We start from the raw sequence: 57,358 nt of genomic DNA on the forward strand, positions 1-57,358 counted from the left end.
CGCCGACCGTCCGCGCAACGCGCCCACCCGCACGGCGATCGGCGCCGCCGGCGTCACGTTCTACGCAGGCCTCTGGGCTGCGGCGAGCTCCGACATCCTCGCAACGCACTTCCTGCTGACCATGGAGGGCGTCATCCACGCACTCCAGGCCGTGGTGATCATCGGGCCGTTCATCGCGTACTTCATCACCAAGCGCGTGTGCATCGCGCTGCAGAAGAAGGATCGCGAGGTCGTGCTGCACGGCTACGAGTCGGGCCGCATCGTGAAGCTGCCTGGCGGCGAGTTCATCGAGGTGCACCAGCCCCTCGACGAGTACGAGCGCTGGCGTCTCGTGAGCTTCGAGTCGTACGAGCCGCTCATGCTGCGGCCGAACGCGCGCGGCAAGATCACGGGCGGTCAGCGCGTGCGGGCCGGACTGTCGCGGTGGTTCTTCGAGGACCGCATCGCGCCGGTCACCCGCGGCGAGCTCGAGGCGGCGCACCACACGCCCCACGCGGCCGTTGAGGCGACCACCACGCAGCACTGAGCCAGCCGACCGCGATTTCGGGCACCGGGCACCATGTCGATTGACTCGACGTGGTTCCGGTGCCCGAACTGCTTCTCCGACCTCTCCCCGATCGACGAGTGTGTCTTCGGATGCGAACGTGGTCATCGCTTCGACCGCTCCAAGCACGGGTACCTCACTCTGCTGGATCCGAAGGCACCGCGCACGGTCGGCGACGACCACGAGATGCTCGCCGCGCGTGCGGCGTTCCTCGGCCGCGGCGCGTACCTGCCGATCGCCGAGGAGTTGGCACGCACAGCGACGTCGGCGGATGTGGGAGAGCGTCTGCGCGTCGCGGACCTGGGCTGCGGCACCGGGTACTACTCCGCGCGGATCGGTGACGCACGGCCGGGTGCGGAGTTCCTCCTCGCCGACCGCTCGCCCCACGCGGTGCGGTCGGCGCTCCGAGTGGTTCCCGGCGCCACCGGCGTCGTCCTCGACATCTGGCGTCCGCTGCCCCTCCGCTCCGATGTCGCCGATGTGGTCGTGAACGTGTTCGCGCCCCGCAATCCGAGCGAGTTCGCCCGAATCCTGCGCCCCGGTGGTCGGCTCGTGGTGGTCGTGCCCCGCGCAGACCACCTGCGCGAGCTGCTCGAACTCGGCTCGCTGCTCGGCATTCCCCCGCAGAAGGCCGAGACGGTGACGGAGCAGTTCGCGGCGGTCGGCCTTCTGCGGCATAGCGCCACCCGGGTGCAGTACGCCATCGAGGCCGATTCCGCCACTCGCGTGTTGCTCGCGGGAATGGGGCCCTCGGCCCACCACGCTGCATCCCTCGCCGACGGCTCCACCGTCGGTAGCCTCGAGGTGACGGTCGCCGTGGACGTCCTCGCGTTCGAACTGGCGTCGCCGTGCGGCTGAAGCGGGTGCATACTGGGCCCATGTCCGATTGCTGCAGCTCGGGATCGGCTCGATACGAGAACGTGTTCGACGCACGCTTCGCTCACGGTATGGCGCAGCGGTACCGACGGCACGGGTTGACGACCGTCGAACTTCCCATCGTCGACCGCCTCGCCTCGATGGGCCTCGAAGACCGCACCGTTCTGGAGATCGGGGGCGGCGTGGGTGAGATCCAGATCGAGCTGCTCGCACGTGGAGCACGGGAGGCGACCAACCTCGAGCTGTCCTCCGCCTACGAGTCGGAGGCGCGCAGCCTGCTGGAGGAGCGCGGCCTCGCCTCTCGGGCGACGCGCCTCATCGGCATCGACCTGGCGGCCGATGGTGGGCGAGTCGCCGCCGCCGATTACGTGGTACTCCACCGGGTCGTCTGCTGCTACCCGGACTCGGAGCGGCTCCTCGGAGCCGCGGCGACCCACGCGCGTCGAGCCATCGTGTTCAGCCACCCACCACGCACGTGGTTCACACGCGTTGCCGTCCGCCTGGGCAACGCGTGGATGCGGTTCCGCGGCCGCGACTATCGCGGCTACATCCACTCCCCCACCGCGATGTACGGTGTCCTCGAGCTGGCGGGGTTCGAGCTCCACCGGCTGCGAGCCGGACCGAGATGGTGGGTCGTCGCGGCGACGCGTAGGTGATCGACTGGTTCACTTGACAAACGCGGAACGCCCCGGCGATGGTGCCGGGGCGGTCCGATTCAGATCTGCGGATGTCAGCGAGCGAAGTTGCCGCGGTAGTACTCGTACACCCAACCGACGATGGCCACGAGGAAGAGCACGAAGGCGATGGGGAACATCCACCAGCCGACGGCGAGCGAGAGAAAACCGAGCGCCGCAGCGGCTGCGAGCGTGATCGGCCACCAGCTCCACGGGCTGAAGAACCCGAGCTCGGGGTCGCCGTCGTCGATGTTCGCGTCGAGGCGATCCTCGGGCAGCTCGTCACCCTGTGCCTTGTGCACCCGGCCGAGGTAGAAGGCGATGAACGCCCCCAGCACCGCGGTGAGCGTGAGCGCTACGGTGCCGGCAGGCTCGATACCTGGCTGCAGCTCGTCGATCCAGGTCCAGTACGCGTAGACGATCGCGGCCAGCGCGAAGAAGACGAACAGAGTCCAGAAGAGAATGACATTGGCGCGCATCTACTTGACTTCCTCCGTCGCTGCGTCGTACACCGGTGCGTCTGGCGCATCCTTGGCCGGGCCGATGCCCACCGGTATGCCCGCCTCGGGGTGGTTGAGGTCGAACGCCGGGGACTCCGAGCGGATACGCGGGATCGAGGTGAAGTTGTGGCGCGGCGGCGGGCAGCTCGTCGCCCACTCGAGCGAACGGCCGTAACCCCACGGGTCGTTCACCGTGACCTTCGGGGCGCGACGAGCCGTGATGTAGACGTTCAGGAAGAACGGCACCATCGAGACCGCGAGGATGGCTGCGCCGACCGTCGAGAGCTGGTTCATCCACGTGACGTTGTCTTCGGGCAGGTACGAGTAGTACCGGCGCGGCATGGCCACCACGCCCAGCCAGTGCTGGACCAGGAACGTCGTGTGGAAGCCGATGAACAGCAACCAGAAGTGCCACTTGCCGAGGCTCTCGTTGAGCATCTTGCCGGTCCACTTCGGCCACCAGAAGTAGAAGCCCGAGAACATCGCGAACACGACCGTGCCGAACACCACGTAGTGGAAGTGCGCGACGACGAAGTACGTGTCGGAGACGTGGAAGTCGAGCGGCGGCGACGCCAGGATGACGCCGGTCAGGCCGCCGAACACGAACGTGATGAGGAAGCCGATGGCCCAGACGAGCGGCGTCTCGAACGTGATCGAACCGCGCCACATCGTGCCGACCCAGTTGAAGATCTTCACACCCGTGGGCACCGCGATGAGCATCGTCATCAGCGCGAAGAACGGCAGCAGCACCGAGCCCGTGACGTACATGTGGTGCGCCCAGACGGTGGTGGACAGGGCCGCGATCGCAATGGTCGCGTAGATCAGCGTCTTGTACCCGAAGATCGGCTTCCGGCTGAAGACCGGGAACACCTCCGAGACGATGCCGAAGAACGGCAGCGCGATGATGTACACCTCGGGGTGGCCGAAGAACCAGAAGAGGTGCTGCCAGAGGATCACACCGCCGTTGGCCGGATCGTAGATGTGGGCGCCGAGGATGCGGTCGGCAGCCGCGGCGAGGATCGCGGCCGCGAGGACCGGGAACACCATCAGGATCAGGATCGACGTGACGAGCGTGTTCCACGTGAAGATCGGCATGCGGAACATGGTCATGCCGGGCGCGCGCATCGTGATGATCGTCGTGATGAAGTTCACGCCACCGAGGATCGTGCCGAAACCCGACAAGCCGAGGCCGACCATCCAGAGATTGCCGCCGATGCCTGGTGAGAACGTCGTCGATGCGAGTGGTTGATACGCGAACCAGCCGAACGAGGCAGCGCCCTGCGGCGTGAAGAAGCCCGCGACGGCGATGAGCGAACCGAAGTTGAAGAACCAGTACGCCAGCGCGTTCAGGCGCGGGAACGCGACATCGGGCGCGCCGATCTGCAGCGGCATCAGCACGTTCGCGAAGCCCGCGAACAGCGGCGTCGCGAACATCAGCAGCATGATCGTGCCGTGCATCGTGAACAGCTGGTTGTACTGCTCGCGCGTCTGGACGATCTCGAGTCCGGGCTCGAACAGCTGGGCGCGGATGATCAGCGCCATCACGCCACCGATGCAGAAGTAGATGAACGAGGTGATCAGGTAGAGGTACCCGATCACCTTGTGGTCGGTCGTGGTGATCCACCTGACGAGGGTGTTGCCCTTGCGCTCGACCTTCGAGGTACCGAACGGCAGGCTGCTCGACTGCGGTCGAGCCGGTGCGGTCGTGGTGCTCATTCGGCTTCCTGCTCCTCTTTCAATTCGGGCTCGCCCGTGCCGGGCTGGTTCTGGCGGCGGTCGTAATCGGTGGAGAGCTGGCCCTCCTGGCCGAGGTCGCGAAGCGACTCGATGTACGCGTCGTACTCCTCCTCGGAGACGACCTCGACGTTGAAGAGCATGAGCGAGTGGTACTCGCCGCAGAGCTCGGCGCACTTGCCGGCGTACGTGCCCTCGCGCTCGGGAACGAACGACATGTAGTTCGTCTGACCCGGAATCATGTCCTTCTTGTAGAGGAAGTCGTGGACCCAGAACGAATGGATGACGTCGCGCGCCTCGAGCTTGATCTCGACGTTCTGCCCGACGGGCAGGACGAGCTTGGGCAGTTCGGACTGCACGACCGAGCCTGCGGGACCTTCTTCGTCGAGCTGGCCCTGGATGCCGGGCGAGTAGACGTCTTCGTCGATGTAGTTGAAGTCCCAGGCCCACTGCTTGCCGATCGCCTCGATGCGGACGTCGACCTCGTCGTCGGCGAACCGCTGTTCGATCGCCGCCTGGTCACGCGCCGTGAACGCGAAGAACCCGAGCACGAAGATCAGCGGGACGATGGTGTAGAACACCTCGATCGGCATGTTGTAGCGCAACTGCACCGGAAGACCGGTCTGCCCCTTGCGCCGGCGGTAGGCGATCACGGCCCAGATGGTGAGGCCCCACGTGAGGAGACCGACGACCAGCAGCACGATCCACGATGTCACCCAGAGACCCGAGATGCGCTCGGTGTGGTTGGTGACCGGACCGGCTCCCTCCTCGAACCCCGGAAGGAATCCGTTCAGCTGGGCCTGCGTACATCCGGCGAGGACGAGGCTGAGCGACGCTGCAATCGGAATAGCAGCCCATCGGAGACGGCGATTGTGGCGCACCGGTGACCTTTCGGGAGACTCGAAGGCGCTTCACAGTGAAGCGCGGTGATCGGTCCCTAGCCTACTCCGACTCGACCGTTCGGGTGTGCACCGGAGGACGGTGTCCGGCCCGCCGAGAGCCGAATTCGAGCCGCAATCGGCCGAAATGCCGAAGGGGGGCCGCTCGCGCGGCCCCCCTTCGGGAGTGGTTTTCAGCCCCGGATCAGTGGAACGAGTCCCCACAGGCGCAGCTGCCCTGCGCGTTGGGGTTGTCGATCGTGAAGCCCTGCTTCTGGATCGTGTCCTCGAAATCGATCGAGGCGCCATCGAGGTATGGCACGCTCATCTTGTCGACGACGACCTCGACACCCGAGAAGTCGACGACGGCGTCGCCGTCGAGGAGCCGCTCGTCGAAGTAGAGCTGATAGATCAGCCCGGAGCATCCGCCGGGCTGCACCGCAACCCTCAGGCGCAGGTCGTCGCGGCCCTCCTGCTCGAGGAGGCTGCGGACCTTGCCTGCGGCGGTGTCGCTCAGCTTCACGCCGTGCATCGTGTCGGTGATCGTGTCGCTCATGTCTCTCCTCGGTGCGTCAGGGAACGCGGATGTCTCGTTCCATGGTAACCGCCGTACATGGGTGTCGTCCCCATACGCGCTCAAGAACCCGTGCGAACCTCGAGTCGCGCGAAGAACAGCGCCTCCGCGAGCAGCGCGCGCTTGAACACGCCGAGATGGAGCGACTCGTTGGGGCTGTGCGCGCGGGAGTCGGGATCCTCGACGCCGGTCACGAGGATCTGCGCCTCGGGGAACTCGTCGACGAGCTCGGCGATGAACGGGATCGAGCCGCCCACGCCGATCTCGACGGGCTCCTTCCCCCATGCCTCGGCCATGGCCGCACGGGTCTCGGTCACCGCCCAGCCGCTCGTGTCGACGAGGAAGGGCTGACCCCGGTCGATGTCCTCGAAGGTGAGGTGCGCGCCGAACGGTGCGTGCGCCTCGAGGTGGGCGCGGATGGCGGCGAATGCCTCGCCGGCGTCCTGCCCGGGCGCGATGCGGGCACTCACCCGCACCCGCACGCCCGGCACGAGGGTGTTCGACGCATTCGCGACATCCGGTGCGTCGACGCCGGTCACGGTGATCGAGGGCTGGGCCCAGATGCGCGAGAGGAGGGTGCCGTTGCCGATCGGCGTGACGCCCTCGAGCAGCCCGGCCTCGGCACGGAGTTGCGCCTCGTCGTAGGGCGGGGTCTCCAGGTCGGCGCTTCGCAGCCCCTCGACCGCGACGGAGCCGTCGTCGTGCCACATCGAGTCGAGCATGCGGATGGCCGCCATCATGGCGTCGGGCGCAGCGCCGCCGTACATGCCCGAGTGCGACGCGTGCGCCAGCGTGTCGATGCGCAGGTTGAACGCCACGGCGCCGCGCAGGGCGACGGTGATCGCCGGGGTCTCGAGATCCCAGTTGCCGGAGTCGGCGACGATGATCGCATCCGCGGCGAGCAGGTCGCGGTTCTCGTGCAGGAAGTTCGCGAACGACCGCGACGCCCATTCCTCCTCCCCCTCGATGAACATCGCCAGGCCGAGGTCGAAATCGCCGGCGACCTCGGCGAAGGCACGGATGGCCCCGACGTGCGCCATGATGCCGGCCTTGTCGTCGGCCGCGCCGCGTCCGTGCAGGCGATCGCCGCGCTGGGTCGGCTCGAACGGCGGCGTCTCCCAGTCTTCGTCCTTTCCGGGCGGTTGCACGTCGTGGTGTGCATAGAGCAGCACCGTCGGCCGCCCGTTGCGGGCGGGACGGCTCGCGACGACGGCGGGCTGGCCGAGCTCGGAACCATCGGCGACCGGCGCCCGCCGCACGTCGACCACCTCGAACACGCCCGTGGCGCGCAGCAGCTCGGCGACGGCCTCGGCGCTCGCGGCCACGTGGGCGTCGTCGAATGCGGGCCAAGAGACGGATGGGATGCGCACGAGGCGGGCGAGATCGGCGACGGTGGCGGGGAATCCGGCGTCGACGGCGGTACGGATGGCATCGGTGGCTTCGTGGGCGTCGGCGATGGCGGATCCGGTGGGTTCGGTCTTGGTCATGCCGGTAATCTTAAGGGCAACCGATTCGAGGACTCCCGTGGCAAAGCACCCCACCAACACCCCTGCGCCCGAGGCCGGCGCCGACAACGAGGCATCCGCCGCCGCGAAGACCGGCAAAGGCGCTCCGACGCCGAGCCGCGCGGAGCGCGAGGCCGCCCGCAAACGGCCGCTCGTGCCGAACGACCGCAAGGAAGCGGCGAGGCAGGCACGTGCCAAGCAGGCCGCGGCGCGCGAACGTGCGCGCGTCGGCATGGCGATGGGCGAGGACAAGTACCTGCCCACCCGCGACCGCGGCCCGCAGAAGAAGTACGTGCGCGACTACGTCGACGCGCGCTTCAGCATCGGCGAGATCCTCATCCCGTTCATGTTCCTGATCATCCTGCTCACGTTCGTGCCGAGTGCCGAGGTGCAGGCCATCGGCATCGTCGCGCTCTGGGCGTTCTTCCTCGTCGCGGTGATCGACGTCGTCATCCTCGGCTTCCTCCTCACGCGCAAGCTGAAGGCCAAGTTCGGCGAGAGCAACGCCGAACGGGTGCGTTGGTACGCGGCGATGCGCGCGCTCCAGCTGCGTCCCCTGCGCCTGCCGAAGCCGCAGGTCAAGCGGGGTCAGTACCCGTCCTGAACCGGGCCGCCGGTGTGGCGGGCCCGGTCGTCGCACGAGCACGAGCGCCTGAGCAGGATTGCGCGGCGGGATGCGTCACGCCCGCGTGTACGCTCCCCCGCGGATGAGCGGCACGCGGGTCTCCTCGTCGGTGAGCGAGCCGTGCTGGCCCACCATCGACTCCCCCTGGCGATTCGCCTCCCGGCGGTCGTAGTAGGCGACGCCCGAGCGTGCGGCGATGAGGATGTCGCCGATGCGGTCGCGCACCTCATCGGCGACCGGGCCGAACACGCCGGCCTCGATGGCCTCGTCACGCCCGAGCACCCAGGCGCGGTGGCCCTCTGCGGCCTTCCAGCCCTCGAGGAGCGCCGCGGGCGCGGCCGCATCGAGCCCGGGTTCGAGCGAGAACGAGAGGAACCGCGGCTCGCCGGCGACGTGCCGGACGCCCTCGAGCAACTCCGGCCGAGCGTCGATGAACACGTGCCGGTGCGCGGGTACGTCGATGACGCCGTGATCGGCTGTGACCAGCAGCCCGACCCCCCGGGGCAGGTCGCGTTCGAACGACGCCAGCTCGGCGTCGAGTAGCTCGAGCCCGGCGAGCCAGCGATCGGACTCCCAGCCGTGCGCATGCGCGATGCGGTCGAGCTCCGACACGTAGACGTACACGAGGGCTCGGGACTCGTTCCGCACCACCTCGCGCGCCGCGGCGAACCGTTCGGCGATCGTCGACGCCGCCCGGTACTCGGTGCCGCGCAGCACGGCGCGCGAGAAGCCCGACCCGATGTGCTTGCCCGACCCCACGGCGTAACTCGGGATACCGGCCTCCCTGGCCGTCTCGAAGAGCGTCGGTACGCGCTGCCAGGTCTCGGGCGACATCCGCTCGTCCCAGCCGGTGAGCTGGTTCACGACGCGATCGTTGGCTCGATCGAGCACGCGGTATCCGACGAGGCCGTGCTCGCCCGGCATCCGTCCGGTGGTGAAGCTGGCGATGCCCGCCGCGGTCGTCGAGGGCAGCACGGTGCGGATCACGTCGCGTCGCGACATCCGCCCGGCCAGGAACCGAGCGTGGCCCGCGCGGGCCTGGATGTTGGCCGCGCCGAGCCCGTCGACGAGCACGATCACCGCGGCGGATGCCTCGGGCAATTCGAACGGGTTGGCCTGCGCGTCGAGGCTGGCGAGCGAACTGCCGAGCACCCCGGCAAGCCTCGGGGCACTGACGGCGGGCACCGGTAGCATTGCAGGCATCGCGCCCAGTCTGGCACAGGCCGGGCGCGGCCCATTCCCCTCGTGCCGAGCACCTCACCCAGAGACGACGGATGACCCGAGCCAAGAACCCGCCCGCAGACGAGCCGATCGCCGAACGCATCGAAGACGTCGACGTCGCCACCGAGATGCAGGGCTCGTTCCTCGAATACGCCTACTCGGTCATCTACTCGCGGGCGCTGCCCGACGCGCGCGACGGCCTGAAGCCCGTACAGCGGCGCATCCTGTTCGGCATGTCCGAGATGGGCCTGCGGCCCGACCGCGGCCACGTGAAGTCGTCACGTGTCGTCGGCGACGTCATGGGCAAGTACCACCCCCACGGCGACACGGCCATCTACGACGCGCTCGTGCGCATGGCGCAACCGTTCACGCTGCGCGTGCCGCTCATCGACGGTCACGGCAACTTCGGTTCGCTCGACGATGGTCCCGCAGCGCCGCGCTACACCGAGGCGAGGCTGGCCGCGCCGGCGCTCGCGATGACCGAGGGCCTCGACGAGGACGTCGTGGACTTCGTGCCGAACTACGACAACTCGGCCCAGCAGCCCGAGGTGATGCCCGCCGCCTACCCGAACCTGCTCGTCAACGGTGCGAGCGGCATCGCCGTGGGCATGGCCACGAACATGGTCCCCCACAACCTCATCGAGGTCGTGGGCGCGGCCCGGCACCTGATCGCGAATCCTGACGCGACGCTCGACGAGCTCATGGAGTTCGTCCCCGGGCCCGACCTGCCCTCGGGCGGCACCATCGTCGGGCTCGCCGGCATCAAGGACGCCTACGCCACCGGTCGCGGCAGCTTCAAGACGCGCGCAAAGGTGTCGATCGAGAACATCACGGCGCGCAAGGTGGGCCTGGTGGTGACCGAGCTGCCGTACCTGGTCGGACCCGAGAAGGTCATCGAGAAGATCAAAGACGGCGTGAACGCCAAGAAGATCAGCGGCATCTCCGACGTCACCGACCTCACCGACCGCACCAAGGGCCTGCGCCTCGTCATCGGCATCAAGACGGGCTTCAGCCCCGAGGCGGTGCTCGAGCAGCTGTATCGGCTGACGCCCCTCGAAGACTCCTTCAACATCAACAACGTCGCGCTCGTCGACGGCGGACCCCAGACCCTCGGGCTGCGCGAGCTCCTGCAGGTCTACGTCGCGCACCGCATCTCGGTCGTCACGAGACGATCGCAGTTCCGGCTCGCGCGGCGGAAGGAGCGTCTGCACCTCGTCGAGGGCCTGCTCATCGCGATCCTCGATATCGACGAGGTCATCCAGGTGATCCGCACGAGTGACGAGGCCGACCAGGCGCGCACTCGCCTGATGGACGTCTTCGACCTCAGTCAGCTGCAGGCCGAATACATCCTCGAACTGCGTCTCCGCCGCCTCACGAAGTTCTCGCGCATCGAGCTCGAAGCCGAGCGCGACCGGCTCCGCACCGAGATCGCCGAACTCGAGGAGATCCTCGCGCGTCGCCACCGCATCGAGGCGCTCGTCTCCGACGAACTCGAGGAGGTGGCCGACCGTTACGGCACGCCCCGCCGCACCCTGCTCACCGACGCTCGCCCGAGCATCGCCCGCGCGACGGCGAAGCATGCGCCCGTCAACCTCGAGGTGATGGATGTCCCGTGCCGGGTGTTCCTCAGCGCCACCGGCCGGATCGCCCGGGTCGACCTGCCCGAGGGTGCCGAAGGACCGGTCACCATCACGCCGCCCGCTCGGCGCAGCAAGCACGACGCCATCCGTTCGGTACTCGACACCACGAGCCGAGCCGAGATCGGCGCCGTCACGAGCCTCGGTCGACTCATCCGCTTCACGCCCGTCGACCTGCCGATGCTGCCGCCGACGTCGGTGCAGCTGGGCGCCGGTGTTCGCGTGTCCGACTACCTCGCCCTGCCGAACCGAGACGAGAGGGTGCTGGCCATCGTCTCGCTCGACGCCGACCGCCCGATCGCGCTCGGCACCAAGCTCGGCGTGGTCAAGCGCGTGTCGACCGGCGCCTACCCCAACAAGCCCGAGTTCGAGGTGATCGGCCTGAAGGCCGGCGACGAGGTCGTCGGCGCGGTGCAGGGCGACGAGAGCGACGAGCTCGTGTTCGTGGCATCCGATGCGCAGTTGCTGCGGTTCCCGGCCGCTTCGGTGCGCCCGCAGGGCTGCCCGGCCGCCGGCATGGCGGGCATCAACCTCGCGAGCGGCGCTCATGCGATCCACTTCACGAGCGTGCCGGCGGATGCCGCGGCCGACGTCGTGGTCGTCACGATCGCGGCGAGCAGCGAGACGCTCCTCGGCACCGACCCGGGCAGCGCGAAGGTGAGTGCGTTCTCGGAGTTTCCCGCGAAGGGTCGGGCGACGGGCGGTGTGCGCGCGCAGCGCTTCCTGAAGGGCGAGGACGCGCTGCACCTCGCCTGGGTCGGCCGCTCCCCCGCCCTCGCGGTCGGCCTCGACGGATCCGCTCGTCAGCTGCCCGACGGCGGGGCCAAGCGCGACGCGTCGGGACAGGCACTCGATGCGGTCGTCGCCGCCATCGGCACGCGCATCGGCTGAGTGGGGCCGTCCTCGGTCACTCCGCGCCGCCACTCCCTTGGCGGGTGCACTTGACGCGGCGCCGATCGAGCGGCATATTCGGCGGTGATCGTCGACGGGGTGCCACGAGCGCAGCTGTCGGCCGGAACCGTGAGAGGTGACCCATGACGCGAGCGGACCTGCAGGCTCAGCTCTCGGGGCGGGTACTGGCGCCCGGGGACACCGAGTACGAGGTCGCGCGAGCGGTGTGGAACGCGATGATCGATCGCCGGCCGCGGTACATCGTGCAGTGCGCCGACGCGGGCGACGTCGCCGCGGCCGTGCGGTTCGCCCGCGAACACGACCTCGACGTGGGCGTGCGCTGCGGCGGACACGGCATCGTCGGCCACGCCGTGCCCGACGACGGCCTGATGCTCGACCTGCGGCCGATGGGGCGGGCGGTGGTCGATCCGGTGGAGCGGCGCGCGCGGGTCCAGGGCGGTGCGCTCCTCGGCGCGCTCGACGTGGCGGCCCAGGCGCATGCCCTCGCCACCACGGCCGGCAACGTCTCGCACACGGGGGTCGGCGGTCTCACGCTCGGCGGCGGGATGGGCTGGCTGGCGCGGCAGCACGGCCTCTCCTGCGACAACGTGACCGGGTTCGAGGTGGTCACCGCCGACGGCGAGACCGTGCGTGCGAGCACCGACGAGCACCCCGACCTGTTCTGGGCGCTGCGCGGTGGCGGCGGCAACTTCGGCGTCGTCACCGAGTTCGAGTTCGCGCTGCATCCCGAGCCGGGTGACGCCATCGCGGCGGAGTTCCACTATCCCGTGCCCGACGCCCGTGAACCGATGCGCCGATGGCGCGACCTGGCCGTGGAGGCACCGCGGCAGGCCACGTGGAACGCCACCATCGCGGACGGCGTCGTCGCACTGGGGCTCGTCTGGGTTGGCGACCCCGACGACGGAGCCGCCGTGACCGCGGACCTCGCGCGCGCCCTTGCCGACGTCGCAGAGCCCACAGAGCGGATGATTCGACCGATGCCGTACCTGCAGCTCCAGACGCGCGAGGACGACGAGGAGGAGCACGCCTGGCGACGCTACTGGAAGGGCCACTACTTCGACGCGCTCGACGACGGCGTCATCGAGGCGCTCCTGTCGCGTGACGGCGAAATGCTGCCGAACGTCAGCCTGCAGGCGTACGGCGGCGCCATCGCCGACGTGCCCGACGAGGAGACCGCGTTCTCGCGTCGCGACACCGCGTTCGAGTTCGTTGCGGCCTCCCGCTGGCAGGATGCGGCCGAAGACGACGCCCGCATGGACGCCGCTCGACGCTACGCCGGCACGATGGACCGCTTCGCGAGCGGGGCATACGTCAACGTGCTCGGCGATGACGGCGAACGGGGCATCCGCCGGGCCTACTCGAGGGAGAAGCTCACCCGGCTCACCGCGGTCAAGGACGCGTACGATCCCGCGAACGTCTTCCACCTCAACCAGAACATTCGGCCGTCGGCCGGCTGATCAGGCGTCGATGCGGTCGCGCTCCAGCGCATCGGAGCTGTCGATGATGAACTCCTTGCGCGGCGCGACGTCGTTGCCCATCAGCAGCTCGAAGACGCGGCCGGCATTCTCGGCATCGCCGATGCCGACGCGGCGCAACGTGCGCTTGCGCTTGTCCATGGTCGTCGTCGCGAGCTGGTCGGCGTCCATCTCGCCGAGACCCTTGTACCGCTGGATCGGATCCTGGTAGCGCTTGCCCTGCTTCTTCAGGGTCGCGAGCACGCCCTGCAGTTCGGGCTCGGAATACGTGTAGATCGTGTCGTTCGGCTTCGAGCCGGCGTTCATCACCACGACCCGGTGGAGCGGTGGCACGGCGGCGAAGACACGGCCCTCCTCGATCATCGGCCGCATGTAGCGGAAGAACAGGGTGAGCAGCAGCGTGCGGATGTGGGCGCCGTCGACGTCGGCATCGCTCATGATGATGACCTTGCCGTACCGCGCAGCCGGCAGGTCGAAGCTGCGACCCGAGCCCGCTCCGATGACCTGGATGATCGACGCGCACTCCGCGTTGCCGAGCATGTCGGAGACGCTCGCCTTCTGCACGTTGAGGATCTTGCCGCGGATCGGCAGCAGCGCCTGGTGTTCGCTGTCGCGGGCGAGCTTCGCGGTGCCGAGCGCCGAGTCGCCCTCGACGATGAACAGCTCGCTGTGCGCGACATCCGTCGACCGGCAATCGACGAGCTTCGCCGGCAGCGACGAGCTCTCGAGGGCGTTCTTGCGTCGCTGCGTCTCTTTGTGGGCCCGCGCCGAGATGCGGGACTTCATCTCGGCCACGACCTTGTCGAGGAGCAGCGCCGACTGCGCCTTGTCGTCGCGCTTCGGCGATGAGAACCGGGCCCCGAGCTCCTTCGTGAGCACGTTGGCGACGATGGCGCGTGCCGCGGGCGTGCCGAGGACCTCCTTGGTCTGGCCCTCGAACTGCGGTTCGGGCAGGCGCACGGTGACCACCGCGGTGAGCCCGGCAAGCACGTCGTCCTTCTCGAGCTTGCCACCTCCGTTGAACGCAGCCCCGGCCTTCAGGCGCCGCGCGTTCTGCTCCACCTGCTGCCGAAGGAACTTCAGCAGTGCCTGCTCGAAGCCCGTGTGGTGGGTGCCGCCCTTGGGCGTGGCGATGATGTTCACGAACGACTTCACGACCGTGTCGTAGCCGGTGCCCCAGCGCACCGCGATGTCGACCTGGCATTCCCGCTGCAGCTCGGTCGGCACCATCGCGCCCCCATCGGTGAGCACCGGCACGGTCTCGGTGAAGCCGCCGGTGCCCGTGAGGCGCCACACGTCGGTGAGGGGGGCATCCGTCGCCAGGTGCTCGACGAACTCCGAGATGCCGCCCTCGAACTCGAACGAGGTCGTGTGCGGTTCGGCGCCCCGCTCGTCGGTGACGTCGATCGTGAGGCCCGGCACGAGGAACGCGGTCTGACGCGCGCGGGCGAGCAACTCGTCGGTCTGGAACTCGGCGCCCTTCGTGAAGATCTGCCGGTCGGCCCAGTAGCGGATGCGCGTGCCCGTGACGCCCTTCGCGACCTTGCCGACGACCTGCAGCTCGCTGTGCTCCTCGAACGGCGTGAACGGCGCGTCGGGCGTGGGCTCGCCGGAGTCCTCGAAGAGACCGGGTTCGCCGCGGTGGAACGACATGGCCCACGTGCGACCGTCGCGATCGACCTCGACGTCGAGGCGTTCGGAGAGGGCGTTGACGACGGATGCCCCGACACCGTGCAGTCCGCCGGAGGCGGCGTAGGAGCCCGAGCCGAACTTGCCGCCCGCGTGCAGCTTGGTGAAGACGACCTCGACGCCGGAGAGGCCGGTCTTGGGCTCGGCGTCGACGGGAATGCCGCGCGCGCGGTCGCGTACCTCGACGCTGCCGTCGGGGTGGAGGATCACGCCGATCTCGTTGCCGTGGCCCGCGAGCGCCTCGTCGACCGAGTTGTCGATGATCTCCCACAGGCAGTGCATGAGGCCCCGGGAGTCGGTCGAACCGATGTACATGCCGGGTCGCTTGCGCACCGCCTCGAGGCCCTCGAGGACGGAGAGATGGCGGGCGGAATAGTCGGAGCTCACGTCGATCAAGCCTACTGACGCCGGACGACACGGTGCGTGAGGCGCTACGCGCACAGCGAAATGCCAGCCTCAACGGGGGGATCACCCCGGTTCGCATGCTTTCATTGAGGAACGGAACACGAGGTCGAGCAGGAGGAGGAGCCATGACCCAGTACACCGAGACCACCGGTGCGGTCGATGAACTCGACACCCCGTATGAGCTCACCGCCCTCGACCGCTGCGACGCGTGCGGCGCGCAGGCATACATCCGAGTCGTCGTCGCGAACGGCGAGCTCCTCTTCTGCGCCCATCACGGGCGGAAGCACCAGGAGAAGCTCGCACAGATCGCGCACAGCTGGCACGACGAGTCGAGCCGCCTGTTGTCCGATGGTCGCGACTGACCCACACTGCTTCATGAGTGAACGCCCCGGCTTCCGCCGGGGCGTTCATTCGTTTCGGTTCCGATTCCGGATGCCGCGACTACGCATGCGTGAGCGGCGCCGCCGCGCGCACGGCGCCGAGCTGCGCCTCCCTGGCGGCGGTCGCGTACGCGTCCACCGCGGCGGCGTGCGGGCCGGGGTCGTACGCGAGCCCCGCGCGCTCGGCCGCGATGCCGAGGAGGTGGTCGGCGAACGCCGGGTTCTTCGCGAGCACCGGGCCGTGCAGGTGGGTGCCCATGACGGAACCCATCACGACGCCCTCCTGGCCAGAGCCTCGGCCATTGCCTGCGCCCGACCGGACTCGTCCGAGCGGCGAGCCTTCGGCGCCGATGTAGTCGCGGGCGTGGTTCTCGAATCCGACGAGCGTTCCGAACCGCGGCGAGGCGACCACGAGATCGCCGGTCACGCGGGAGGCGGCAGGAACTGCCCGGCCGGGCAGGATGCCGAGTCCCTCGACGCTCGAGCCGTCGGGGCGCTCGATGCCCCAACTGAGGAGCTCCCACCCGGTGCCCACCGCCAGGATCGGGACGCCCTCGGTGCCCCAGGTGCGCAGCTCGTCATGCATGGACAGCAGCACGGCGCGGCTCCGCTCGATCGACGAGTCGCTGCCCGAACCGAGCACGATGGCATCCGCGCGTTCGGGCAACTGCTCACGCGCGTCGACGGCGATGACACGTGCGTCGAGTTCGGCCCATTCGGCTCGGCGCCGCAGCACGGCCGCATTCTCGGCGTCGCCGTTGGTGTTCTGGTGCGCGGGCAGCAGTGCCACGATCGTGAGGGTCATTCCGCTCCCGACAGTCCGAGGTGGGCCCGAGTGCGTCGCATCGAGTCGGCCGTGAACACGATGGTCTTCACGCCCGTCGCCGGGGCGGGCAGGGCGAGGAAGTCATCGAGCGCGCGTGCCAGGTCGGATTCGACGCGATCGATCTGCACGCCGTCGTAGGCGAGCATGAGCGCGGCCTCGGCCGACTTCGAGCCGCTGACGATCGCCACACGGCGAAGCGACGAGGCATCCGTCGGCCAGAAATAGGAGGGGTCGCGCACATCGGATCCCATCGCGAAGAGGATCTGCTCGGTACCGGGCTCGATGCTGTCGACGTTGAGCTGGTAGCTCGTGGGGTTCTGCACGAGCACGAACTCGACCTCTTTGCCGCGAACCCGCACCCGTTCGCCCCGGCCGAACACCGGCGGGATCTCGCTCAGCGCTCGAGCGGTCGTCTCAGCGGAGAACCGTTCGCCGAGCACCGCCTTCGCCGTGGCGTAGGCAGCGGCTGCGTCGACAGCGTAGTGCACGCCACGCGCGGGAAGTTCGATCGTGACGAACGAGTGGCCGTCGTTGACGAGAGCCCCGCGGCCCTGCACGGACTCGACGACGACGCCGTCGCCGGGTGCCAGCCGGGTCGCGCTCGTCTCGGTGTGGCCGAGCCCACGTGGCGCGGCGTCGACGACCGTCTGCGAGACCCCGAAGCGGTGCACTGCGACATCCGGCGACACGTGAGCGGCGATGCGCTCGAGATAGGCGTCGTCGGCGTTCACGATGATGACCTCGCCCGCACGTGCCGCGATCCTCGCGAGCATGCCCGCCACCATGTCGGAATCGTGGAATCGGTCGATCTGGTCGACCATCACGTTGGTGAGCGCCACCGCGCGGGCGTCGACCCCCTGCATGACGAGGGCGCCATGACCCTCATCCATCTCGAGTACGGCCATATCGCCGGGCACGCGGCCCCGCCAGTCGGCACGCTCGAGGAGGGCGGAGGTGAGCCCTTGGCTGATGTTCGCGGTCGACGGGTTCGTGAACACGTCGACGCCGTGAGCGCGCAGGATCGCGACGAGCATCTTCGTCGTGGTCGACTTGCCGCTGGAGCCCGACACCACCACGAGGCCCTCCGGGAACCCCGAGAGCGTCCGCTTCAGGTAGCTCGGTGCGATCCGGTTGACGATCAGGCCGGGGATCGCCGATCCGCCGCCGGGCTTGCGCAGCCGGGCGGCGAATCGGACGAGCCTGCCGACGAGGATCGCCGGCGCATAACGCACCGGTGGCCTACTCGAGGTAGTCGCGGAGCGACTGGGAGCGTGACGGGTGGCGGAGCTTCGCCATGGTCTTCGACTCGATCTGGCGGATGCGTTCACGTGTGACGCCGAACGTGTCGCCGATCTGGTCGAGCGTCTTCGGCATGCCGTCGCCGAGGCCGAAGCGCATGCGGATGACGCCCGCCTCGCGTTCGCTCAGCGAGTCGAGGAGCGACTCGAGCTGCTTCTGCAGCATCGTGAAGCCCACCGCGTCGGCCGGCACGACGGCCTCGGTGTCCTCGATGAGGTCTCCGAACTCGCTGTCGCCGTCTTCGCCGAGGGGCGTGTGCAGCGAGATGGGCTCACGGCCGTACTTCTGCACCTCGATGACCTTCTCGGGGGTCATGTCGAGTTCCTTCGACAGCTCCTCGGGCGTGGGCTCGCGGCCCAGGTCCTGGAGCATCTGACGCTGCACCCGGGCGAGCTTGTTGATGACCTCGACCATGTGCACCGGGATACGGATGGTGCGGGCCTGATCGGCCATCGCTCGGGTGATCGCCTGGCGGATCCACCAGGTCGCGTAGGTCGAGAACTTGAAGCCCTTGGTGTAGTCGAACTTCTCGACCGCACGGATGAGACCCAGGTTGCCCTCCTGGATGAGGTCGAGGAACTGCATGCCACGACCGGTGTAGCGCTTCGCGAGCGAGACGACGAGGCGCAGGTTCGCGCCGAGCAGGTGGCTCTTGGCCCGCTGGCCGTCTTTCGCGACCCACTGGAGTTCGCGACCGAGCTGCGAGCGCTTCTCGGCATCCGACATGTGCGACAGCTTCTCCTCGGCGAAGAGGCCCGCTTCGATGCGCATCGCGAGTTCGACCTCTTCGGCCGCGTTGAGGAGCGCGACCTTTCCGATCTGCTTCAGGTAGTCCTTCACCGGGTCGGCGGTCGCGCCGGTGATGGCGGACGAGTACACGGGAACTTCGTCTTCGTCGTCGACGGCGCGCAGCACGAGCGCACCCGTCGGATGCGGCTCCACGGCGACCGCCGGCTTCGACTCCTCGTCGGTGTCCTCGTCGGTGTCGGCGACGGATGCCGCGTCTGGCGTCTCCGTCGCGTCGGCGTCGACCGCATCCGCGTCGACGGCCTCGACCACTTCGACGGCCTCGACCTCGATCTCGGTATCGACCTCGACGTCCTCGAGTTCCTCAGGCTCGATCTCGTCCTCGTCGTCGCCGGCGCTGCCGGCCTTCGCCTTGCCGCGCGGCTTCGCCGTCGACTTCGCGGTGCTGGTGCGCGGGGCCTTGCCCGCAGGTGCAGCGCCCTTCGGCGCCGCTGTCTTGGTGCCGCTCTTCGTCGGCGTCTTCGTCTTCGCCGCCGACCCGGCGGTGGCCTTCGCGGCCGTCTTCGCGGCGCTCGACTTCGCGGCCGTCGCGCGCGTTGCAGCGGGCTTCTCCGCCTCGCTCTTCGCCGACGTCGCAGCCTTCGTCGTTGCCATTCGTTGAACCTCTCCTACCGTCGCGCGGCGTGTGCCCTCTCGGACGCGCGGCTCGTGCATTCGGTCCGGTCGTTTTCGGACACTATGAGGACCCATGTCAAGTCCGCTTGTTCGGCGCGAACACATCGTGCCAGCGGACCAGAACGGGTCCTGCCCCCATTATACATTCACCGACTGTGCCGCTGCTCCAGCGACGTGCTGAACCGCCGGTCATCCCACTTGAGGAGAACGAAACCAGCCCCATCGGAATTCCCGCTGAGCCGCCATTTTCGGCGGATCGGCCGGGCCGCACGCCCGCTGCAGTGGCTTCGTTCAGCCGCCGAGCGGCGACTCGTCATCTCGCGTGCGTCGGAAGGCCAGGAACTTCTCGAGCTCGGCGGCGATCTCGTCGGCCGAGGGTGGTTGACCGGCCTCATCCGTCAGCGGAGACCGCAGCGTCGTGCCCTCCATATAGGAGTCGTGGCGTTCCTCGAGCGTTCCGACGAGCTTGGCGAGCTCGCTGTTCTCGGCGACCTGCTCGTCGATACGTGCCACGAACTCGCGTCCCTGGGCACGCAGCGCGTCGGTGGGGAAGATGCGCCCGGTCGAGGCGCTGACCGCTTCGAGCGCCGCGACCGCCGCGAGCGGATATTCCGTATCGGAGAGGTAGTGCGGGATCAGCAGAACGAATCCTGTGGTCGGGTGTTCCCGCTTCTGCAGGCGGTACTCGACGAGGTGGAGGGCGTTGGACGGCACCTGCGTGGTCGGCCGCCAGACCGACATGGCTTCGATGAGGTCGGCGCGGTTGCCGCTCACCGTCATTCCGATGGGCCGTGTGTGCGGCACCGGCATCGGGATCGAGTTGATCCACGTCGTCGACGAAACCTGGAGTTCGTCGATGAGCCCGAGCACGGCGGAGCCGAACCGCTCCCATTGGAAGTCGGGCTCGTAACCCGTGAAGAGGAGGAATTGCTGTCCGAGCTCGTCACGCGCCAGATCGAGGCTGAGGCGCGGTGGGCGGTAGTCGGTCAGGTGGTCGGCCGCGAACAGGATGATCGGCCGGCGTGCGCGGTAGTCGAGCAGCTCATCGGCGTCGAACGTCGCGACCACCGTGCTCTCGAGCGTGTCGAGGAGGTACTCGGTCGTCTGCGCCACGGCGGCACCCGCGTCGGCGAACCCGGTGAGACCCGCGACGAGCGGCAGCCCGGGCGGCACCACGACGTCCGGGTTCAACTCGTACAGAGAGCGGGGATCGCGCATGCATCCAGACTACTGACGGGCCGTCACCCCTCGGCCGTCGGCGCCCCGGCGGCGTGACGCTCGGAGCGAACACGTACGATCGGCTGCATGACCGTGCCCGAATTCTCCTGCTCCCCCGGCCCTGTCAGCGACTCCGACGCCGACGTGGTGCTGCTCGCCGCCCGGCCCGCGGACTCCGGCGTGCAACTCCTCGCGCCGCCGGAGTACGAGTGGGTGACTCCGCTCCTCTCGAGTCTGGGCGCGACCGGCGCGGCCGACGAGCTGACACGCATCCCCGCGCAGGGCGGTGGTCCGGCGGTCGTGGCGGTCGCGGGCCTCGGTGAGCGAGCGGATGCCGCGGGCCTCCGACTCGCCGCCGGCAGCGCCGTGCGCCAGCTCTCGGGGACCGGTGCGGTGGCCATCGCCATCCCCGTCGAGGACGTCGACTCCGCGGAGGCCCTGCTCGAGGGTGCCGGCCTCGGCGCCTACGCGTTCAACGAATACCGCGCCGAGGCGAAGGCGCCCGTCGGCCGCGTGACGTTGCACACCGAGCTCACGGACGTTCGGCTCGAGCGGGTGCGTTCCGTCGTGACCGCCGTCGCCCGTACCAAGGACCTCGTGAACACGCCGCCCGGTGACCTCTCTCCTGAGCGACTCGCGGAACTCGCGGTCGAGGCGGCGGAAGCAGGGGGCATCTCGGCGCGAGTCTGGGATGAGGGTGCCCTCGAAGCCGACGGCTTCGAAGGCATCCTCGCCGTCGGCCGCGGTTCGAGCCGCGGGCCCAGGCTCGTACGCCTCGAGTACGCCCCCGACGGGGCATCCGTGCACCTCGCCCTCGTCGGCAAGGGCATCACGTTCGACTCCGGCGGGCTCTCGCTGAAGCCCATGGCCTCGATGGTCGGCATGAAGATGGACATGGCCGGGGCCGCCGTCGTGCTCGCGGCGATGGTCGCCCTCGCCGAACTCGCCGTGCCGATCCGGGTCACCGGCTGGCTGTGCCTGGCCGAGAACCTGCCGTCGGGCACGGCCCTGCGGCCGAACGACGTCCTGCGGGTGCACGGCGGCACCACCGTCGAGGTGCTCAACACCGACGCCGAGGGGCGTCTCGTGATGGCCGACGGGCTCGCTGCCGCGAGTGCCGAGCAGCCCGACGCGATCGTCGACGTCGCCACCCTCACCGGCGCGCAGGTCGTCGCGCTCGGCCACCGCGTGTCGGGCCTCATGGGCGACGACGCCCTGGTGGCACGCGCCCGCGCCGCGGCCGACGCCGTCGGCGAGTCGGTGTGGCCCATGCCGCTGCCCGGCGATCTCAGGGCCCTGCTCAAGTCGGATGTCGCGGATCTCACGAATACGAAGCTCGGCACGACGGTGCCCGGCATGCTCCTCGCGGGCGTGTTCCTCCGCGAGTTCATCGGGAAACGGCCCGATTCGGGCGACCGGATCCCGTGGGCTCACCTGGACATCGCGGGCCCCGCATTCAACTCCGGCGGGGCATGGGGATTCACCGGTTCAGGGGGCACCGGAGTGACCGTTCGAGCCCTCATCCGGCTGGGCGAGGACCTCTCGGCTGGGTAGTAAGGTCGTATGGGCGACATCCTCGCCCGTACACCCCGCCCCCTGCATCGAATGGGGGTGGACCGTGTCGCAGATCTGGTGCGCAAGGGAGATTGCGGTTGTCCGAGCAGAACTTTGACATTGTCATCCTCGGTGGCGGCAGCGGAGGGTACGCGGCAGCGCTGCGTGCCGTGCAGCTGGGCTTCACCGTCGGCCTGGTCGAGAAGGACAAACTGGGCGGCACGTGTCTGCATCGAGGCTGCATCCCCACGAAAGCGCTCCTGCACGCCGCCGAGATCGCCGACAACACCCGGGAGTCGTCGCGGTTCGGCGTGCGCTCGGTGTTCGAGGGCATCGACATCGCCGCCGTGACCCAGTACCGCGAGAGCATCGTGGCGAGCAAGTTCAAGGGTCTCGAGGGGCTCGTCAAGGCCAAGGGCATCACCGTCATCCGGGGTGAGGGCCGACTCGTCGCGTCGAATGCGGTGCAGGTCGGCGACGACCGCATCGTGGGCAAGAACGTCATCCTCGCCACCGGGTCGTACTCGCGCTCGCTTCCGGGCCTCGAGATCGGCGGCCGCGTGATCACGAGCGAGCAGGCGCTCGAGCTCGACTTCGTGCCGAAGAAGGTCGCCGTCCTCGGTGGCGGTGTCATCGGCGTCGAGTTCGCGAGCGTGTGGAAGTCGTTCGGCGCCGACGTCACGATCATCGAGGCACTCCCCCACCTCGTGCCCAACGAGGAGGAGTCGGTCTCCAAGCAGCTCGAGCGCGCCTTCCGCAAGCGCGGCATCGAGTACAAGCTCGGCGTGCGCTTCCAGGGCGTCACCCAGAACGACGACGGCGTCGTCGTGACCCTCGAGAACGGCGACACCGTCGAGGCCGAGCTGCTGCTCGTCGCCGTCGGCCGTGGTCCGGTCACGGAAGGCCTCGGCTACGAGGAGGTCGGCATCACGATCGACCGCGGCTTCGTCATCACCGACGACCGCCTGGCGACCAACGTGCCGGGCGTCTACGCCGTCGGCGACATCGTGCCCGGCCTGCAGCTCGCCCACCGCGGATTCGCGCAGGGCATCTTCGTCGCCGAGGAGATCGCGGGCCTGAACCCGATCGTCGTCGAGGACGTCAACATCCCGAAGGTCACCTACTGCGAGCCCGAGGTCGCCTCGATCGGCTACACCCAGGCGCGGGCAGCGGAGAAGTTCGGCGCCGACCAGGTCTCGTCGTACGAGTACAACCTCGCCGGCAACGGCAAGAGCCACATCCTCGAGACGAGCGGTTCCATCAAGGTCGTCCGCGTGAACGACGGCCCCATCGTCGGCGTGCACATGATCGGCGCCCGGGTCGGCGAGCTCATCGGCGAAGCCCAGCTCGCCGTGAACTGGGAGGCGTACCCCGAGGACATCGCGCCGTTCATCCACGCCCACCCGACCCAGAGCGAGGCCCTGGGCGAGGCCTTCCTCAAGCTCGCCGGCAAGCCGCTCCATGTGAGCTGACCCGGCGTCCTGAAATTCGACTGCAATAAGCTAGAAAGCGTCCACACGCTGTGAAGGAGACAAGCGCATGAGCGAATCCGTCAGCCTCCCGGCACTCGGCGAGAGTGTCACGGAGGGCACGGTCACCCGATGGCTGAAGAACGTCGGCGACCGTGTGGAGGTCGACGAGCCGCTGCTCGAGGTCTCGACCGACAAGGTCGACACCGAGATCCCATCGCCGATCGCCGGGGTCATCGAGGCGATCCTCGTCCAGGAGGACGAGACCGTCGAGGTCGGTACGGCCCTGGTGACCATCGGCGACGGCTCGGCGGCCGCTGCGCCAGCTGAGGCGGCGCCTGCGGCTGAGGCGGCACCGGCTGAGGCTGCTCCCGCAGCGCCTGCGCCGGAGGCTGCACCGGCAGCACCCGCACCGGAGGCGGCACCGGCAGCACCCGCACCGGAGGCGGCACCGGCAGCGCCTGCGCCGGAGGCGGCTCCTGCGGCTCCCGCGCCCGAGGCTGCTCCTGCAGCTCCTGCTCCGGAGGCGGCACCTGCGGCTCCCGCGCCGGAGGCTGCTCCTGCAGCGCCGGCGCCCGAAGCTGCTCCTGCGGCTCCCGCGCCGGAGGCTGCTCCTGCAGCGCCCGCGGCCGAGGCGGCTCCTGCAGCGCCGGCGCCCGAGGCGGCGCCCGCACCTGCCGCGGAGGCGGCTCCTGCAGCTGCATCCGCGGCCGAGGCCGCGCCGGCCCCACCGGCTCCCGCCCCTGAGGCGGCGCCTGCTCCCCCGGCCGCGGCCGCCGCGCCGGCTCCTGCCCCTGAGGCGGCACCCGCCGCTCCCCCGGCCGCACCCGCTGCGCCGGCCGCAGCACCCGCCGCGCCGGCCGCAGCACCCGCCGCGCCCTCGGGCGCGCACGCGGGCCCGAGCGGCTACGTCACACCCATCGTGCGCAAGCTCGCGAACGAACAGGGCGTCGACCTGGCCAGCATCACCGGCACCGGTGTGGGCGGTCGCATCCGCAAGCAGGACATCATCTCGGCGAACGCCGCTCCTGCGGCGTCGGCGGCTGCCCCGACGCGGACACCGCTCGAGACGTCGCCGCTGCGCGGTACGACCGTGCCGATGACGCGCCTGCGCAAGGTCGTCGCCGAGCGCGCGGTGGTCTCGATGACCTCGACCGCCCAGCTCACCACGGTCATCGAGGTCGACGTCACGCGCGTCGCGCAGTTGCGCGATCGCGTGAAGGGCGCCTTCCTGGAGAAGACCGGCAACAAGCTCTCGTTCCTGCCGTTCTTCGCGTTGGCCACGGCCGAGGCGCTTCGCGCCTACCCGATCATCAACTCGACCGTCGACGGGGACAGCATCGTCTACCCCCCGACCGAGAACATGAGCATCGCGGTCGACACCGAGCGGGGCCTCCTCACCCCGGTGATCCGCAACGCGGGCGACCTCGACATCGCGGGCCTGGCGGCGCAGATCGCCGACCTCGCCGACCGCACGCGGAACAACCAGCTGAAGCCCGACGAGCTCTCGGGCGGCACCTTCACGCTGACCAACACCGGTTCGCGTGGCGCGCTGTTCGACACGCCGGTCGTGTTCCTGCCGCAGTCGGCGATCCTCGGCACGGGGATCGTCGTGAAGCGCCCGGTGGTCGTGAGCCAGGACGGCTCCGACGCGATCGCCATCCGCTCGATGCTCTACCTCGCGCTGTCGTACGACCACCGCATCATCGACGGCGCCGACGCCGCCCGCTTCCTGACCGCGGTCAAGGAGCGCCTCGAGGAGGGCGACTTCGAGTCGGAGCTCGGCATCTAGTCGAAGATCTCCCGCAGACGCCACCCGGCCTCGCCCCTCACCACGAGGAGCGAGGCCGGTTCGCGTTCGGGGCCGGCGCGCCTGATCGCGATCAGCACGGCGTCGCCCATCTCGACGGTGACGACCGCGTCCGACGTATCGAACGCCACCAGGGGCGAGGAGTTGCCGTCGCGCGCCGCGAGCAGTACGGCGCGATCTTCGGTCTCGATGGCCGATCCGTGTTGCAGCACCTCGTCGAGGCACGCGAGGTCGAGGGTGGCGAAGCACTCCGAACGACGACCGAGCAGCCACCGCGCGGCCGCAACCGGGTCGTCGCCCGAGACTTCGCCGGGCCCGCTGACAGTTCCGTGGTCCGGCGACGTCGGCTGAGCCGACGCCTCCGGCGCCGGGCCAGCGGCCTGCGAAGGAACCGAACCATCGGGATCGACGGTGACGGGTGTCGCGTCCGCACTCGGACTCGGTCTCCCGGCGTCGGCGGTCGCCGGTGGCACAAGGGTGAGCAACAGCACGAGCGCTCCTCCGCCCACGAGGCCGCCGACGGTGAGGGCGCCACTGCGTGCTCGCAGCACCGTGCGGAGCTGTTCGCGCAGACGTGCGGCCGAAAGCCCCTCCACCGTGGCGGCCACGCGCGCGTCGAGATCATCGGGCAGCTGCGCCAGCCCGAGCAGGCGGCGGAGGCCGCCCATGGGTTGAACGGGAGCGTCGGGCAGCGGCCCGTGCGCCGCGTCGTCGGCGTCCGCCGGCCAGATGGGGGCCGTGATGCGGGCCGGAACCCGTGTCTGGCGCACCCGAACCTCGGCGCCAGCGATGGGCTCGGGCGCCGCCGCCTGGAACAGGAGCCGTTCGAGCTCGGCTTCGCAGCGCAGGAAGGGCCGGGCCTCGAGACGGCTTCGCACGAGCTCGATCGCCGCGTCGAGCGCGCCTGCCGGCCGCACGGCTAACGAGACCTCCTCGAGCAGCTCGGCCAGTGCCACATGTCCGGCACGGAGGAGCGCCGTTCGCTCGGCGGCCTGCTCTGGCCCCGGGAGACGACGCAGCGCGCCGAGCCCGATGAGCCGTGGGCGCCCGGCCTCGTCGAGCAGCAGATCGGCGGCGGAGAGTCGCGTGTGCACGAGACCGCGTGCCGCAAGCTCGGCGGCAGCCACCGTGATCGGCGCGAGGATCGTGACCGCCTCGCCGACGGTGAGGCTGCGCTCGGTGAGCAGCCGGGCGATCGACGGCCCCGGGATGCGCTCGACGGCCAGGCAGCACCGCCCGTCCTCGAGGCCCGCCACGTCGTACAGTGCCGGCAGGCTTCCGCTGGAGTCGGTCGACATGGCCTCGATCTCGGTCGCGACGGTGTCGTCGGGCACGTGCGCCGGATACACCCGCACCGCCACGAGGGCGGTCGCGACATCCGTGGGCCCATCACCGGCCGATTCGATGTCGGCGGTGGCCGCAGCATCCGCGGTTGCGAGGTAGACATCGGCCCGCTCCCCCGACGCGATCCTGCGGAGCAGCCGGTATCCGGCGAGGCCGCCTGCCAGCGGCGGCAGCGCGCCCGTGTGCCCGGCTTGCGCGGAGGCGACGTGCGGGTGACGGCGAACACGGCTCATGCCGAGATCCTCGGGCACCGGATGGCACGCAGGGGCCGCCGCCGCGTCGCCGCACGACGGCGACCCACCGCCCCGGCATGTGGAGGAGGAGTCGCACCCCGCACGACCCGCTTAGACTGGTCGGCATGCTCGACTTCGTCGTCGCGGGGCTAAGCGCCAACTCCGTGCCGTACATCGAGGGTCTCGACCTTCAGCGCGCCGTCCATCGCGCGGTCGTCGCGGGCGAACGCCCCGACACCGTCATCCTTCTGGAACACCCTTCCGTCTACACCGCCGGCAAGCGCACCGCGCCCGACGAACGGCCGACCGACGGAACCCCCGTCATCGACGTCGACCGCGGCGGCAAGATCACCTGGCACGGACCCGGCCAGCTCGTGGGCTACCCGATCCTCCGGCTCGCGGAGCCGATCGACGTGGTGGGCTACGTGCGGCGACTCGAGGGCATGCTCATCGACGTCCTCGCCGACCTCGGCGTCGACGGCCGTCGCGTCGAGGGTCGCTCTGGGGTCTGGGTCGGCGAGCCCGGCCTCGAGAACAAGATCGCCGCGATCGGCATCCGGGTCGCCGACGGCGTCACGATGCACGGGTTCGCACTCAATTGCAGCAACTCGCTCGAGCCGTACGACCGCATCGTCGCCTGCGGCATCCGCGACGCCGGGGTCACGACCATTTCGCGTGAGCTCGGTCGCGAGGTGACGCCCGAGCAGCTCGTCGAACCGATCAGGCAGCGGTTCCTCGCCGAGGCCGAGGCGGCGGTCGCGGCATGAGCACCCCACCCGAGGGGCGCCGGATGCTGCGCCTCGAGGTTCGCAACGCCCAGACGCCGATCGAGCGCAAGCCCGAGTGGATCAAGACCCGCGCGAAGATGGGGCCCGAATACCGCCAGCTCCAGCACCTCGTGAAGAGCGAGGAGCTCCACACGGTGTGCCAGGAGGCCGGCTGCCCCAATATCTACGAGTGCTGGGAGGACCGGGAGGCCACCTTCCTCATCGGCGGCTCGCAGTGCACGAGGCGCTGCGACTTCTGCCAGATCGACACCGGCAAGCCGGCCGACTACGACGTCGACGAGCCGCGACGCGTCGCGGAGTCGGTGGTGCGGATGCAGCTTCGATACTCGACCGTGACGGGCGTCGCCCGCGACGACCTGCCCGACGAGGGCGCGTGGCTGTATGCGGAGACGATCCGGGAGATCCACCGCCAGTCCCCCGGCACGGGCGTGGAGATCCTCGTGCCCGACTTCTCGGGCAACCCCGAGCTCCTCGGCGAGGTGTTCGCAGCCCGGCCAGAGGTGTTCGCGCACAACGTCGAGACGGTGCCGCGCATCTTCAAGCGCATCCGGCCGGCGTTCCGGTACGAGCGCTCGCTCGACGTCATCACGCAGGGCCGCGATGCGGGCCTGATCACCAAGTCGAACCTGATCCTCGGCATGGGCGAGGAGCGCACCGAGGTCTCGCAGGCGCTCCGCGACCTGCGCGACGCGGGCACCGACATCATCACGATCACGCAGTACCTGCGGCCGAGCCCGCGTCACCTGCCGGTCGATCGCTGGGTGCGCCCCGAGGAGTTCGTGGAGCTCAAGGAGGAGGCCGAACAGCTCGGCTTCCTCGGCGTGCTGGCGGGGCCGCTGGTGCGCTCGTCGTACCGCGCCGGTCGCCTCTGGGCACAGTCGATGCAGGCGAAGGGGCGCGAGTTGCCGCCCTCGCTCGCGCACCTCGCCGACGCGTCGCTCGGCTTCGCGCAGGCGGTCGGCTGAGGCATCGGGCTGCCGTCTCCGCCCACCGAGAACTCGGTCGGAGGCGGCGTCCGCACGCCGGTATCCTAGTCACCATGGCACGCACCAAGGACGCGGGATCCGCCCCCAAGCCCCGCAAAGAGCCCGGCCGCATGAAGCAGATGTGGCAGGTCTTCCAGATGACCCGCCGCTACGACTCGAGCGCACAGTGGCTCATGCTCCTCAGCTTCCTCGCACCCGTGCTCGTGGGCCTCGTGCTCGCGCTGTGGCTCGGCGAGGGCAACGGCTTCACGATCGCGCTGTGGATCGTGGCGGGCGCGCTCGCGGGCATCCTGCTCGCCCTCGTCATCCTGGGTCGCCGGGCCGAGCGGGCCGCGTACTCGCAGATCGAGGGCCAGCCCGGTGCGGTCGGTGCGGTGCTCCGCAGCGGTCTGCGCGGCGGTTGGACGGGCAACGAGATGCCGGTGGCCGTGAACGGCAAGACGCAGGACGCCGTGTACCGTGCGGTCGGTCGCGGCGGCGTCGCGCTCATCAGCGAGGGCCCCACCAGCCGCACGAAGCGCATGCTCGACGACGAGAAGCGCAAGGTCGCTCGCGTGCTCCCCAACGTGCCGATCAGGCTCATCTCGGTGGGCCACGAGGAGGGCTCGATCGAGCTGCACCGCCTCCCGGCGACGCTGCGCAAGTCGAAGCGCACGCTCACCAAGCCCGAGGTGCTCGCGGTCGCCAACCGTCTGAACTCCCTGCAGACCCAGCTGCCCATCCCCAAGGGCATCGACCCCATGAAGGTGCGGCCCCAGCGCGGCAAGATGCGCTGACCTGGCTCGCCGGTTCACGACAGCAGCGGCATCCGTCGATCGGCGGATGCCGCTTCGTCGTTCAGGCCCGGATGAGCACCGTGCCCGCCAGCTTGTCGTGGAAGCCGCGCTGGTCGGAGTCCCAGATGGCGGCCGGCACCACGATCGCGAGCAGCGCCGTGCGCACGATGGGGCGCCAGAAACCGACCCAGCCGCCCGAGACCGGCACGACCCGGAGCCCGACGAGGCGGTGGCCGACACTGCCGCCGATCGTGGGGATGAAGAGCACCTGCAGCACGGCGAAGATGCCGAGCGTGAGCCACGAGTAGAGCATCGAGTCGTAGGGCAGGAAGACCAGGGCGATGATCATCGCCGACGCCCAGTCGACCGCGAGTGCCGCGAGGCGGCGACCCAGGCGGCCGATCGAATTCGGACCCGTCTCGGGAAGCCCCAGCCGCTCCCCCGGCCATCGACCGGGTTCGAGTTCGCCGGAGGTTCGAGACTGGGTTGCTGGCACGCGTCGATTCTATCGACCCTTCCAGTGCGTAACATGGCGGAAACATCCGCGTCACGGTCGGGAAATCGCGTCCCGATACCGTCGCTTACGGCTGTGCAAGTCCGTCCGGTCCCCACCCGCCCCCTTGGAGTGTTCGTCACATGTTCAGTGATTCGTCTGAAGTGCTCAGTTTCATCAAGGAGACGGATGTCAAGTTCCTCGACATCCGCTTCACCGACCTCCCGGGTGTGCAGCAGCACTTCAACATCCCGGCGTCGACTGTCGACGAGGAGTTCTTCACCGTCGGGCAGCTGTTCGACGGCTCCTCGATCCGCGGGTTCGCGTCGATCCACGAGTCCGACATGCAGCTGATCCCGGATGTCTCCACGGCCTACGTCGACCCGTTCCGCGCCGAGCGCACGCTCGTCATGGTGTTCGACATCTACAACCCGCGCAACGGCGAGATCTACGCCAAGGACCCGCGTCAGGTCGCGAAGAAGGCCGAGAAGTACCTCGCCTCCACGGGCATCGCCGACACGGCGTTCTTCGCTCCCGAGGCGGAGTTCTACATCTTCGACGACGTGCGCTACGAGGTGAACCAGCACTCGAGCTCGTACTCGGTCGACTCCAGCGAAGGCGCCTGGAACTCGGGCCGCATCGAAGAGGGCGGCAACCTCGCCAACAAGACCCCGTTCAAGGGTGGCTACTTCCCCGTCTCGCCGGTCGACCAGCACGCCGACCTCCGCGACGACATCGTGCTCAAGCTCATCGAGGCCGGCCTCGAGGTCGAGCGCTCGCACCACGAGGTCGGCACCGCCGGTCAGGGCGAGATCAACTACAAGTTCGACACGATGGTGCACGCGGCCGACGACATCCTGAAGTTCAAGTACCTCGTCAAGAACACCGCCAACGAGTGGGGCAAGACGGCGACGTTCATGCCGAAGCCGCTCTTCGGCGACAACGGCTCGGGCATGCACACCCACCAGTCGCTCTGGAACGAGGGCAAGCCCCTGTTCTACGACGAGGCCGGCTACGGCGGCCTGTCCGACGTTGCACGCTGGTACATCGGCGGCCTGCTCAAGCACGCGCCCGCGGTGCTCGCGTTCACGAACCCGACCGTGAACTCGTTCCACCGTCTCGTGCCGGGCTTCGAGGCTCCGGTGAACCTCGTCTACTCGGCCGGCAACCGCTCCGCAGCCATCCGCATCCCGATCACAGGTACCAACCCGAAGGCCAAGCGCATCGAGTTCCGTGCTCCGGATGCCTCGGGCAACCCGTACCTCGCCTTCGCCGCGCAGCTCATGGCCGGCATCGACGGCATCCGCAACCGCATCGAGCCGCACGAGCCGGTCGACAAGGACCTCTACGAGCTGCCGCCCGAGGAGGCCAAGGCGATCCCGCAGGTGCCCGGCACGCTCGACGCCGTGCTCGACGCGCTCGAGGCCGACCACGAGTTCCTCCTCGAGGGCGGCGTGTTCACGCGCGAGCTCATCGAGACCTGGATCGACTACAAGCGCGAGAAGGAGATCAAGCCGCTCGCGCAGCGCCCGCACCCGTTCGAGTTCGAGCTGTACTTCGGCGTCTGAGACCCCCGCTCCCCCGGAGCGACGGCCCCGCACCTCGGTGCGGGGCCGTCGTTCGTCTCAGTGCGTGGTCGGCTCGCGGCGAGGCTCGACGCCGTAGAAGCCGCGCTCGAACACCGCTCGCGCTCGCCGCGTGACCTGGAGGTAGTCGCTCTCGAGCCGGCTCGCCGACCCGTGCGGGTAGCCCATGATGCGTGCGACGCCCTCGAGCTGCGAGCGTTCGACGGGCAGCACGTCGGTGGTGCGGTCGAGCCACAGCGTGAGCGCCGACCGGGCGCGGGAGGCGAACACCCACGCGGCGCGCAGCACGCCCGCGTCGGCCGAGGTGACGTAGCCGTGCTCGACGGCCGCCTCGAGGGCCTCGAGCGTCGAGGTCGTTCGAAGCGACGGCTCGGCGGCGCCGTGCTCGAGCTGTGCGAGCTGCACGAACCACTCGACATCCGACAGCGAACCGCGCCCGAGCTTCAGGTGCCTGGTCGGGTCGGCTCCCTGGGGCAGGCGCTCGTTCTCGACGCGCGCCTTGATGCGCTTGACCTCGCGGATGTCGTGCTCGGAGATCTCGGTGGGATACCGCACGCTGTCGGCGAGTTCGGTGAAGTCACGGATGAGTGCGGCGTCGCCGGCGACCCCGCGGGCGCGCAGCAGCGCCTGCGCCTCCCACGTGAGCGACCAACGCGCGTAGTACGCACGGTACGCGTCGAGGGAACGGGCGACGACGCCGTTGCGTCCCTCGGGCCGGAGGTCGGCGTCGAGCTCGAAGGGCAGGCGCGCGTCCTCGCTCAGGCGCACGAGCTCCGACACGATGCGCAGCGCCAGCGCCTGCGCGACCTCGGCCGAGGCATCCGTCGGCCGGAAGACGTAGACGATGTCGGCGTCGGAGCCGATGCCGAGCTCGCGGCCACCGAAGCGGCCCATGCCGATGACGGCGAACTCCAGCCCGTCGGGCTCGCTACCACGGATCGCCTCGACGAGCGCGGCGATATGGCTCTCCGTGACGTCGGAGAGACCGCGGCCGAGCTCCTCCACCGTGCACACGTCGAGGATCGCCGAGAGCGCGAGACGCAGCACCTCACGGCGGCGGATGGCGCGGAACACCTTGGCCGCGGCATCCGCGTCGCCGTGCCGCGCGAGCACGGCGCGCTTCTCGTCCTCGAGCGCCGCGAGCGGCCGCGGACGCAGCTCGTCGACGTCCTCGAGCCACGCGACGGCCTCGGGGATGCGTTCGAGCAGCTCTCCCGCGAACCGCGACCCCGACAGCACGCGCGTGAGGCGCAACGCGGCATCGGACGAGTCGCGAAGCAGCCGCAGGTACCAGTGCGTGGTGCCGAGCGTGTCGCTCAGCCGACGGAAGGCGAGCAGTCCGTAATCGGGATCGGCGCCCTCGGAGAACCATGAGATGAGCACGGGGATGAGGTGCCGCTGGATGGCGGCGCGTCGCGAGACGCCCGCCGTGAGCGCGCCGATGTGGGCGAGGGCGCCCTTCGGGTCGCGGAAGCCGATCGCCGCGAGCCGCGCCTCGGCCTGGGCGCTCGTGAGCTCGAGCTCGCCGGCCGGCAGCGCCGCCACGGCCGAGAGGAGTGGTCGGTAGAACAGCCGCTCGTGCAGCCCGCGCACCCGTTGCCGGGTGGCCTGCCACACGGCCGTCAGGTCTTCGGCGTTGCGTGCGAGACCCGAGGAGCGGGCCAGGATGCGCAGTCGCGCCGCTTCGCGTGGCATGAGATGCGTGCGACGCAGCCGTTCCAGCTGCAGCCGGTGCTCGAGCACCCGGAGCACCCGGTAGTCGCGCGAGAACTCGGATGCCTCCTCGCGACCCACGTATCCCCGCTCCGCGAGCGCCGCGAGGGCGGGCAGGGTGCCGGGCTGGCGGATGTCGGGATCGGTGGCCCCGTGCACGAGCTGGAGCAGCTGCACGGTGAACTCGATGTCGCGCAGGCCCCCCGGGCCGAGCTTCACCTGGACGTCGACCTCGTCGGCCGGGATGTGCTCGGTGACGCGTTCGCGCATGCGCTGCACCGACTCCACGAACCCCTCGCGAGCCGAACTCGCCCATACCTTGGGCGCGACGCCCGCGGCGTAGCGGCCGCCGAGCTCGAGGTCGCCCGCGAGCGGCCGCGCCTTGAGCAGGGCCTGGAACTCCCAGCTCTTCGCCCAGCGATCGTAGTACTGCAGGTGCGAGTCGAGCGTGCGCACGAGTGCGCCGTCCTTGCCCTCGGGCCTGAGGTTCGGGTCCACCTCCCAGAGCGGCGGTTCGATGCCGTGCTCGGCGATCATCCGCATCACGACCATCGCGAGGCGCGTCGCGATGTCGAGCGCGCGCGCCGTCGACACGACCTCTTCATCGGCGGACTCGGCCACGAAGATGACGTCGACGTCGCTCACGTAATTGAGTTCGCGGGCGCCCGCCTTGCCCATGCCGATGATCGCGAGGCGCGTCGCCTCCACCTCGGGGGCGGGATATCGACCGGGCGCCGCCGGATCGCCCTCGGCACGGGAGACCACGCGGCGGGCGGCTGCGAGGGCCGCGTCGAGCGCGGCCCCGGCGAGGTCGGCAAGCCCCGCCGCGATCGTGTCGACGGCCTCGATCGTGCTCGGACGGGTGAGGTCGAACACGGCGATGCCCGCGAGGAGCCGTCGGTACCGCACCCGCACGGCCGACGCCGCGGCATCGGGGAACTGGGCCTGCGGCACGTCGATCTCGTCGACCGCGGCCGACATCACGGCCCGCGCGTCATCCGCTGCGAGCGGCCGCGTCGGCACCTGCTGCAACACGGCGAGCTCGGCCGGATGCCGCAGCAGGAAGTCCGCGAACCCGCGCGACGCCCCGAGGAGCCGTGCCAGGTGTTCGGCCGAAGCGTCGAGCCGCAGCACCGCGATCAGCTCCTGCGGCGCCCGTTCCTCGAGGCGACGGAGGGCCGCGAGGGCCTCGTCGGGGTCGCCCGCGTGCGTGAGCGCGGCGAGCAGGCGCTCCTCGTCGACGCCGGTGGCGGAGGCGAGTTCCTCGAGCGAGGCGGCGGCCCGACCGAGATCGTCGAAACCCGCTCGAGCGAGTCGGCCGAGGGTGGGCGCCTGTCGTGACATCCGTCTCGCGTCAGAGGATCTCGAGGTTGCGCTGCAACTCGAACGGCGTGACCTGCGAACGATAGTCGCGCCACTCGGCGCGCTTGTTCGCGAGGACGTAGTTGAAGACCTGCTCGCCGAGGGTCTCGGCGATGAGCTCGGACTCCTCCATGTACTCGATGGCGTGGTCGAGGCTCGCGGGCAACGGGTGGTAGCCGAGCGCGCGCCGCTCGCTGTCGGTGAGCGCCCACACGTCGTCCTCGGCCTCGGACGGCAGCTCGTAACCCTCCTCGATGCCCTTCATGCCCGCCGCGAGGAGCAGCGAGAATGCAAGATAGGGGTTCGCCGCGGAGTCGATGGCGCGGTACTCGACACGCGCGCTCTGGCCCTTGTTCGGCTTGTAGAGCGGCACGCGCACGAGCGCGGATCGATTGTTGTGGCCCCAGCAGATGAAGCTCGGCGCCTCGTCGCCACCCCAGAGGCGCTTGTACGAGTTGACGAACTGGTTGGTGACCGCCGAGATCTCGTTGGCGTGCCGCAGGAGACCGGCGATGAACTGGCGACCGATCTTCGACAGCTGGTACTGCGCGCCCGCCTCGTAGAACGCGTTCGCGTCGCCCTCGAAGAGCGAGAGGTGCGTGTGCATGCCGGAGCCAGGCTTGTCGGAGAACGGCTTCGGCATGAACGTCGCGTAGACGCCCTGCTCGATGGCGACCTCCTTCACGACCGTGCGGAACGTCATGATGTTGTCGGCCGTCGTCAGGGCGTCGGCGTAGCGGAGGTCGATCTCGTTCTGACCGGGGCCCGCCTCGTGGTGGCTGAACTCCACCGAGATGCCGAGGTCCTCGAGCATGCGAACCGAGCGTCGACGGAAGTCGTGGGCGGTGCCGCCGGGCACGTTGTCGAAGTAACCCGCCGAGTCGACGGGCTGCGGGCCCTCGGGCCCGTACTTCGACGCCTTCAGGAGGTAGAACTCGATCTCGGGGTGCGTGTAGAACGTGAAGCCCCGGTCGGCCGCGCGGGCGAGCGTGCGCTTGAGCACATTGCGGGGGTCGGCGACGGCCGGCTCTCCGTCGGGTGTGGTGATGTCGCAGAACATGCGCCCCGTGGGGTCGACGTCGCCGCGCCACGGCAGGGTCTGGAACGTCGTCGGGTCGGGGAAGGCCAGGAGGTCGGATTCGTACGTGCGGCTGAGCCCCTCGATGGCCGAGCCGTCGAACCCGATGCCCTCGGTGAACGCCCCCTCGACCTCGGCCGGCGCGATCGCGACCGACTTCAGCGTGCCGACGACATCGGTGAACCAGAGCCTGACGAACTTGACTCCACGTTCCTCGATGGTCCGGAGAACGAAGTCGCGCTGCTTATCCATCCACACCCTCTCTCGCACCTCTCAGGGTAGCCGCTCGACGACCCCCGCAGCGCCGGGACGGATGTCCCGTTGTGCCAGACTGGCGGCATGCCAGAGCAGCCTGTGAACGACCCAGCATCCGCGAGCTCCTCCCTCCCCGAGACGAACCCGTACGGCGGCGCCGCGGCGACCGGTGGGCCGAAACGCGTTCGCACGCGGCACTTCCAGAACGCGAAGCGCGAGGGCATCAAGATCACGGGGCTCACGAGCTACGACATGCTGACCGCCCGAATCTTCGACGAGGCCGGCATCGACTTCCTGCTCGTGGGCGACTCGGCAGGCAACAACGTGCTCGGCTACGAGACCACCCTCCCCGTGACCATCGACGACCTCATTCCGCTCACCCGAGCGGTCGCCGGCGCGGTGCGGCGCGCGTTCGTCGTGGCCGACATGCCGTTCGGCTCCTACGAGAACGGCCCCGAGGACGCGCTCAAGACCGCGGTGCGCTTCATGAAGGAGACCGGAGCGCACGCGGTGAAGCTCGAAGGCGGGGAACGCAGCGCCAAGCAGATCCGTCGCATCGTCGGCGCCGGCATCCCCGTCATGGGTCACATCGGGTACACGCCGCAGAGCGAGCACGGGCTGGGCGGCCACGTCATCCAGGGCCGGGGCGAGGGCGTGCAGCAGCTGCTCGCCGACGGGAAGGCGGTGCAGGAGGCGGGCGCGTTCGCCGTCGTGCTCGAGATGGTGCCGGCGGATGCCGCGCGGCAGGTGACCGAGCTCCTCGAGATCCCCACCATCAGCGTGGGCGCCGGCCCCCACACCGACGGACAACTGCTCGTGTGGACCGACTGGGCGGGACTGACCATCGGCCGCGTGCCGAAGTTCGTGAAGCAGTACGCGAACCTGGCCGGCGTGCTCGGCGAGGCGGCCCGGTCGTGGCGCGAGGACGTGGAGTCGGGCAGCTACCCCGACGCCGAGCACAGCTACGAGTAACGGTCTCGAGGAGCGTCCGACCCCGTCGGGCGCTCCTCGACCACCGGGCCCATCTAGTCTTCGGCGGCCTCCTCCTCGGCCCACTTCGCGCTGTTCGCGCGCAGGATCTCGAGGGCTCGCTCCGCCTCCTCGCGGGTCTCGAACGGCCCCACCCGTTCGACCGCCGGCGACTGGAAGCCCTGCTCGACCCCACCGGTCTTCATGTTGTACCAGAACAGGTGTTCGACGTCCTCGGCCATAGGCTGATCCTATGCCCAAGGACCCCGACGGCCACCTGATCCCCGGCCGCCTGTCGCCGACCCGTGAGGTGCCATCGGGCATCGCGCGTCCCGAGTACGTCTGGCGGGCCGCGCCCACGCCGAACACCGGAGGCGACCGGTACACGCCCGACGAGGTCGAGCGGATCCGCGCCGCGGGGCGCATCGCAGCGGGCGCGATCGAGGCCGCGGCATCCGCCATCCGGCCCGGCGTCACGACCGACGAGCTCGACCGCATCGTGCACGAGTACGTGGTGGCGCACGGCGCCTACCCGTCGACGCTCGGCTACCGCGGCTACCCGAAGTCGTCGTGCACCTCGGTCAACGAGGTCATCTGCCACGGCATCCCCGATGACACGGTGCTCGACGACGGCGACCTCGTCAACCTCGACGTCACCGCCTATCTCGACGGCTACCACGGCGACCTCAACCACACGTTCCTCGTCGGCGAGGCCCGCGACGACGCGGCGCTGCTCGTCGAGCGCACACGTGAGGCGCTCGCGCGCGGCATCCGCTCCGTCGCACCGGGTCGCCAGGTGAACGTGATCGGGCGCGCCATCGAGGCGTACGCCAAGCGGTTCGGCTACGGCGTGGTGCGCGACTACACCGGTCACGGGGTGGGCCGGGCGTTCCACACGGGGCTCGTCATCCCTCACTACGACGCACCCGAGTTCGACACCGTCATGGAGCCGGGCATGGTGTTCACGATCGAGCCGATGCTGACGCTCGGCGCCATCACCTGGGACATGTGGGACGACGATTGGACGGTCGTGACGCGCGACCGCTCGCTCACGGCCCAGTTCGAACACACCCTCGTCGTCACCGAGCGCGGCGCCGACATCCTGACGCTTCCCTGAGGGGCCCGCAAGGAGCCCCGCGATAGTGTGGCGCCATGGCGACTGAGCACGCGATCGGCATCGACATCGGCGGCACGGGCATTAAAGGAGCGGTCGTCGACCTCGGCACCGGTCGGCTCGTCACGGAGCGGTTCAAGGTGCGCACGCCCGAGGGCGGCCGGCCCCGCGACATCCTGAGCGCCACCGAAGAACTCCTCGCGGGCATCGCCGAGGAGGCCGACGGCACGAAGCTGCCGCTCGGGCTCTGCTTTCCGGCGATCGTCAAACACGGCCGCACGCTCTCGGCGGCGAACATCTCCGAGGAGTGGATCGGACTGCCCGCCGAGGAACTGTTCGAAAAGTCGCTCGGGCGCGAGATCCACTTCATCAACGACGCGGATGCCGCGGGCATCGCCGAACTCCGCTACGGCGCCATCACCGGGGTCGATGGGGTCGTCATCCTCACCACCCTCGGCACGGGCATCGGGTCGGCGCTCATCAACGACGGCGTGCTCGTGCCGAACACCGAGCTCGGACACCTCGAGCTCGACGGCCACGACGCCGAGCGTCGTGCCGCCTACTCCGCCATGGAACGCGAGTCGCTGAGTTGGGAGCAGTGGACGAAGCGCCTGCAGCGCTACTACTCGCACCTCGAGTCGCTGTTCTCCCCCGACCTGTTCGTCGTGGGCGGAGGGGTGTCGAAGCACCACGAGCAGTTCCTGCCGCTGCTCGACCTGCAGACGCCGATCGTGCCGGCGGTGCACCGCAACAACGCGGGGATTCTGGGGGCGGCGTCGCTCGCGACGCGGTGAGGCGGCGCCACGCCTCAGGGTGCGAATGGGCCGGCTGATACGCCGGGTTCTGTTGACCGGGCGCTTGCGCGACACCGGCTGGACGGCCATCTCTCTCGGGGCCACGTTGCCGTGACCCTCCAGCGGCCTACCCGGGAACGGGGCGGGCCGCCCCATGGTTCCCTGTCTGGCCTTGCTCCGGACGAGGTTTACCGAGCCGACCGCGTCACCGCGGCCGCTGGTGGGCTCTTACCCCACCGTTTCACCCTTACCCCGGGCTTACGCCCAGGGCGGTCTGCTTTCTGTGGCACTGTCTCGCGGGTTGCCCCGGGTGGGAGTTACCCACCGTCCTGCCCTGTGGAGCCCGGACGTTCCTCGGCATCCGCCACCGCGCCCGAAGACGCGGCGACCGGATGACGCGACCGTCTTGCCGACCCACTCGCTCTTCCAGATTACCGGCCGAGACTGGCCTTCCGGTCCATCGCGCGGTTCGCGAGGGCGTCGGCGCGCGAGATCTCGAGGCGCGGCACCCACTCGAAGGTCGCGTGGCGGGCTCCGATCAGCTGATGCGCCACTGAGCGAGCGCACCATCAGATGCCGGATTCCTCCGTGCGCACGAGGATGCGGTCGCAGTCGGGGCAGAGCAGCACGTCGTCGGCCGCAGCCCGGCGCACGGTGTCGAGATCGGATCCCGTCAGAGTCATGTTGCACCCCTGGCACGTGCGCTGACGCAGCAGTGCCGCGCCGATGCCGGCGCCGCGCGCTCGCCGCTGCTCGTAGAACGCGAGCAGCTCGTCGGGCACTCCGCCCGAGACGACCACGCGGTCCCGTTCGGCGGCGTCGCGCTCGGCGGCCAGGCCGGCGGCGGCCTCGTCGCGGTCGGCCTCGAGCTTCTCGATGGCTGCGGCGATGGAGGCGCGCTCTCCGTCGATGCCGGCGAGCTGGCCCTCGGCGTCCTCGACGCGCTGCATGACGGTGAGCTCCTGGTCTTCGAGATCGGAGCGCCGCTTGGCGAGCGAGGCGAGTTCGGACTCGAGGGCGGTCACGTCCTTCACCGAGGACGTGTGCTGCAGCCGGTCGCCGTCGCGGGCGATGCGGGCCTCGACGATCGCAACGTCGGACTCGAGTCGTGACAGCTCGCCGCGAGCCGTTTCGAGGGTGCCGACGGCCTCGGCGCGCGTGCCGCGAACGGCGGTGTCGCGCTTCGCGAGCTCAGCGAGTTCGGCCGTCTGTGGAAGGGAACCGAGCCGATGAGCAAGCTGCTGCAGGCGGGTGTCGAGGGCCTGCAGCCTGAGCAGTTCCTGCTGGTCGGCGGGGGTTGCCTTCACGTGGTGCTCCTCGTGGGGTCGGATGGGGAAGAGGTCATCATTGCACGACCTGGAAGTCCCAGGGGTCGGTGCGGAGCTCGCTCACCTGCACGTCGAGCTCGGGATGCGCGGCGCGCAGCTCGGCCGCGGCCGCATCGAGCCAGAGCCATTCGCTCGCCCAGTGCGACACGTCGATGAGCGCGGGCCCGCCGCCGAGCAGGGCCTGCTCGCGGGCCTCGGATGCCGGGTGGTGGCGGAGGTCGGCGGTGATGTAGACGTCGGCGGCCCGAACAGCGGGGTCGCCGAGCAGGGAGTCCCCGGCGCCGCCGCACAGCGCCACGGTCTGCACCAGATCGTCGAAGTCGCCGGAGGCGCGCACGCCCGTCGCGGTGGCCGGGAGGATCTCGGCGAGGCGCCGAGCGAGTCGGCCGAGCGAGGTGGGCTCGGCGAGTCGGCCGACACGGCCAAGGCCGAGTGCCGGGTCGGCGCCCGGCACGATGGGTCGCACGTCGACCAGGCCGAGACGCTCGGCGAGCACCGCCGACGTGCCGCGCTCGACAACGTCCGCGTTGGTATGGGCCGCGAGAAGCGCGCAGTTCGCCCGGATGAGCCGGGCGAGGAGGGCGCCCTTGTAGCGGTCCTCCGCGATGGTGGTGACGCCGCGCAGGAGCAGCGGATGGTGGGCGATGAGCAGGTCGGCGCGGGTCTCGATGGCCTCGTCGACGGTGCTGCCCACCGCATCGACGGCGAAGCGTACGCGTTCGACCGGGGCATCGGGATCTCCGGTCACCAGGCCGGGCGCATCCCAGGGCTCGGCACCCTCGATCGGCCAGAGGCGATCGATCGTGGTCAGGACCTCGGCGAGTACGACTGGCACCGTCCCAGCCTAGCGCGGCGGTACCGCGCGGCTCCGGGCCCCGTCACGTGAGTCCCGACGGATCGTTTCGCCCTTCGAGCTCGGTGATGCACCGGCCCAGGTAGTCGAGGAGGTCGAGCCGTTCGGCGTCGGTGAGCCCGGCGATCATCAGCTCGTTGATCGCGGCGACCCGACCGGAAGCCTCGGCGAGCAGCGCCACGGCCGACTCGGTGAGCCGCACCGGACGGGCACGACCCGTTGGAGCCTCGTCGGCTCGAATGACGAGCCCCCGGTCCTGGAGGCCCACCAGCACGGCGTTCATGGTCTGACGGGTCACGAATGCGCCCCGCGCGAGCTCGGAGGCCGAGATCCCCGGCGTGCGCTGCAACAGCTCGAGGCACGCGTACTGCGGCGTGGTCAGCCCGAGCGGCCGCAGCGCCTCGTCGATCCGTGCGCGCAATGCGGATTGGGTGCGCTTCAGGACGTAGCCGATGACCTCTCCGAGATCGTCCATGGTCGGTCGCATGTCAGTAGCCTGACATATTCTCTGAATGTCAGCATCCTGACATGGCGATGTCAGCGACCTTACATTCCGATCGACCGAGAGAACTAGGTGACCACGATGACCGTGACCGGACCCGATTTCATCGCCGACGGGCCGTTCGGAGCGACCTTCAGCTTTCTCGACCCCGACGGCTACGCCGTGACGGTCCACGACGGGAACTGAATCGGCGGTCGCGAGGCGAGCGGCGCGTCATCCGGTCACCTGGAAGATCCCCCGAGCACCACGCTCGGCGTCGGTCATCACGTGCGAGACGAACGGGTAGTGACCCGCCTCGGGAAACTCGAGCTCGACGAACCCGCCCTGCGCGGGCTGGAGCGGGAGCACCTGCGCGCCGCCGCTGCCGCCGTCTCGATCGTCGAGCAGGTAGGCGCCCTCCGACCACGTCGTGTCGAACTGGGCGCCGACGACGTGGAAGCTCGTCGCCCGCGCAGGTCCGGCGTCGAGCACCCACACCCGCACCCGCTCGCCCACGCGCGCGCTGAGCGGCGCGTGCGCGTACTGATCGGCGTAGCCGTTGAACACCACGAGGTCGGGCACGCCCGTGGCGAGTTGCTCGACGTCGACCTCGCCGTCCTGCGGCCCGAGGTAGGACTCGGACTGCGCGAACAGGTAGGTGCGGTCGACCTCGGGCAGGCCCTCGGGCTCGATGACCACGGCTCCGAACATGCCGTTGGCGATGTGCGCGCTCATCGGCATCGTCGAGCAGTGGTACATCCAGATGCCCGCCCGCTCGGCCGTGAACGAGAAGCTGAGCCGCTCTCCCGGCCGGATCGTGCGCATCGGCGCGTCGGGCGCGAGCGCACCCGCATGGAAGTCGATCGAGTGCCCGATGCTGCCGTCGTTGACGAGCGTGATCTCGAACCGGTCGCCGACCCGGCCGTGCAGCGTCGGCCCCGGGGCCGTGCCGTTGAAGGTCCACAGCGACTGACGTACGCCGGGCGCCACCTCGGCGACCTGCTCGGTCACCGTGAAGGTCTCGCGATGCGTCACCGGCCCGGTGGATGCCGGCAGCGGTTCGAGTTCGGCGTCGCGCGGCGTGAACCCGTCGCCGGGTTCGGCGGTGGGGTCGTACGTCGCGTCGGCCGCGACATCCGATTCGCGGTCGGCGGATGCCTCGTGGTCGTGCCCCTCCGACGGAGCCCCGGTCGCGACGATCGCGAGCGTCATGCCCATCTCTCGGTGGCCGACGACCCCGCACCAGCCCTCGATGTCACCGGTGACGACTCCGGCGTCGACCGTCGCCGATTCGCCGGGTGCGAGGCGAGGCGCGCGAACGCCTGTTGCGAGCACGAGGTCGTGCAGTTGCTCGTCGTCGGCGTTCCTGAGTTCGATCACGAGTCGCGTGCCGACGGGCACCTCGATCTCGTCGGGCGTGAACCGCATCCCCTGGGCGACCACCTCGACGGTCTGCACGGGCGCCGAGTCACCGGCGGCCGCGGCGGGCGCGCCCGCGCCACCTGCACCACCTCCGGTCGCGAGCCCGAGCGCCTGCGGCTGCGCCGCCGCTGCCACGACGACCGCGAGCACGACCGTGATGAGCCCGGCCATCGCCTGGCCCGCCCGCTGCCCGGCCGGACGATCGCCCTCGGGCGTGATGGGGCCGCGCGGCCGATCCTCCCCCATCGGCACGCCGGGAGCGCCCGAGGTCGCCGCCTTGGCCCGGCGCTGCGCGCGCATCGCGGCGAACAGGAGGGGCAGGAATGAGGCGGTCGCGACGACGTAGAGCACCGACGCCACCACGCGCATGAGGCTGCTCACGGGGAGTGCGCACACGATGAGCGCCACGTTCGCCCCGGCGATCCGCATCGCCGCGCCCCGGTCGAACATCCGCGTGCCGGTCCGCACCGGCGTCGGACCGCCGCCGAGCACCACGGGTACGAGGTAGCTGAGCGCCCCGATGAGCACCTGCGCCGCAAAGCCGGCGGCGATGAACGGCACGACGGCGTCGACGGCGTCCTGCACCGGCTCGAAGCCGCCGCCCGTCGACCACGATCCGAGTGCCACGACGGCGAGCACGAGGAGCGATCCCGCCCACCACAGCACACCGGCACCGACCGAGCCTGCCGCGAAACTCCGCGGCGGCGCCGAGCGCGCCGCGCGCACCATCCCGACGGCGATGAGTCCGAGCCCCGTGACATAGCCGAGCAGGCCGAGCGCGACGACGAGCTCCAGCCCGGCGGCAGCACCGACCGCCGCGACGGCTGCCGAACCGGCGAGCACCGGCAACGCACGTGCTGCAGCCGGGCCCGCTCCCCCGTCGGCGCGCGTTCGGAGCATGGTGGGCCACAGCGTCACAAGCGTTCCCGCGACCGTGAGCCCCACCCAGCCGAGCAGGTTGATGAGCGCGTGCGAGAGCACCACGCCCTCGGCTTCGGCCGCTCCGAGCCCGCGCGCGAGCCACGTGCCGAGACCCGCCCCGACCACGAGGAACGACGCCGCGGCGACGTAGTACCGCACGGTGCCGCCGAATCGCCCCGGCAGGGCGCTGCGCAACCGCGCCACGAGACTCGCAGCGTGCCACACCACGGCGGTCACCAGTACGGCGGCGCCCGCCAGCGTGAGCCCCCAGACGCCCCACGGCACCCCCACGAGCACGAGCAGGGCTCCGACGTTGGACATCGCGAGCCGCCACGACTGGCGCGTGCGGTCGGCAGCGCCCTGCTTCGTGCGCAGGAGTGCGAACGAGAAGTACTGGCTCCACACGAGGATGGCGTGGGTCACGGCACCGAGCAGCAGCAGGTGCAACATGAGCCACCGCGGCGCGGGCAGGTCGCGGTGCGCGAACACGACGACGACGAGGAGCACGAGCCACAGCACGGTCGGCAGGTCGCGCAGGGGCTGGAAGCCGCGCGTGCGAGCCGGCGCATTCACGAGGTCACGCTCCCGGGGGCTGTGGCGCCACGGGGCGTCCGCTCACGGCGGGCAGGCTCGCCGACGATGGAACTGCCGACCGCGAGCACGAGGAACAGCACCAGCGCGACGATGTTCAGCACGCCGCCCCACTGCCACGCGGGCGCGCCGCCGAGCCCGTCGCCGAGGGCGATCCGCACCACGAGCCCCGCGTGCAGCAGCACCACGGGCACCCAGAACACCGACCGGTACGGCAGTGGGCGGCGCAGCACGGCCGGGAGGATGGTCGTCGAGTGCGCCATGATCATCGACATGGTGAACCCCAGGAACACCGCGTGCAGCACGGCGTCGTACGCCGGCCGGGTGTCGGGGTGGCCGAAGAGCAGGATGCCCGCCGCCACGGCGAGCCACGCGTAGCCGCCGAGCATGCAGGCGGCCATGAACCGGGTGACCCCGCGCGCATTGATCGTGCGCCTGGCCACGTCGTGCCGCACGAGCCAGACGGTGAGCACCGCGAGCGTCGCGCCGAGCAGCATCGCACCGACGTCGGCGGCGACGAGCGAGACGACGAGGGCCGCGGTCGACGACCAGGCGGCAAGGAGCAGGCCTCCCCCGGCATGCGGGCCCATGGTGATACGCGCGAGCTCCACCCGCTCGGCAGCGATCGTGAGCACCACGAAGGCGATGAGCCACGGGAACAGCCGGTCGACGGCGACGTCGCCGAGCCAGAGGATCGATGCGGCGCACCCGAGCGCGGCGGCCAGCAGTTGCGTGAGCAGCGCGGCGTCGCGCTGCCGGCGCCACAGCGGCACGTAGACGAGCGTGAAGGCGGCGGTGCCCGCCACGAGCACGGCCTTTCCCGCGATGAGTGGTACGACGTCGACAACGAGGAGCACGGCGCCCGCGCCGAGCAGGGCGGGCGCGGCGAAGCCGATCCATCGTCCGAGCGCCGTGGCGCGCTCGAGCGCGACGAGCGTGCCGACGAATCCCAGCACCAGCACCACCCCGTGCACCTGCGACAGCCGCTCCGACGTGATCGGGGCCGGAAGGCCGAGCAGGAGCAACGCGGCGTCGAGCCCGGCGAGCAGACCGATGGCCGCGGGAAGCATCCAGATCGCCCGCAGTGGCACCGGGCGGCGGGGGCGTCCAACGGCGCGACGACCGGCGGGGTTGTCAGGTGTGTCGACGCGGGGGTCACCCGCTCGGACGGTCGGGAGGGTCGCGCTCATCGCGGGGCCGGCACCCGCAGGGTGCATTCGCCAGGACCGGTGAACGGAACGAGGGTGGGGTCGGCGTCTCGGACTCCGAGCGACTCCAGGGCGCCGTCGACCATGCCGAGGTGCACGGCGCAGATCACCTCGGGGTGGCGCGAGGCCGCCTCGATCAGCGGGCAACGCCTGAGCAGCACGGTCTCGTGGTCGGCGAGGGGATCGGGGGCGAAGCCCTGCTCGCGCATGAGTTCGACGAGCCTGGTGCGCGCGGTCGCGGCATCCGTCACTCCGTGGTTGCCGTCGGCGTCAGCCTCAGCCGCGATCAGCTCACGCCCCCACTGCCGCCCGGCCTCGCGGGCGTCCCCCACGGGGTCGGCACTCGTGCGCATGAGGGTCGCCGCGAGCACGCCGGCGAGCGGTGCGTACGGCGTCGACGGGTCACGCCGCACGGCCTGCCACAGCCAGGCGGGACGACCGCGACCGGATGCCTCCGCCCGGCGCCGGGTGACGAACCCGTCGCGTTGCAGGCTCTCGAGATGACCCCGCACCGTGTTCTCATGCAGGCCCGTGGCCAGCACGATCGCGGCCAGCGAGGTCGGGACCCGCTGCGCCTCGAGCAGGCGCAGCAGCCGCTCACGTGATGCCGAATGCGCACGACCGCTCGACGAACGCCGAGGCGGGACCATCGTGTCCGGACGACCCGTCTGATTTTCCACGGTATTCATTGTAGTAAAATTCTCGGCATGGCAGACATCCAGATCCACCGCACGCTCGACGACGCGACCGAGGGCGCTGCTCCGACGCATGCATGCGCGTGCGGCGAGCACGACGAGACCCTCCCCGAGCTCGACGTGCAGACGATCCCGCATGCCGTGCGGCACGCCGCGATCTTCGGCGCGCTCGACGGCGTTCGCCCTGGCAGCGGCATCGTGCTGTCCGCGACGCACGACCCGGTGCCGCTGCTCACGCAGCTCGCGCAGCGACGTCCGAACGAGTTCGACGTGGACTACCTGACGCAGGGGCCCGATCGTTGGCGCATCCGGCTGGTGCGGGTGAACGCGGCCTGACCCTCGGGGCTCGACCGTCCGTCGACCTCCTGCAGGCCTCCGTGGGCGAGGCGGGCGTGGGCGACGACCGCAACGTCAACGGTGACGCTCGGCGACGGGCGCCGTGCCGGCAGCGAACGCCGCTCGCAAGGTGGCGTCGATGAACCCGGGGGCATCGCCCAACCGAAGCCGGCCCGCCGAAATCTCCTCCGCGGCACCATTCATCACGACGTGCGTGGTTGCGAGCAGCCAGCTGATGGGCAGGTCCGAGCGGAAGGCTCCCTCGCGTTGACCTCGCTCCAGAAGGCTCCGCATTCTCGCTTCGGAAGCCTCGTGCAGATCCCGGATGCGGGCCGCGGGCAGTTCGCGCTGCGCTGCCGCCAGCAGGCCGCGCGACCGATCGAGCAGTGACCAGCTCGAACGGACCAGGCGACTGAATGCGTCGGCGGCATTGCCGTCGATCGAAACCTCCGAGAGCACCTGCTCGCCTCGTTCCAGACTCTCGACGAGTGCGGCCTCGATCAGTTCTGCTCGGCTCGTGAAGTGCCCGTAGAGCGTCATGCGGCCGACTCCCGCCTCAGCCGCGATCGCGGCCACGGAGGCATCCGGGTCCTTGTGCAGTGCCGTCGACGTGGCCGCGAGGATCTTCACCCGATTGCGTTGGGCATCGGCTCGTTGATTGAGCGGCCGGCTCGCTCCGGTATGGGTGCCTCCCGCATCCCCGGGCAACGCAACCTTCTTCGTCGACATCTCTCGCGGCCTCGCAACTCGTACGGGAATGTACGAGATAGTCTAGCGGTTGAGAACTCGTACATGGTTGATCGAGATAGACCCGAGGTTGCCCCCATCGGCTCCTCGGGCAGAAGGAGATTGCACGTGAGTACCACGAAGCACGCGCCCGATGGCGTCGGAATGCACGTGAAGCGCTGGCTGGCCCTCGGCTTGCTGGGCACCGCGCAGTTCATGCTGATTCTCGACGTCACGGTCGTGGCGATCGCGCTGCCGCAGATCGGCGTGGACCTGAGCCTGTCGCGCGAGGCGGTGACCTGGGTGATGGCTGCCTACACGCTGACCTTCGGCGGCCTGATGCTGTTGGGTGGGCGCAGCGCGGACCTGTTCGGCTCGAAGCCGATCGTCTACGCCGGACTGTTCACCTTCACGGCCGGATCCCTGGCAGCCGGACTGGCTGACAGCGGCACCGTGCTCCTCGCCGGACGAGTCGCCCAGGGGCTCGGTGCCGCGATGCTCTCACCGGCAGCCCTGTCGGTGGTGGTGCGCCTGTTCACCGGGGACGAGCGCAACCGCGCCCTTGGCATCTGGTCGGCCCTCGGCGGTGGCGGCGCCGCGGTCGGTGTGCTGCTCGGCGGACTCCTCACCGCGGGACCGGGATGGCCCTGGGTGTTCTTCATCAACATCCCCGTCGGTCTCATCGTCCTGTTCGGGCTGGTTCGGGTGCTCCCTTCCCTGCCACCGACAGCCGGTTCGCGGCCTACGCTCGATGTCCTCGGCGCTCTGCTGGTCACGGCGGCGACGGGTGCGGCGATCTTCTCCCTGACCACTGCCGGCGAGACCGGCTGGACCAGTCCGCAGACGCTGATCGCCGCCGGGGCCGCGGTGGTGCTCTACCTGCTGTTCGGCTGGCGACAGCAGGCCGCCGCCTCGCCGTTGATGGACCTGGGCCTGCTGCGACGCCGGCCCGTGGCGGCCGGGGTGTTCGTGATCTTGATCGCGACTGCACTGATGGTCGCGGTGTTCTTCCTGGGCACGTTCTTCTTCCAGCAGTCCGCTGGACACGGGCCCCTGGTGACCGGGCTGCTGTTCCTGCCGATCGCGCTGGCCACCATGACGGGGGCGAACCTCGGCGGCCGCTTCATCGGGCGCCTCGGGGCGCGCGCTCTGGCGGTCTCCGGCATGGTCGTGGCGGCCATCGGACTTCTCATTCCCGCTCTCTGGGCGACCACGCTGGCGACCACGATCGGGGTCGGCTTCGGCGCCTTCGGGATCGGTGCGCTGTTCGTGGTGGCCTCCGCCACGGCTCTGGGTCAGATCGGACCCGAGGAAGCCGGGATCGCGTCGGGCCTGCTGAGCACCTTCCACGAGTTCGGGGCCTCCATCGGCGTCGCGACCGTGTCCAGCATCGCCGCGCTCAGCCTGGTCGCAGGCGGAGGCGACACCGGCTTCCAGCAGGCATTCCTGTTCGCCGCCATCGCCGCCGTCATCGCCGCGATCATCGCCATGATCGCGATCCCGCGACGACCCGCGACCACCTGACCCGGGGTGGGCCCTGCCGGGCTCGAACCGACGACATCCACGGTGTAAACGTGGCGCTCTACCAACTGAGCTAAAGGCCCCCGCGCGATGCACGGCGCACGCCCATGGTATCCCGGCTCGCAGGTCGCGGATGGCCTCGGCAGCCGCTCAGGCGGAGACGCCGGCCAAGGCCTCGCGGTACTGGTCCAGGGAGCGGGCCTGGCCGCGCGGCGTGACGAAGCTCGCACGAATGACCCCGTCGGTTCCGATGACGAACGTCGCCCGTTGGGCGACGCCGTTCGCGTCGTCGAACGCGCCGTACGCCGTGGCGACCTGGCCGTGCGGCCAGAAGTCCGCGAGGAGCGGGAAGTCGTACGACTGCGCCTCGCTCCACGCTCGAAGCGTGTGCTTGGAATCCACGGAGGCCGCGACGAGCTGCGTGCCCCCGGCATCGAACATCGAGAAGTTGTCGCGCAGCTCGCAGAGCTCGCCCTGGCAGATGCCCGAGAAGGCGAGCGGGAAGAAGACGAGGGTGACCGGCCCGTCGGCCAGCAGCGTCTCGAGCCGGACGGTCTGCCCGAACTGGTTGAGCAGGGCGAATTCAGGAGCCCGGCTGCCGGGTTGCAGGATCATCGGAGGTCTCGCTTCCAGTGTTCGCGCGGCATGACGGGCACCCAGCCTAGCCCCCGCATACGAGGCATAGAATCACTAGGATGGCGTGGTGCCACGCGGCCGTGATCCGGTCTCTCCGTCGTGCGCACGCCCCACACCCGCAGGCATGATCTGCTGAAGAGAGAGGTCGAGTGTGACTGTCAACGACCAGGACCCCTACTCGGTCGCATCGATGGACTCCGATCCCGAGGAGACATCCGAATGGGCCGAATCCCTTGACGCTCTCGTCTCCGAGAAGGGGCACCAACGCGGCCGCGAGATCATGCTCAGCCTGCTGAAGCGCTCGAAGGAGCTGCACCTCGGTGTGCCGATGGTGCCGACCACGGACTACCTCAACACCATCGCTCCCGAGAACGAGCCCGAGTTCCCCGGCGACGAGGAGATCGAGCGCCGGTTCCGCGCCTGGATCCGCTGGAACGCGGCGGTCACCGTGCACCGCTCGCAGCGGCCCGGCGTCGCGGTGGGCGGCCACATCTCGACCTACGCGTCATCCGCTTCGCTCTACGAGGTCGGCTTCAACCATTTCTTCCGCGGTCAGGACCACCCCGGCGGCGGCGACCAGATCTTCTTCCAGGGCCACGCCTCCCCCGGCATGTACGCCCGCGCGTTCCTCGAGGGCCGACTCGACACCGATCAGCTCGACGGGTTCCGCCAGGAGAAGTCGCACGCCCCCAACGGCCTCTCGTCATACCCGCACCCGCGGCTGATGCCCGACTTCTGGGAGTTCCCGACGGTCTCGATGGGCCTCGGCCCGATCAACGCGATCTGGCAGGCTCAGCTCAACAAGTACATCACCAACCGCGGTATCAAGGATGCCTCCGGCCAGCATGTGTGGGCGTTCCTCGGCGACGGCGAGATGGACGAGGTCGAGAGCCGCGGCCAGCTGCAGGTCGCCGCGAACGAGGGCCTCGACAACCTCACGTTCGTGATCAACTGCAACCTCCAGCGCCTCGACGGACCGGTTCGCGGCAACGGCAAGATCATCCAGGAGCTCGAGAGCTTCTTCCGCGGCGCCGGCTGGAACGTCATCAAGGTGGTCTGGGGCCGGGAGTGGGACGACCTGCTCGCCCGCGACGCCGACGGTGCGCTCCGCAACCTCATGAACGTCACGCCCGACGGCGACTACCAGACCTACAAGGCCGAGTCGGGTGCCTACGTGCGCGAGAACTTCTTCGGCCGCGACCCGCGCGCGCTCGAGCTCGTGAAGGACCTCACCGACGACCAGGTGTGGGGCCTCAAGCGCGGCGGCCACGACTACCGCAAGGTCTACGCGGCCTTCAAGGCGGCCGTGGAGCACAAGGGCCAGCCGACGGTCATCCTGGCGAAGACGATCAAGGGCTACGGCCTCGGACCGAGCTTCGAGGGTCGCAACGCGACCCACCAGATGAAGAAGATGACGCTCGACAACCTGAAGACGTTCCGCGACACCATGCGCATCCCCATCACCGATGCGCAGCTCGAGGAGAACCCGTACCTGCCGCCGTACTACCACCCCGGCGACCAGGACGAGGCGATCCAGTACATGCACGAGCGTCGTCGCGCCCTCGGCGGCTACCTGCCCGAGCGTCGCACGACGCACACGGCGATCACCCTTCCCGACGACTCGGCCTACGCGATCGCCAAGAAGGGCTCGGGAACACAGGAGATCGCCACCACCATGGCGTTCGTCCGGCTGCTGAAAGACCTGATGCGGTCGAAGGACTTCGGCCACCGCATCGTGCCGATCATCCCCGATGAGGCGCGCACGTTCGGCATGGACGCGTTCTTCCCGAACGCCAAGATCTACAACCCGAACGGCCAGCACTACACCTCGGTCGACCGCGAACTCCTGCTCGCCTACAAGGAGAGCGCGCAGGGCCAGATGTTGCACGTCGGCATCAACGAGGCCGGCGCGGTCTCGGCGTTCACGGCCGTCGGCACGTCGTACGCCACACAGGGCGAACCACTGATCCCGATCTACGTCTTCTACTCGATGTTCGGGTTCCAGCGCACGGGCGACGCGATCTGGGCGGCGGGCGACCAGATGGCGCGCGGCTTCATGATCGGCGCCACCGCGGGCCGCACGACGCTGACCGGCGAGGGCCTCCAGCACGCCGACGGCCACTCGCTGCTGCTGGCCGCGACGAACCCGGCCGTGGTCTCGTACGACCCGGCCTACGGCTACGAGATCGGCCACATCGTGCGGTCGGGACTCGACCGGATGTACGGCGGCTCGCACCCCGAGCCCAACGTCATGTACTACCTCACGGTGTACAACGAGCCGATCGTGCAGCCCGCCGAGCCCGAGGGCGTCGACGTCGAGGGCATCGTGCGCGGCATCCACCGCATCGCCGATGCGCAGGTGCAGGGCCCCAAGACGCAGCTGCTCGCGTCGGGTGTCGCCGTGCCGTGGGCCCTCGAAGCCAAGCACCTCCTCGAGGTCGACTGGGGCGTTGCCGCCGATGTGTGGTCGGTCACCAGCTGGACCGAGCTCCGCCGCGACGGCCTCGCCGCCGACGAGCACAACTTCCTTCACCCCGACGGTGAACGTCGCACGCCGTACCTCACGCAGAAGCTCACTGGCGCGCAGGGTCCGGTCGTGGCGGTGTCGGACTTCATGCACGCCGTGGCCGACCAGGTCCGCGCCTACGTGCCCGGTGACTTCGCGACGCTCGGCGCCGACGGGTTCGGCTTCTCGGACACCCGCCCGGCCGCTCGTCGGTTCTTCAAGATCGACGGCCCGTCGATCGTCGTGCGTGCGCTCGAGCTCCTCGCCGAGCGCGGCGAGGTCGATCGGTCGCTTCCGGCCCGGGCCATCGAGAAGTACCGACTGCACGACGTGAACGCCGGCACCACCGGGACGGCCGGCGGCGAGAGCTAGCAGGCGAACGAGGTGGCGAAGGCGAGGACGAAAGCGGAGACACTGGCATGGTTGCGGACCATCGCGGGTGAACTCTCGACCCAGACGCTGAAGCGCCTCGAGGACACGCTGCCGTGGTACGGCGACATGCCGCCGAGCCGACGTTCTGCGGTGGGACTCGTCGCACAGGCGGGCATCTCGTCGTTCATCGCGTGGTTCGAGGACCCGCAGTCGACGCCGTGGATCGCGGCCGATGTGTTCGGCGCGGCTCCGCGGGAGCTCCTCCGTTCGGTGAGCCTGCAGCAGACGCTGCAGCTCATCCGCGTCACGGTCGAGGTCGTGGAGGATCGGGTCGTGAAGGACGGCGGGGAGCCGTTGCGCGAGGCGATCCTGCTCTACTCGCGTGAGATCGCGTTCGCCGCGGCCGACGTCTACGCACGGGCCGCCGAGGCGCGCGGCCTCTGGGACGCGCGCCTCGAGGCCCTCGTCGTCGACTCCATCCTCTCGGGCGAGTACGACGACGAACTGCCGAGCCGCATCGCGGCACTCGGCTGGCACGGTCATGGCGAGGTGGCGGTGCTCGTCGGCACGGCGCCGAAGCAGCTCGACGTCGACCACGTGCGACGTGCGGCGCGCCACATGCACGCCGACGTGCTCATCGGCGTGCAGGGAAACCGCCTCGTCCTCGTGATCGGCCGTTCCGACCCGCTCGACCCCGAGGCCGAGGAGTCGACGGGTGCGGCGCCCGCGCTCACGTTCCTCGAGATCGCCACCCAGCTCGAACCGCACTTCGGCCCCGGCCATCTCGTGCTCGGCCACGAGGTGCCGAACCTCGTCGACGCGTCGAAGAGCGCCAAGGCGGCACTCGCGGGCTTCGCGGTGGCGCGCTCCTGGCGGCACGCGCCACGTCCGGTGCACGCAGACGACCTCCTCCCCGAGCGTGCGCTGGCCGGCGATCCGCTGGCACGTGCGACGCTCGTGCATCGCATCTACCGCCCGCTGCAGGCGCACTCGACCGAGCTGCTCACCACGCTCTGGAGCTACCTCGACAACGGGCGGTCACTCGAGGCGACCGCCCGCGAGCTCTTCGTGCACCCCAACACGGTGCGGTACCGGCTGAAGCGCGTGTCCGACGTGATCGGGTGGGACGCCACTGGGGCGCGCGAGGCGCTCATCCTGCAGTCCGCGCTCATCATCGGGTCGATGAGCGACCACGAGCACCAGCCGCGCCGGCGCCCGTCATGACCCGCGGTGCGTGCGCGTCATGTCGGCCACGCACAAGGCTTTCCGCGAGAGCTTGTCGCATCGACACACACTCGCCCACAAGAGGATTGGCAGGATAGGGAGGGTGATCGTCGTCGTCTGCCCTGGACAGGGCTCGCAGACCCCCGGATTCCTCGCCCCCTGGCTCGCCGACCCGGCCTACGCCGAGCGGCTCGACGGGCTCTCCGAGGCCGCGGGCGTCGACCTCGCGACCCACGGAACCGTCAGTGACGCCGACACCATCCGCGATACCGCCATCGCCCAGCCGCTCATCGTCGCGGCCGGTCTGCTGGCCCTCGACGCCCTCCTCGACGGCGGCCGTGCCGAACGTGTCGGCGGCATTGCGGGCCACTCCGTCGGCGAGATCACCGCAGCCGTCGGTGCCGGCGTGCTGCGCGAGGCAGACGCGATGCACTTCGTCGCCGAGCGCGGCCGAGCGATGGCGGATGCCGCTGCGCTCGCGACGACCGGCATGAGCGCCGTCATCGGCGCCGACGAACAGGCCCTCCTCGCCAGGCTCGACGAGCTCGGGCTCGAGCCCGCGAACGTCAACGGCGGCGGCCAGATCGTGGTCGCAGGAGCGATCGACGCGCTCGAGACATTGAAGGCGGAGCCCCCCGCAGGAGCGCGGGTCATCCCGCTGCAGGTGGCGGGCGCATTCCACACCCGGTACATGCGTCCCGCGGTCGAGCGCCTCGCGGCGGTGGCCGCCGAGAACCACGACGTCTCCGACCCCGGCGTGACGCTCTGGACGAACCACGACGGCAGCCGCGTGACATCCGGCACCGCATTCGTCGACCTGCTCGTCGGGCAGGTCTCGTCGCCCGTGCGCTGGGACCGCTGCATGGAATCGTTCGCCGACGCCGGCATCACCGGTCTCATCGAGGTGGCGCCGGCGGGCGCCCTCGTCGGCCTCGCCAAGCGCGCACTCAAGGGCGTGCCGACCGTCGCCGTGAAGAGCCCCGACGACCTGCCGGCCGCCATCGAACTCATCGAGCAGGCCGCCTGATTCCGGGCACGACGAGAGGCACACACGAGAGCATGACGAAACCCACCCTGCAGCAGTCGCACGGCCCGGCCTACACCCGCATCTACGCGATCGGCGCTGCGCGCGGCGAGAACGCCGTTCCGAACGACGACCTCGTCGGACCCATCAACTCGTCGGACGAGTGGATCCAGCAGCGCACGGGCATCATCACGCGCACGCGTGCCGGAGCCGACGTCGAGGCGGTCGACCTCGCCACCGATGCCGCGCGTGAGGCCATCGAGAAGTCGGGCGTCGCACCCGAGCTCATCGACCTCGTCATCGTCGCGACCATCTCGAACGTGCAGCAGACGCCCTCGATGGCCGCCGTGGTCGCCGACCGTGTCGGTTCGAACCCGGCCGCCGCCTACGACGCCAACGCCGCCTGCGCAGGCTACGCCTACGCCATCGCCCAGGCCGACGCGCTCATCCGCACGGGTGTCGCTCACTACGCACTCGTGATCGGCGCCGAGAAGCTCTCGAACGTGGTCGACCCCACCGATCGCTCGATCTCGTTCCTCCTCGGCGATGGCGCCGGTGCCGTGGTCATCGGTCCGAGCGACTTCCCGGGCATCGCCCGCACGATCTGGGGCTCAGACGGCTCGAAGGCCGACGCCGTCGGCATGAACAGCACCCTCACCGACTTCCGCGAGGGCCGGTCGGAATGGCCGACCCTCCGCCAGGAGGGCCAGACCGTCTTCCGCTGGGCCGTGTGGGACATGGCCAAGGTCGCGAAGCAGGCACTGGATGCCGCGGGCGTCACCAGCGCCGACCTTGCCGCGTTCATCCCCCACCAGGCCAACATGCGCATCATCGACGAGTTCGCGAAGCAGTTGAAGCTGCCCGAGTCCGTCGTGATCGCCCGTGACATCGCGACGACCGGCAACACCTCGGCCGCCTCGATTCCTCTCGCGACCCACCGGTTGCTGCAGGAGCATCCGGAGCTCTCGGGGGGCCTCGCCCTCCAGATCGGCTTCGGGGCCGGACTCGTGTTCGGCGCCCAAGTGGTGGTTCTGCCCTGAACCGCCGACGAACGTCCATCTAGACTGTGTCTCGGTCAAACGAGTCACCCCCCAAGGAGAAGAACAATGGCATTGTCCACCGAAGAAGTGCTTGCCGGCCTGGCCGAGCTCATCAACGACGAGACCGGCATTGCGACCGACACGGTTGAGCTGGACAAGTCGTTCACCGATGACCTCGACATCGACTCCATCTCGATGATGACGATCGTCGTCAACGCCGAGGAGAAGTTCGACGTCAAGATTCCCGACGAAGAGGTCAAGAACCTCAAGACCGTCGGCGACGCCGTCGACTTCATCGTCAAGGCCCAGGCCTAGTCGCTGCTCGGGCGGGTCGCACGACGTGCGTGCGGCCCGCCTTCCGCATGACCTTCCCCTCCGACGGAGTGCTCTCGAATGACCAAGAAGATCGTGATCACCGGGATCGGCGCGACCTCGCCGCTCGGTGGAACCGCCCGCGACAGCTGGAACGCGCTGCTCGCCGGTGAGTCCGGCGCCCGCCACCTCGAACAGGAGTGGGCCACGGAGCTCGAGCTCCCCGTGAGGTTCGCCGCCACCGCCAAGGTGGCGACGGCCGACATCCTGGAGCGCCACGAGCTGAAGCGCCTCGACCCGTCCAGCCAGTTCGCGCTCATCGCCGGACGCGAGGCCTGGGCCGACGCCGGCGCCCCCGAGGTCGACCCCGAGCGCCTGGCCGTCGACTGGTCGACCGGCATCGGCGGCGTCTGGACCCTCCTCGACGCATGGGACACGTTGCGCGAGCGCGGCCCCCGTCGCGTGCTGCCCATGACCGTACCGATGCTCATGCCCAACGGGCCGGGCGCGGCGATCGGCATGGACCTGCACGCCCGTGCCGGCATCCGCACCGTCGTCTCCGCGTGCGCCTCGAGTACCGAGGCCCTCGTCAACGCCTACGACCACCTGCAGCAGGGATTCGCCGATGTCGTCATCGCGGGCGGCTCGGAGGCCGCGATCCATCCGCTGCCCATCGCGGCCTTCGCCGCCATGCAGGCCCTCTCGCGTCGCAACGACGACCCCGCGATCGCATCCCGGCCGTACGATGTCGCCCGCGACGGGTTCGTGCTCGGCGAGGGCGCCGCGGCGCTCGTCGTCGAGACCGAGGAGCACGCGAAGGCGCGCGGCGCCCGCATCTACGCCGAGCTGCTCGGCGGTGCGATCACGAGCGACGCCTACCACATCACCGCCCCAGACCCCGAGGGATCGGCGGCGGCGCGAGCCATGAAGCAGGCCATCGAGGGCGCCGGTGCGGCGCTCACCGACGTGGCGCACGTCAACGCGCACGCCACGAGCACGCCGGTCGGCGACATCGCCGAGTACAACGCGCTGCGACGCGTGTTCGGCGACGCGCTCGACGGCATCGCGGTCACCGCCACGAAGGCGTCGACCGGTCACCTGCTCGGTGGCGCCGGCGCGATCGAGGCCGTATTCACGGCGTTGGCGCTGCACGAGCGCACCGCTCCGCCGACCATCAACCTCACGGAGCAGGACCCCGAGATCCCACTCGATGTCGTCACCTCCCCGCGTGCGCTGGGCGACGGCGACCTCATCGCGATCTCGAACTCGTTCGGCTTCGGCGGGCACAACGCCGTGGCGGCGTTCCGAACCGCCTGAGCCCACGCGCCAGCAGCACGCGAGAAGACCCCGGTCCCTCAGAGGGTGCCGGGGTCTTCTCATGCGCGGCCCGCGGTTTCGGTCGTGCGTCGCCGGGAAGGATCATCCGACCACGCGTCGCGCCACC

The 57,358-nt window shown here is 69.9% G+C and carries 50 protein-coding genes, 1 tRNA gene and 1 other RNA gene (1 of these 52 cut by a window edge); 25 read left to right on the top strand and 27 right to left on the bottom strand.

Going from position 1 to position 57,358, the window contains the following annotated elements:
* The 3 genes from AB0K73_RS07120 to AB0K73_RS07130 form a co-directional block, all read left to right on the top strand.
* Positions 1-526 carry the 3' end of a ubiquinol-cytochrome c reductase cytochrome b subunit gene (locus AB0K73_RS07120; RefSeq protein ID WP_360512066.1) on the top strand. 1,115 nt of this gene lie to the left of the window's left edge, so only the last 526 of its 1,641 coding nucleotides appear in the window; its start codon lies off the left edge, out of view; the stop codon is at positions 524-526.
* Between the two features lie 33 nt (positions 527-559).
* Positions 560-1,402 carry a putative RNA methyltransferase gene (locus AB0K73_RS07125; protein WP_360512068.1) on the top strand — a complete coding sequence of 281 codons (843 nt, stop codon included), beginning with the start codon at positions 560-562 and terminating at the stop codon, positions 1,400-1,402.
* A gap of 89 nt (positions 1,403-1,491) precedes the next feature.
* Positions 1,492-2,076 (top strand): methyltransferase domain-containing protein, encoded by a 585-nt coding sequence (locus AB0K73_RS07130; protein ID WP_360512070.1) that lies wholly within the window; start codon positions 1,492-1,494, stop codon positions 2,074-2,076.
* Between the two features lie 74 nt (positions 2,077-2,150).
* On the opposite strand, the gene AB0K73_RS07135 is transcribed toward AB0K73_RS07130, so the two are convergent.
* The 5 genes from AB0K73_RS07135 to AB0K73_RS07155 form a co-directional block, all read right to left on the bottom strand.
* Positions 2,151-2,573 (bottom strand): cytochrome c oxidase subunit 4, encoded by a 423-nt coding sequence (locus AB0K73_RS07135; protein ID WP_360512072.1) that lies wholly within the window; start codon positions 2,571-2,573, stop codon positions 2,151-2,153.
* Positions 2,574-4,310: a cytochrome c oxidase subunit I gene (ctaD, locus tag AB0K73_RS07140; RefSeq protein ID WP_360512074.1), complete on the bottom strand. Its 1,737-nt coding sequence runs from the start codon at positions 4,308-4,310 to the stop codon at positions 2,574-2,576.
* Positions 4,307-5,209, bottom strand: coding sequence for a cytochrome c oxidase subunit II (coxB, locus tag AB0K73_RS07145; protein WP_360512076.1), 903 nt, complete (start codon positions 5,207-5,209; stop codon positions 4,307-4,309). Before coxB ends, ctaD begins: the two co-directional genes overlap by 4 nt.
* A gap of 202 nt (positions 5,210-5,411) precedes the next feature.
* Entirely contained in the window at positions 5,412-5,762 is a 351-nt protein-coding gene (gene erpA, locus AB0K73_RS07150; RefSeq protein ID WP_360512078.1) for an iron-sulfur cluster insertion protein ErpA, read from the bottom strand.
* Positions 5,763-5,842: 80 nt separating this feature from the next.
* Positions 5,843-7,267 (bottom strand): dipeptidase, encoded by a 1,425-nt coding sequence (locus AB0K73_RS07155; RefSeq protein WP_360512080.1) that lies wholly within the window; start codon positions 7,265-7,267, stop codon positions 5,843-5,845.
* A 37-nt stretch (positions 7,268-7,304) separates the two neighbouring features.
* On the opposite strand from AB0K73_RS07155, the gene AB0K73_RS07160 reads away from it, so the two are divergent.
* The gene (locus AB0K73_RS07160) at positions 7,305-7,889 is read left to right on the top strand and encodes a DUF3043 domain-containing protein (RefSeq protein WP_360512082.1); all 585 of its coding nucleotides are present in this window, start codon (positions 7,305-7,307) and stop codon (positions 7,887-7,889) included.
* A 75-nt stretch (positions 7,890-7,964) separates the two neighbouring features.
* On the opposite strand, the gene AB0K73_RS07165 is transcribed toward AB0K73_RS07160, so the two are convergent.
* Positions 7,965-9,113 (bottom strand): nucleotide pyrophosphatase/phosphodiesterase family protein, encoded by a 1,149-nt coding sequence (locus AB0K73_RS07165; RefSeq protein WP_360512084.1) that lies wholly within the window; start codon positions 9,111-9,113, stop codon positions 7,965-7,967.
* A gap of 71 nt (positions 9,114-9,184) precedes the next feature.
* Here AB0K73_RS07165 and AB0K73_RS07170 point away from each other — a divergent pair, with 71 nt between their 5' ends.
* A complete protein-coding gene (locus AB0K73_RS07170; RefSeq protein WP_360512086.1) occupies positions 9,185-11,659 on the top strand; it encodes a DNA topoisomerase IV subunit A in 2,475 nt (824 codons plus the stop codon).
* A gap of 143 nt (positions 11,660-11,802) precedes the next feature.
* Positions 11,803-13,137, top strand: coding sequence for an FAD-binding oxidoreductase (locus AB0K73_RS07175; RefSeq protein WP_360512088.1), 1,335 nt, complete (start codon positions 11,803-11,805; stop codon positions 13,135-13,137).
* Here the strand turns inward: AB0K73_RS07175 and AB0K73_RS07180 are convergent, their stop codons facing one another.
* Positions 13,138-15,231 (bottom strand): DNA topoisomerase IV subunit B, encoded by a 2,094-nt coding sequence (locus AB0K73_RS07180; protein ID WP_360512090.1) that lies wholly within the window; start codon positions 15,229-15,231, stop codon positions 13,138-13,140. It abuts the gene before it with no gap.
* A 143-nt stretch (positions 15,232-15,374) separates the two neighbouring features.
* Here AB0K73_RS07180 and AB0K73_RS07185 point away from each other — a divergent pair, with 143 nt between their 5' ends.
* A complete protein-coding gene (locus AB0K73_RS07185; protein WP_360512092.1) occupies positions 15,375-15,611 on the top strand; it encodes a hypothetical protein in 237 nt (78 codons plus the stop codon).
* Between the two features lie 79 nt (positions 15,612-15,690).
* Here the strand turns inward: AB0K73_RS07185 and AB0K73_RS07190 are convergent, their stop codons facing one another.
* The 4 genes from AB0K73_RS07190 to AB0K73_RS07205 all read right to left on the bottom strand — a co-directional run bounded on the left by AB0K73_RS07190 (position 15,691) and on the right by AB0K73_RS07205 (position 20,394).
* Positions 15,691-16,434, bottom strand: coding sequence for a cobyric acid synthase (locus AB0K73_RS07190; protein ID WP_360512094.1), 744 nt, complete (start codon positions 16,432-16,434; stop codon positions 15,691-15,693).
* Positions 16,431-17,687, bottom strand: a complete 1,257-nt coding sequence (locus AB0K73_RS07195) for a MurT ligase domain-containing protein (protein ID WP_360512096.1) — start codon at positions 17,685-17,687, stop codon at positions 16,431-16,433. Before AB0K73_RS07195 ends, AB0K73_RS07190 begins: the two co-directional genes overlap by 4 nt.
* 7 nt (positions 17,688-17,694) lie before the next feature.
* Positions 17,695-19,155: an RNA polymerase sigma factor gene (locus AB0K73_RS07200; RefSeq protein WP_360512098.1), complete on the bottom strand. Its 1,461-nt coding sequence runs from the start codon at positions 19,153-19,155 to the stop codon at positions 17,695-17,697.
* A gap of 312 nt (positions 19,156-19,467) precedes the next feature.
* On the bottom strand, positions 19,468-20,394 hold the full coding sequence (locus AB0K73_RS07205) for a PAC2 family protein (RefSeq protein ID WP_360512100.1): 927 nt from the start codon (positions 20,392-20,394) through the stop codon (positions 19,468-19,470).
* A gap of 87 nt (positions 20,395-20,481) precedes the next feature.
* On the opposite strand from AB0K73_RS07205, the gene AB0K73_RS07210 reads away from it, so the two are divergent.
* The 3 genes from AB0K73_RS07210 to sucB all read left to right on the top strand — a co-directional run bounded on the left by AB0K73_RS07210 (position 20,482) and on the right by sucB (position 25,209).
* Complete coding sequence (locus AB0K73_RS07210) at positions 20,482-21,948, top strand: leucyl aminopeptidase (protein ID WP_360512102.1); 1,467 nt, start codon at positions 20,482-20,484, stop codon at positions 21,946-21,948.
* A 98-nt stretch (positions 21,949-22,046) separates the two neighbouring features.
* Positions 22,047-23,420: a dihydrolipoyl dehydrogenase gene (gene lpdA, locus AB0K73_RS07215; protein ID WP_360512104.1), complete on the top strand. Its 1,374-nt coding sequence runs from the start codon at positions 22,047-22,049 to the stop codon at positions 23,418-23,420.
* 67 nt (positions 23,421-23,487) lie between these two features.
* Positions 23,488-25,209: a 2-oxoglutarate dehydrogenase, E2 component, dihydrolipoamide succinyltransferase gene (sucB, locus tag AB0K73_RS07220; RefSeq protein ID WP_360512106.1), complete on the top strand. Its 1,722-nt coding sequence runs from the start codon at positions 23,488-23,490 to the stop codon at positions 25,207-25,209.
* Here sucB and AB0K73_RS07225 read toward each other — a convergent pair.
* Complete coding sequence (locus AB0K73_RS07225; RefSeq protein WP_360512108.1) at positions 25,206-26,804, bottom strand: hypothetical protein; 1,599 nt, start codon at positions 26,802-26,804, stop codon at positions 25,206-25,208. The two genes, sucB and AB0K73_RS07225, sit on opposite strands and share 4 nt — an antisense overlap.
* A 125-nt stretch (positions 26,805-26,929) precedes the next feature.
* Between AB0K73_RS07225 and lipB the strand changes: the two genes are divergently transcribed.
* From lipB to AB0K73_RS07240, 3 genes are all read left to right on the top strand, one after another.
* Positions 26,930-27,571 carry a lipoyl(octanoyl) transferase LipB gene (gene lipB, locus AB0K73_RS07230; RefSeq protein WP_360512110.1) on the top strand — a complete coding sequence of 214 codons (642 nt, stop codon included), beginning with the start codon at positions 26,930-26,932 and terminating at the stop codon, positions 27,569-27,571.
* On the top strand, positions 27,568-28,557 hold the full coding sequence (lipA, locus tag AB0K73_RS07235; RefSeq protein ID WP_360512112.1) for a lipoyl synthase: 990 nt from the start codon (positions 27,568-27,570) through the stop codon (positions 28,555-28,557). Before lipB ends, lipA begins: the two co-directional genes overlap by 4 nt.
* A 74-nt stretch (positions 28,558-28,631) precedes the next feature.
* A complete protein-coding gene (locus tag AB0K73_RS07240) occupies positions 28,632-29,354 on the top strand; it encodes a DUF4191 domain-containing protein (protein WP_360512114.1) in 723 nt (240 codons plus the stop codon).
* Between the two features lie 61 nt (positions 29,355-29,415).
* On the opposite strand, the gene AB0K73_RS07245 is transcribed toward AB0K73_RS07240, so the two are convergent.
* Positions 29,416-29,850 (bottom strand): RDD family protein, encoded by a 435-nt coding sequence (locus AB0K73_RS07245; RefSeq protein ID WP_360512116.1) that lies wholly within the window; start codon positions 29,848-29,850, stop codon positions 29,416-29,418.
* 140 nt (positions 29,851-29,990) lie between these two features.
* Here AB0K73_RS07245 and glnA point away from each other — a divergent pair, with 140 nt between their 5' ends.
* Positions 29,991-31,415, top strand: coding sequence for a type I glutamate--ammonia ligase (gene glnA, locus AB0K73_RS07250; RefSeq protein ID WP_360512118.1), 1,425 nt, complete (start codon positions 29,991-29,993; stop codon positions 31,413-31,415).
* A gap of 57 nt (positions 31,416-31,472) precedes the next feature.
* Here the strand turns inward: glnA and AB0K73_RS07255 are convergent, their stop codons facing one another.
* Together AB0K73_RS07255 and AB0K73_RS07260 are read right to left on the bottom strand one after the other, a co-directional pair.
* The gene (locus AB0K73_RS07255) at positions 31,473-34,490 is read right to left on the bottom strand and encodes a bifunctional [glutamine synthetase] adenylyltransferase/[glutamine synthetase]-adenylyl-L-tyrosine phosphorylase (protein ID WP_360512121.1); all 3,018 of its coding nucleotides are present in this window, start codon (positions 34,488-34,490) and stop codon (positions 31,473-31,475) included.
* Positions 34,491-34,500: 10 nt separating this feature from the next.
* The gene (locus AB0K73_RS07260; RefSeq protein WP_360512123.1) at positions 34,501-35,838 is read right to left on the bottom strand and encodes a glutamine synthetase family protein; all 1,338 of its coding nucleotides are present in this window, start codon (positions 35,836-35,838) and stop codon (positions 34,501-34,503) included.
* A gap of 87 nt (positions 35,839-35,925) precedes the next feature.
* Here AB0K73_RS07260 and panB point away from each other — a divergent pair, with 87 nt between their 5' ends.
* Positions 35,926-36,813: a 3-methyl-2-oxobutanoate hydroxymethyltransferase gene (gene panB / locus AB0K73_RS07265; protein WP_360512125.1), complete on the top strand. Its 888-nt coding sequence runs from the start codon at positions 35,926-35,928 to the stop codon at positions 36,811-36,813.
* Between the two features lie 53 nt (positions 36,814-36,866).
* On the opposite strand, the gene AB0K73_RS07270 is transcribed toward panB, so the two are convergent.
* Positions 36,867-37,052 carry an SPOR domain-containing protein gene (locus AB0K73_RS07270; RefSeq protein ID WP_360512127.1) on the bottom strand — a complete coding sequence of 62 codons (186 nt, stop codon included), beginning with the start codon at positions 37,050-37,052 and terminating at the stop codon, positions 36,867-36,869.
* An 11-nt stretch (positions 37,053-37,063) separates the two neighbouring features.
* Here AB0K73_RS07270 and map point away from each other — a divergent pair, with 11 nt between their 5' ends.
* Together map and ppgK are read left to right on the top strand one after the other, a co-directional pair.
* Complete coding sequence (gene map / locus AB0K73_RS07275) at positions 37,064-37,927, top strand: type I methionyl aminopeptidase (RefSeq protein WP_360512129.1); 864 nt, start codon at positions 37,064-37,066, stop codon at positions 37,925-37,927.
* Positions 37,928-37,962: 35 nt separating this feature from the next.
* A complete protein-coding gene (gene ppgK, locus AB0K73_RS07280; protein WP_360512131.1) occupies positions 37,963-38,718 on the top strand; it encodes a polyphosphate--glucose phosphotransferase in 756 nt (251 codons plus the stop codon).
* A gap of 22 nt (positions 38,719-38,740) precedes the next feature.
* On the opposite strand, the gene rnpB is transcribed toward ppgK, so the two are convergent.
* The 8 genes from rnpB to AB0K73_RS07320 all read right to left on the bottom strand — a co-directional run bounded on the left by rnpB (position 38,741) and on the right by AB0K73_RS07320 (position 46,202).
* Positions 38,741-39,135: RNase P RNA component class A (gene rnpB / locus AB0K73_RS07285), an RNA gene on the bottom strand.
* Positions 39,136-39,149: 14 nt separating this feature from the next.
* Complete coding sequence (locus AB0K73_RS07290; protein ID WP_360512133.1) at positions 39,150-39,272, bottom strand: hypothetical protein; 123 nt, start codon at positions 39,270-39,272, stop codon at positions 39,150-39,152.
* Between the two features lie 15 nt (positions 39,273-39,287).
* Positions 39,288-40,025, bottom strand: coding sequence for a C4-type zinc ribbon domain-containing protein (locus tag AB0K73_RS07295; protein WP_360512135.1), 738 nt, complete (start codon positions 40,023-40,025; stop codon positions 39,288-39,290).
* A gap of 37 nt (positions 40,026-40,062) precedes the next feature.
* A complete protein-coding gene (locus AB0K73_RS07300; RefSeq protein ID WP_360512137.1) occupies positions 40,063-40,881 on the bottom strand; it encodes a Nif3-like dinuclear metal center hexameric protein in 819 nt (272 codons plus the stop codon).
* Positions 40,882-40,924: 43 nt separating this feature from the next.
* A complete protein-coding gene (locus AB0K73_RS07305; protein WP_360512139.1) occupies positions 40,925-41,386 on the bottom strand; it encodes a MarR family transcriptional regulator in 462 nt (153 codons plus the stop codon).
* Between the two features lie 228 nt (positions 41,387-41,614).
* On the bottom strand, positions 41,615-44,296 hold the full coding sequence (locus tag AB0K73_RS07310) for a multicopper oxidase domain-containing protein (RefSeq protein WP_360512141.1): 2,682 nt from the start codon (positions 44,294-44,296) through the stop codon (positions 41,615-41,617).
* Positions 44,293-45,504, bottom strand: coding sequence for a hypothetical protein (locus AB0K73_RS07315; protein ID WP_360512143.1), 1,212 nt, complete (start codon positions 45,502-45,504; stop codon positions 44,293-44,295). Before AB0K73_RS07315 ends, AB0K73_RS07310 begins: the two co-directional genes overlap by 4 nt.
* Complete coding sequence (locus AB0K73_RS07320; RefSeq protein WP_360512145.1) at positions 45,501-46,202, bottom strand: helix-turn-helix domain-containing protein; 702 nt, start codon at positions 46,200-46,202, stop codon at positions 45,501-45,503. Before AB0K73_RS07320 ends, AB0K73_RS07315 begins: the two co-directional genes overlap by 4 nt.
* A 27-nt stretch (positions 46,203-46,229) precedes the next feature.
* On the opposite strand from AB0K73_RS07320, the gene AB0K73_RS07325 reads away from it, so the two are divergent.
* Positions 46,230-46,553 carry a DUF2249 domain-containing protein gene (locus tag AB0K73_RS07325; RefSeq protein WP_360512147.1) on the top strand — a complete coding sequence of 108 codons (324 nt, stop codon included), beginning with the start codon at positions 46,230-46,232 and terminating at the stop codon, positions 46,551-46,553.
* Positions 46,554-46,628: 75 nt separating this feature from the next.
* Here AB0K73_RS07325 and AB0K73_RS07330 read toward each other — a convergent pair whose 3' ends face one another.
* Complete coding sequence (locus tag AB0K73_RS07330) at positions 46,629-47,183, bottom strand: TetR family transcriptional regulator (protein WP_360512150.1); 555 nt, start codon at positions 47,181-47,183, stop codon at positions 46,629-46,631.
* 225 nt (positions 47,184-47,408) lie between these two features.
* Between AB0K73_RS07330 and AB0K73_RS07335 the strand changes: the two genes are divergently transcribed.
* The gene (locus AB0K73_RS07335; protein ID WP_360512152.1) at positions 47,409-48,803 is read left to right on the top strand and encodes an MFS transporter; all 1,395 of its coding nucleotides are present in this window, start codon (positions 47,409-47,411) and stop codon (positions 48,801-48,803) included.
* Between the two features lie 7 nt (positions 48,804-48,810).
* Here AB0K73_RS07335 and AB0K73_RS07340 read toward each other — a convergent pair.
* Positions 48,811-48,883, bottom strand: a tRNA-Val gene (locus AB0K73_RS07340).
* 67 nt (positions 48,884-48,950) lie between these two features.
* Positions 48,951-49,415 carry a peroxiredoxin gene (locus tag AB0K73_RS07345; protein ID WP_360512154.1) on the bottom strand — a complete coding sequence of 155 codons (465 nt, stop codon included), beginning with the start codon at positions 49,413-49,415 and terminating at the stop codon, positions 48,951-48,953.
* Positions 49,416-49,587: 172 nt separating this feature from the next.
* Here AB0K73_RS07345 and aceE point away from each other — a divergent pair, with 172 nt between their 5' ends.
* From aceE to AB0K73_RS07375, 6 genes are all read left to right on the top strand, one after another.
* On the top strand, positions 49,588-52,314 hold the full coding sequence (gene aceE, locus AB0K73_RS07350; protein ID WP_360512156.1) for a pyruvate dehydrogenase (acetyl-transferring), homodimeric type: 2,727 nt from the start codon (positions 49,588-49,590) through the stop codon (positions 52,312-52,314).
* A 51-nt stretch (positions 52,315-52,365) separates the two neighbouring features.
* Positions 52,366-53,538 (top strand): helix-turn-helix domain-containing protein, encoded by a 1,173-nt coding sequence (locus AB0K73_RS07355; protein WP_360512158.1) that lies wholly within the window; start codon positions 52,366-52,368, stop codon positions 53,536-53,538.
* Positions 53,539-53,641: 103 nt separating this feature from the next.
* Positions 53,642-54,565, top strand: a complete 924-nt coding sequence (locus AB0K73_RS07360) for an ACP S-malonyltransferase (RefSeq protein WP_360512160.1) — start codon at positions 53,642-53,644, stop codon at positions 54,563-54,565.
* Between the two features lie 32 nt (positions 54,566-54,597).
* Positions 54,598-55,602 carry a beta-ketoacyl-ACP synthase III gene (locus AB0K73_RS07365; RefSeq protein WP_360512162.1) on the top strand — a complete coding sequence of 335 codons (1,005 nt, stop codon included), beginning with the start codon at positions 54,598-54,600 and terminating at the stop codon, positions 55,600-55,602.
* A gap of 66 nt (positions 55,603-55,668) precedes the next feature.
* Entirely contained in the window at positions 55,669-55,917 is a 249-nt protein-coding gene (locus AB0K73_RS07370; RefSeq protein WP_056731598.1) for an acyl carrier protein, read from the top strand.
* A 78-nt stretch (positions 55,918-55,995) separates the two neighbouring features.
* Positions 55,996-57,231, top strand: a complete 1,236-nt coding sequence (locus AB0K73_RS07375; protein ID WP_360512165.1) for a beta-ketoacyl-[acyl-carrier-protein] synthase family protein — start codon at positions 55,996-55,998, stop codon at positions 57,229-57,231.
* Positions 57,232-57,358 lie beyond the last annotated feature (127 nt).

Source organism: Agromyces sp. NPDC052230 (assembly GCF_040679595.1).
Classification (GTDB): domain Bacteria; phylum Actinomycetota; class Actinomycetes; order Actinomycetales; family Microbacteriaceae; genus Agromyces.

Excerpts from the sequence above, each read along its gene's own strand:
- sucB (WP_360512106.1), top strand. The coding sequence starts at position 23,488 with ATGAGCGAATCCGTCAGCCTCCCGGCACTCGGCGAGAGTGTCACGGAG.
- lipB (WP_360512110.1), top strand. The coding sequence starts at position 26,930 with ATGCTCGACTTCGTCGTCGCGGGGCTAAGCGCCAACTCCGTGCCGTAC.
- AB0K73_RS07170 (WP_360512086.1), top strand. The coding sequence starts at position 9,185 with ATGACCCGAGCCAAGAACCCGCCCGCAGACGAGCCGATCGCCGAACGC.
- ctaD (WP_360512074.1), bottom strand. The coding sequence starts at position 4,310 with ATGAGCACCACGACCGCACCGGCTCGACCGCAGTCGAGCAGCCTGCCG.
- glnA (WP_360512118.1), top strand. The coding sequence starts at position 29,991 with ATGTTCAGTGATTCGTCTGAAGTGCTCAGTTTCATCAAGGAGACGGAT.
- erpA (WP_360512078.1), bottom strand. The coding sequence starts at position 5,762 with ATGAGCGACACGATCACCGACACGATGCACGGCGTGAAGCTGAGCGAC.
- AB0K73_RS07315 (WP_360512143.1), bottom strand. The coding sequence starts at position 45,504 with ATGAGCGCGACCCTCCCGACCGTCCGAGCGGGTGACCCCCGCGTCGAC.
- AB0K73_RS07135 (WP_360512072.1), bottom strand. The coding sequence starts at position 2,573 with ATGCGCGCCAATGTCATTCTCTTCTGGACTCTGTTCGTCTTCTTCGCG.
- AB0K73_RS07260 (WP_360512123.1), bottom strand. The coding sequence starts at position 35,838 with ATGGATAAGCAGCGCGACTTCGTTCTCCGGACCATCGAGGAACGTGGA.
- AB0K73_RS07205 (WP_360512100.1), bottom strand. The coding sequence starts at position 20,394 with ATGCGCGATCCCCGCTCTCTGTACGAGTTGAACCCGGACGTCGTGGTG.
- map (WP_360512129.1), top strand. The coding sequence starts at position 37,064 with ATGCCCAAGGACCCCGACGGCCACCTGATCCCCGGCCGCCTGTCGCCG.
- AB0K73_RS07375 (WP_360512165.1), top strand. The coding sequence starts at position 55,996 with ATGACCAAGAAGATCGTGATCACCGGGATCGGCGCGACCTCGCCGCTC.
- panB (WP_360512125.1), top strand. The coding sequence starts at position 35,926 with ATGCCAGAGCAGCCTGTGAACGACCCAGCATCCGCGAGCTCCTCCCTC.
- AB0K73_RS07345 (WP_360512154.1), bottom strand. The coding sequence starts at position 49,415 with ATGATCCTGCAACCCGGCAGCCGGGCTCCTGAATTCGCCCTGCTCAAC.
- AB0K73_RS07155 (WP_360512080.1), bottom strand. The coding sequence starts at position 7,267 with ATGACCAAGACCGAACCCACCGGATCCGCCATCGCCGACGCCCACGAA.
- AB0K73_RS07255 (WP_360512121.1), bottom strand. The coding sequence starts at position 34,490 with ATGTCACGACAGGCGCCCACCCTCGGCCGACTCGCTCGAGCGGGTTTC.
- AB0K73_RS07200 (WP_360512098.1), bottom strand. The coding sequence starts at position 19,155 with ATGGCAACGACGAAGGCTGCGACGTCGGCGAAGAGCGAGGCGGAGAAG.
- AB0K73_RS07130 (WP_360512070.1), top strand. The coding sequence starts at position 1,492 with ATGGCGCAGCGGTACCGACGGCACGGGTTGACGACCGTCGAACTTCCC.
- AB0K73_RS07305 (WP_360512139.1), bottom strand. The coding sequence starts at position 41,386 with ATGCGACCGACCATGGACGATCTCGGAGAGGTCATCGGCTACGTCCTG.
- AB0K73_RS07185 (WP_360512092.1), top strand. The coding sequence starts at position 15,375 with ATGACCCAGTACACCGAGACCACCGGTGCGGTCGATGAACTCGACACC.
- AB0K73_RS07270 (WP_360512127.1), bottom strand. The coding sequence starts at position 37,052 with ATGGCCGAGGACGTCGAACACCTGTTCTGGTACAACATGAAGACCGGT.
- AB0K73_RS07240 (WP_360512114.1), top strand. The coding sequence starts at position 28,632 with ATGGCACGCACCAAGGACGCGGGATCCGCCCCCAAGCCCCGCAAAGAG.
- AB0K73_RS07125 (WP_360512068.1), top strand. The coding sequence starts at position 560 with ATGTCGATTGACTCGACGTGGTTCCGGTGCCCGAACTGCTTCTCCGAC.
- AB0K73_RS07190 (WP_360512094.1), bottom strand. The coding sequence starts at position 16,434 with ATGACCCTCACGATCGTGGCACTGCTGCCCGCGCACCAGAACACCAAC.
- AB0K73_RS07165 (WP_360512084.1), bottom strand. The coding sequence starts at position 9,113 with ATGCCTGCAATGCTACCGGTGCCCGCCGTCAGTGCCCCGAGGCTTGCC.
- AB0K73_RS07210 (WP_360512102.1), top strand. The coding sequence starts at position 20,482 with ATGACCGTGCCCGAATTCTCCTGCTCCCCCGGCCCTGTCAGCGACTCC.
- AB0K73_RS07225 (WP_360512108.1), bottom strand. The coding sequence starts at position 26,804 with ATGAGCCGTGTTCGCCGTCACCCGCACGTCGCCTCCGCGCAAGCCGGG.
- lipA (WP_360512112.1), top strand. The coding sequence starts at position 27,568 with ATGAGCACCCCACCCGAGGGGCGCCGGATGCTGCGCCTCGAGGTTCGC.
- AB0K73_RS07325 (WP_360512147.1), top strand. The coding sequence starts at position 46,230 with ATGGCAGACATCCAGATCCACCGCACGCTCGACGACGCGACCGAGGGC.
- AB0K73_RS07365 (WP_360512162.1), top strand. The coding sequence starts at position 54,598 with ATGACGAAACCCACCCTGCAGCAGTCGCACGGCCCGGCCTACACCCGC.
- AB0K73_RS07175 (WP_360512088.1), top strand. The coding sequence starts at position 11,803 with ATGACGCGAGCGGACCTGCAGGCTCAGCTCTCGGGGCGGGTACTGGCG.
- ppgK (WP_360512131.1), top strand. The coding sequence starts at position 37,963 with ATGGCGACTGAGCACGCGATCGGCATCGACATCGGCGGCACGGGCATT.
- AB0K73_RS07370 (WP_056731598.1), top strand. The coding sequence starts at position 55,669 with ATGGCATTGTCCACCGAAGAAGTGCTTGCCGGCCTGGCCGAGCTCATC.